Annotated in this window: 55 protein-coding genes, 9 tRNA genes, 1 rRNA gene, 3 pseudogenes and 2 riboswitches (1 of these 70 only partly in view); of the genes and pseudogenes, 56 read left to right on the top strand and 12 right to left on the bottom strand. The window is 47.9% G+C overall.

The genetic code is table 11. The features are described from left to right. The first annotated feature begins 9 nt into the window (after positions 1–9). From rrf to B9Y93_RS18485, 9 genes are all read left to right on the top strand, one after another. A 5S ribosomal RNA gene (gene rrf, locus B9Y93_RS18445) occupies positions 10–126 on the top strand. A 46-nt stretch (positions 127–172) separates the two neighbouring features. Further along, a tRNA-Glu gene (locus tag B9Y93_RS18450) sits at positions 173–247 on the top strand. A gap of 7 nt (positions 248–254) precedes the next feature. Next, positions 255–328: transfer RNA gene (locus tag B9Y93_RS18455), tRNA-Met, on the top strand. A 20-nt stretch (positions 329–348) separates the two neighbouring features. After that, positions 349–425, top strand: a tRNA-Asp gene (locus B9Y93_RS18460). Between the two features lie 73 nt (positions 426–498). Further along, a tRNA-His gene (locus B9Y93_RS18465) sits at positions 499–574 on the top strand. 20 nt (positions 575–594) lie between these two features. Continuing rightward, a tRNA-Gln gene (locus B9Y93_RS18470) sits at positions 595–669 on the top strand. Positions 670–677: 8 nt separating this feature from the next. Continuing rightward, a tRNA-Lys gene (locus tag B9Y93_RS18475) sits at positions 678–753 on the top strand. A 30-nt stretch (positions 754–783) separates the two neighbouring features. After that, positions 784–868 (top strand) — tRNA-Leu (locus tag B9Y93_RS18480). Between the two features lie 5 nt (positions 869–873). Continuing rightward, positions 874–950: transfer RNA gene (locus tag B9Y93_RS18485), tRNA-Arg, on the top strand. A 387-nt stretch (positions 951–1,337) separates the two neighbouring features. Here B9Y93_RS18485 and B9Y93_RS18490 read toward each other — a convergent pair. Next, positions 1,338–1,922, bottom strand: a complete 585-nt coding sequence (locus B9Y93_RS18490; protein WP_085496892.1) for a hypothetical protein — start codon at positions 1,920–1,922, stop codon at positions 1,338–1,340. 162 nt (positions 1,923–2,084) lie between these two features. Between B9Y93_RS18490 and B9Y93_RS24660 the strand changes: the two genes are divergently transcribed. From B9Y93_RS24660 to B9Y93_RS18605, 24 genes are all read left to right on the top strand, one after another. Then, positions 2,085–2,234, top strand: a complete 150-nt coding sequence (locus B9Y93_RS24660; protein ID WP_176228974.1) for a hypothetical protein — start codon at positions 2,085–2,087, stop codon at positions 2,232–2,234. A 219-nt stretch (positions 2,235–2,453) separates the two neighbouring features. After that, positions 2,454–3,245: a pirin family protein gene (locus tag B9Y93_RS18500; RefSeq protein ID WP_085496893.1), complete on the top strand. Its 792-nt coding sequence runs from the start codon at positions 2,454–2,456 to the stop codon at positions 3,243–3,245. A gap of 90 nt (positions 3,246–3,335) precedes the next feature. After that, positions 3,336–3,950, top strand: a complete 615-nt coding sequence (gene wrbA / locus B9Y93_RS18505) for an NAD(P)H:quinone oxidoreductase (RefSeq protein WP_085496895.1) — start codon at positions 3,336–3,338, stop codon at positions 3,948–3,950. Positions 3,951–4,419: 469 nt separating this feature from the next. After that, the gene (locus B9Y93_RS18510) at positions 4,420–5,412 is read left to right on the top strand and encodes a transglycosylase domain-containing protein (protein ID WP_085496897.1); all 993 of its coding nucleotides are present in this window, start codon (positions 4,420–4,422) and stop codon (positions 5,410–5,412) included. A 96-nt stretch (positions 5,413–5,508) separates the two neighbouring features. Then, entirely contained in the window at positions 5,509–5,790 is a 282-nt protein-coding gene (locus B9Y93_RS18515) for a DUF1294 domain-containing protein (RefSeq protein WP_085496899.1), read from the top strand. A gap of 74 nt (positions 5,791–5,864) precedes the next feature. After that, positions 5,865–6,302, top strand: a complete 438-nt coding sequence (locus B9Y93_RS18520; RefSeq protein WP_085496901.1) for a universal stress protein — start codon at positions 5,865–5,867, stop codon at positions 6,300–6,302. Between the two features lie 204 nt (positions 6,303–6,506). Beyond that, positions 6,507–6,607, top strand: a riboswitch (purine riboswitch). Positions 6,608–6,897: 290 nt separating this feature from the next. Further along, positions 6,898–7,413, top strand: a complete 516-nt coding sequence (gene purE, locus B9Y93_RS18525; protein WP_244903474.1) for a 5-(carboxyamino)imidazole ribonucleotide mutase — start codon at positions 6,898–6,900, stop codon at positions 7,411–7,413. A 2-nt stretch (positions 7,414–7,415) separates the two neighbouring features. Then, entirely contained in the window at positions 7,416–8,645 is a 1,230-nt protein-coding gene (purK, locus tag B9Y93_RS18530; RefSeq protein ID WP_425320362.1) for a 5-(carboxyamino)imidazole ribonucleotide synthase, read from the top strand. Beyond that, complete coding sequence (purB, locus tag B9Y93_RS18535) at positions 8,642–9,940, top strand: adenylosuccinate lyase (RefSeq protein ID WP_085496906.1); 1,299 nt, start codon at positions 8,642–8,644, stop codon at positions 9,938–9,940. Before purK ends, purB begins: the two co-directional genes overlap by 4 nt. Positions 9,941–10,201: 261 nt before the next feature. Beyond that, positions 10,202–11,131, top strand: a complete 930-nt coding sequence (locus B9Y93_RS18540) for a phosphoribosylaminoimidazolesuccinocarboxamide synthase (protein ID WP_244903475.1) — start codon at positions 10,202–10,204, stop codon at positions 11,129–11,131. A 186-nt stretch (positions 11,132–11,317) separates the two neighbouring features. Next, positions 11,318–11,418: riboswitch (purine riboswitch) on the top strand. Between the two features lie 248 nt (positions 11,419–11,666). Then, the gene (gene purS / locus B9Y93_RS18545; RefSeq protein ID WP_085496909.1) at positions 11,667–11,912 is read left to right on the top strand and encodes a phosphoribosylformylglycinamidine synthase subunit PurS; all 246 of its coding nucleotides are present in this window, start codon (positions 11,667–11,669) and stop codon (positions 11,910–11,912) included. A gap of 3 nt (positions 11,913–11,915) precedes the next feature. Continuing rightward, entirely contained in the window at positions 11,916–12,602 is a 687-nt protein-coding gene (gene purQ, locus B9Y93_RS18550; RefSeq protein WP_085496910.1) for a phosphoribosylformylglycinamidine synthase subunit PurQ, read from the top strand. Next, positions 12,586–14,871, top strand: a complete 2,286-nt coding sequence (gene purL / locus B9Y93_RS18555; RefSeq protein ID WP_176228975.1) for a phosphoribosylformylglycinamidine synthase subunit PurL — start codon at positions 12,586–12,588, stop codon at positions 14,869–14,871. The genes purQ and purL overlap by 17 nt, the downstream gene beginning before the upstream one ends. Continuing rightward, a complete protein-coding gene (purF, locus tag B9Y93_RS18560; RefSeq protein WP_085496912.1) occupies positions 14,856–16,379 on the top strand; it encodes an amidophosphoribosyltransferase in 1,524 nt (507 codons plus the stop codon). Before purL ends, purF begins: the two co-directional genes overlap by 16 nt. Positions 16,380–16,542: 163 nt before the next feature. Continuing rightward, complete coding sequence (gene purM, locus B9Y93_RS18565; protein ID WP_085496914.1) at positions 16,543–17,589, top strand: phosphoribosylformylglycinamidine cyclo-ligase; 1,047 nt, start codon at positions 16,543–16,545, stop codon at positions 17,587–17,589. Then, positions 17,586–18,278, top strand: coding sequence for a phosphoribosylglycinamide formyltransferase (purN, locus tag B9Y93_RS18570; protein WP_244903476.1), 693 nt, complete (start codon positions 17,586–17,588; stop codon positions 18,276–18,278). The genes purM and purN overlap by 4 nt, the downstream gene beginning before the upstream one ends. A 277-nt stretch (positions 18,279–18,555) precedes the next feature. After that, positions 18,556–20,103, top strand: coding sequence for a bifunctional phosphoribosylaminoimidazolecarboxamide formyltransferase/IMP cyclohydrolase (purH, locus tag B9Y93_RS18575; protein ID WP_085496917.1), 1,548 nt, complete (start codon positions 18,556–18,558; stop codon positions 20,101–20,103). A gap of 48 nt (positions 20,104–20,151) precedes the next feature. After that, positions 20,152–21,438: a phosphoribosylamine--glycine ligase gene (gene purD, locus B9Y93_RS18580; protein ID WP_085496919.1), complete on the top strand. Its 1,287-nt coding sequence runs from the start codon at positions 20,152–20,154 to the stop codon at positions 21,436–21,438. Between the two features lie 373 nt (positions 21,439–21,811). Next, positions 21,812–22,006 carry a hypothetical protein gene (locus B9Y93_RS18585; RefSeq protein ID WP_085496922.1) on the top strand — a complete coding sequence of 65 codons (195 nt, stop codon included), beginning with the start codon at positions 21,812–21,814 and terminating at the stop codon, positions 22,004–22,006. Then, positions 21,993–22,121 (top strand): hypothetical protein, encoded by a 129-nt coding sequence (locus B9Y93_RS25085; protein ID WP_258961024.1) that lies wholly within the window; start codon positions 21,993–21,995, stop codon positions 22,119–22,121. Before B9Y93_RS18585 ends, B9Y93_RS25085 begins: the two co-directional genes overlap by 14 nt. 351 nt (positions 22,122–22,472) lie before the next feature. Then, positions 22,473–23,315, top strand: coding sequence for an alpha/beta hydrolase family protein (locus B9Y93_RS18590; protein ID WP_085496924.1), 843 nt, complete (start codon positions 22,473–22,475; stop codon positions 23,313–23,315). Positions 23,316–23,420: 105 nt separating this feature from the next. Further along, on the top strand, positions 23,421–23,636 hold the full coding sequence (gene tlp / locus B9Y93_RS18595; protein ID WP_085496925.1) for a small acid-soluble spore protein Tlp: 216 nt from the start codon (positions 23,421–23,423) through the stop codon (positions 23,634–23,636). A 533-nt stretch (positions 23,637–24,169) separates the two neighbouring features. Next, positions 24,170–24,781 carry a DUF47 domain-containing protein gene (locus B9Y93_RS18600; protein ID WP_085496927.1) on the top strand — a complete coding sequence of 204 codons (612 nt, stop codon included), beginning with the start codon at positions 24,170–24,172 and terminating at the stop codon, positions 24,779–24,781. A 99-nt stretch (positions 24,782–24,880) separates the two neighbouring features. Next, positions 24,881–25,882, top strand: coding sequence for an inorganic phosphate transporter (locus B9Y93_RS18605; protein WP_085497400.1), 1,002 nt, complete (start codon positions 24,881–24,883; stop codon positions 25,880–25,882). Between the two features lie 122 nt (positions 25,883–26,004). On the opposite strand, the gene B9Y93_RS18610 is transcribed toward B9Y93_RS18605, so the two are convergent. Further along, positions 26,005–26,664 carry a hypothetical protein gene (locus B9Y93_RS18610; RefSeq protein ID WP_085496929.1) on the bottom strand — a complete coding sequence of 220 codons (660 nt, stop codon included), beginning with the start codon at positions 26,662–26,664 and terminating at the stop codon, positions 26,005–26,007. Positions 26,665–26,905: 241 nt separating this feature from the next. On the opposite strand from B9Y93_RS18610, the gene B9Y93_RS18615 reads away from it, so the two are divergent. From B9Y93_RS18615 to rlmD, 5 genes are all read left to right on the top strand, one after another. Next, on the top strand, positions 26,906–27,196 hold the full coding sequence (locus B9Y93_RS18615; RefSeq protein ID WP_085496931.1) for a YerC/YecD family TrpR-related protein: 291 nt from the start codon (positions 26,906–26,908) through the stop codon (positions 27,194–27,196). A gap of 1 nt (position 27,197) precedes the next feature. Continuing rightward, positions 27,198–28,121: a CbiX/SirB N-terminal domain-containing protein gene (locus B9Y93_RS18620; protein WP_085496933.1), complete on the top strand. Its 924-nt coding sequence runs from the start codon at positions 27,198–27,200 to the stop codon at positions 28,119–28,121. Positions 28,122–28,361: 240 nt separating this feature from the next. Beyond that, entirely contained in the window at positions 28,362–29,285 is a 924-nt protein-coding gene (locus B9Y93_RS18625) for a diacylglycerol kinase (RefSeq protein ID WP_085497403.1), read from the top strand. Between the two features lie 90 nt (positions 29,286–29,375). After that, positions 29,376–29,519 carry a hypothetical protein gene (locus B9Y93_RS24665; protein WP_176228976.1) on the top strand — a complete coding sequence of 48 codons (144 nt, stop codon included), beginning with the start codon at positions 29,376–29,378 and terminating at the stop codon, positions 29,517–29,519. 467 nt (positions 29,520–29,986) lie between these two features. Then, entirely contained in the window at positions 29,987–31,753 is a 1,767-nt protein-coding gene (gene rlmD, locus B9Y93_RS18630) for a 23S rRNA (uracil(1939)-C(5))-methyltransferase RlmD (RefSeq protein ID WP_085496935.1), read from the top strand. A gap of 81 nt (positions 31,754–31,834) precedes the next feature. On the opposite strand, the gene B9Y93_RS18635 is transcribed toward rlmD, so the two are convergent. The 3 genes from B9Y93_RS18635 to B9Y93_RS18645 all read right to left on the bottom strand — a co-directional run bounded on the left by B9Y93_RS18635 (position 31,835) and on the right by B9Y93_RS18645 (position 32,493). Continuing rightward, complete coding sequence (locus B9Y93_RS18635; RefSeq protein ID WP_085496937.1) at positions 31,835–31,990, bottom strand: IS3 family transposase; 156 nt, start codon at positions 31,988–31,990, stop codon at positions 31,835–31,837. Continuing rightward, a complete protein-coding gene (locus tag B9Y93_RS24260) occupies positions 31,987–32,148 on the bottom strand; it encodes a helix-turn-helix domain-containing protein (RefSeq protein ID WP_097676274.1) in 162 nt (53 codons plus the stop codon). Before B9Y93_RS24260 ends, B9Y93_RS18635 begins: the two co-directional genes overlap by 4 nt. Positions 32,149–32,304: 156 nt before the next feature. Continuing rightward, the gene (locus tag B9Y93_RS18645; protein WP_097676276.1) at positions 32,305–32,493 is read right to left on the bottom strand and encodes a hypothetical protein; all 189 of its coding nucleotides are present in this window, start codon (positions 32,491–32,493) and stop codon (positions 32,305–32,307) included. A gap of 451 nt (positions 32,494–32,944) precedes the next feature. Between B9Y93_RS18645 and B9Y93_RS25250 the strand changes: the two genes are divergently transcribed. The 5 genes and pseudogenes from B9Y93_RS25250 to B9Y93_RS18660 all read left to right on the top strand — a co-directional run bounded on the left by B9Y93_RS25250 (position 32,945) and on the right by B9Y93_RS18660 (position 36,542). Continuing rightward, positions 32,945–33,328 carry a Rossmann-fold NAD(P)-binding domain-containing protein gene (locus tag B9Y93_RS25250; RefSeq protein ID WP_425320359.1) on the top strand — a complete coding sequence of 128 codons (384 nt, stop codon included), beginning with the start codon at positions 32,945–32,947 and terminating at the stop codon, positions 33,326–33,328. 65 nt (positions 33,329–33,393) lie between these two features. Continuing rightward, a pseudogene (locus tag B9Y93_RS25255) lies at positions 33,394–33,519 on the top strand (NAD(P)-dependent oxidoreductase); the annotation flags it as partial. 111 nt (positions 33,520–33,630) lie between these two features. Then, positions 33,631–34,355: pseudogene (locus B9Y93_RS25260) on the top strand (ACT domain-containing protein). A gap of 56 nt (positions 34,356–34,411) precedes the next feature. After that, complete coding sequence (pdxS, locus tag B9Y93_RS18655) at positions 34,412–35,293, top strand: pyridoxal 5'-phosphate synthase lyase subunit PdxS (RefSeq protein ID WP_085497405.1); 882 nt, start codon at positions 34,412–34,414, stop codon at positions 35,291–35,293. 46 nt (positions 35,294–35,339) lie between these two features. Continuing rightward, entirely contained in the window at positions 35,340–36,542 is a 1,203-nt protein-coding gene (locus tag B9Y93_RS18660) for an acetylornithine transaminase (RefSeq protein ID WP_425320360.1), read from the top strand. Between the two features lie 17 nt (positions 36,543–36,559). Here B9Y93_RS18660 and B9Y93_RS18665 read toward each other — a convergent pair. Further along, positions 36,560–37,363: pseudogene (locus B9Y93_RS18665) on the bottom strand (aminotransferase-like domain-containing protein); the annotation flags it as partial. A 128-nt stretch (positions 37,364–37,491) separates the two neighbouring features. Here B9Y93_RS18665 and B9Y93_RS18670 point away from each other — a divergent pair. The 7 genes from B9Y93_RS18670 to B9Y93_RS18700 all read left to right on the top strand — a co-directional run bounded on the left by B9Y93_RS18670 (position 37,492) and on the right by B9Y93_RS18700 (position 44,710). Further along, on the top strand, positions 37,492–38,745 hold the full coding sequence (locus B9Y93_RS18670; RefSeq protein ID WP_085496943.1) for a serine hydroxymethyltransferase: 1,254 nt from the start codon (positions 37,492–37,494) through the stop codon (positions 38,743–38,745). Positions 38,746–38,751: 6 nt separating this feature from the next. After that, positions 38,752–39,837, top strand: coding sequence for a 3-phosphoserine/phosphohydroxythreonine transaminase (gene serC, locus B9Y93_RS18675; RefSeq protein ID WP_085496945.1), 1,086 nt, complete (start codon positions 38,752–38,754; stop codon positions 39,835–39,837). Between the two features lie 120 nt (positions 39,838–39,957). Then, positions 39,958–40,194 carry a thioredoxin family protein gene (locus B9Y93_RS18680; RefSeq protein WP_085496947.1) on the top strand — a complete coding sequence of 79 codons (237 nt, stop codon included), beginning with the start codon at positions 39,958–39,960 and terminating at the stop codon, positions 40,192–40,194. A gap of 569 nt (positions 40,195–40,763) precedes the next feature. Next, positions 40,764–42,077 carry a glutamate-1-semialdehyde 2,1-aminomutase gene (gene hemL, locus B9Y93_RS18685; RefSeq protein ID WP_085497409.1) on the top strand — a complete coding sequence of 438 codons (1,314 nt, stop codon included), beginning with the start codon at positions 40,764–40,766 and terminating at the stop codon, positions 42,075–42,077. A gap of 5 nt (positions 42,078–42,082) precedes the next feature. After that, on the top strand, positions 42,083–43,306 hold the full coding sequence (locus B9Y93_RS18690; protein ID WP_085496948.1) for a cysteine desulfurase: 1,224 nt from the start codon (positions 42,083–42,085) through the stop codon (positions 43,304–43,306). A 15-nt stretch (positions 43,307–43,321) separates the two neighbouring features. Beyond that, positions 43,322–44,068 carry a type 1 glutamine amidotransferase gene (locus B9Y93_RS18695; RefSeq protein ID WP_244903477.1) on the top strand — a complete coding sequence of 249 codons (747 nt, stop codon included), beginning with the start codon at positions 43,322–43,324 and terminating at the stop codon, positions 44,066–44,068. A gap of 81 nt (positions 44,069–44,149) precedes the next feature. After that, positions 44,150–44,710 (top strand): peroxiredoxin, encoded by a 561-nt coding sequence (locus B9Y93_RS18700; RefSeq protein ID WP_085496952.1) that lies wholly within the window; start codon positions 44,150–44,152, stop codon positions 44,708–44,710. 30 nt (positions 44,711–44,740) lie between these two features. Here B9Y93_RS18700 and B9Y93_RS18705 read toward each other — a convergent pair whose 3' ends face one another. Beyond that, a complete protein-coding gene (locus tag B9Y93_RS18705) occupies positions 44,741–45,634 on the bottom strand; it encodes a LysR family transcriptional regulator (RefSeq protein WP_085496954.1) in 894 nt (297 codons plus the stop codon). 124 nt (positions 45,635–45,758) lie between these two features. Between B9Y93_RS18705 and B9Y93_RS18710 the strand changes: the two genes are divergently transcribed. After that, on the top strand, positions 45,759–46,385 hold the full coding sequence (locus B9Y93_RS18710) for an HAD family hydrolase (RefSeq protein WP_085496957.1): 627 nt from the start codon (positions 45,759–45,761) through the stop codon (positions 46,383–46,385). 194 nt (positions 46,386–46,579) lie between these two features. Further along, positions 46,580–46,653, top strand: a tRNA-Cys gene (locus B9Y93_RS18715). Between the two features lie 814 nt (positions 46,654–47,467). Here B9Y93_RS18715 and B9Y93_RS18725 read toward each other — a convergent pair. Together B9Y93_RS18725 and B9Y93_RS18730 are read right to left on the bottom strand one after the other, a co-directional pair. Beyond that, positions 47,468–48,076 carry a TetR/AcrR family transcriptional regulator gene (locus tag B9Y93_RS18725; RefSeq protein ID WP_244903478.1) on the bottom strand — a complete coding sequence of 203 codons (609 nt, stop codon included), beginning with the start codon at positions 48,074–48,076 and terminating at the stop codon, positions 47,468–47,470. A 103-nt stretch (positions 48,077–48,179) separates the two neighbouring features. Then, on the bottom strand, positions 48,180–51,194 hold the full coding sequence (locus B9Y93_RS18730; RefSeq protein ID WP_085496961.1) for a hemoblobin-interacting domain-containing protein: 3,015 nt from the start codon (positions 51,192–51,194) through the stop codon (positions 48,180–48,182). A 304-nt stretch (positions 51,195–51,498) separates the two neighbouring features. Between B9Y93_RS18730 and B9Y93_RS18735 the strand changes: the two genes are divergently transcribed. Together B9Y93_RS18735 and B9Y93_RS18740 are read left to right on the top strand one after the other, a co-directional pair. Then, the gene (locus B9Y93_RS18735) at positions 51,499–51,828 is read left to right on the top strand and encodes a nucleoside triphosphate pyrophosphohydrolase (RefSeq protein ID WP_085496963.1); all 330 of its coding nucleotides are present in this window, start codon (positions 51,499–51,501) and stop codon (positions 51,826–51,828) included. Then, positions 51,809–54,256 (top strand): DEAD/DEAH box helicase family protein, encoded by a 2,448-nt coding sequence (locus B9Y93_RS18740; RefSeq protein WP_085496965.1) that lies wholly within the window; start codon positions 51,809–51,811, stop codon positions 54,254–54,256. Before B9Y93_RS18735 ends, B9Y93_RS18740 begins: the two co-directional genes overlap by 20 nt. A gap of 26 nt (positions 54,257–54,282) precedes the next feature. Here B9Y93_RS18740 and B9Y93_RS25265 read toward each other — a convergent pair whose 3' ends face one another. The 3 genes from B9Y93_RS25265 to B9Y93_RS24275 are packed head-to-tail and all read right to left on the bottom strand — an operon-like array spanning position 54,283 to position 55,313. Further along, the gene (locus B9Y93_RS25265) at positions 54,283–54,540 is read right to left on the bottom strand and encodes an IS3 family transposase (RefSeq protein WP_097676279.1); all 258 of its coding nucleotides are present in this window, start codon (positions 54,538–54,540) and stop codon (positions 54,283–54,285) included. Between the two features lie 48 nt (positions 54,541–54,588). Next, positions 54,589–54,948 carry an IS3 family transposase gene (locus B9Y93_RS24270; protein WP_097676281.1) on the bottom strand — a complete coding sequence of 120 codons (360 nt, stop codon included), beginning with the start codon at positions 54,946–54,948 and terminating at the stop codon, positions 54,589–54,591. A gap of 32 nt (positions 54,949–54,980) precedes the next feature. Beyond that, the gene (locus B9Y93_RS24275; RefSeq protein WP_244903479.1) at positions 54,981–55,313 is read right to left on the bottom strand and encodes a helix-turn-helix domain-containing protein; all 333 of its coding nucleotides are present in this window, start codon (positions 55,311–55,313) and stop codon (positions 54,981–54,983) included. Positions 55,314–55,456: 143 nt separating this feature from the next. Between B9Y93_RS24275 and B9Y93_RS18755 the strand changes: the two genes are divergently transcribed. Both B9Y93_RS18755 and B9Y93_RS18760 read left to right on the top strand, forming a co-directional pair. After that, positions 55,457–56,095: a helix-turn-helix domain-containing protein gene (locus B9Y93_RS18755; RefSeq protein ID WP_085496968.1), complete on the top strand. Its 639-nt coding sequence runs from the start codon at positions 55,457–55,459 to the stop codon at positions 56,093–56,095. A gap of 135 nt (positions 56,096–56,230) precedes the next feature. Further along, a protein-coding gene (locus B9Y93_RS18760) for a hypothetical protein (protein WP_085496971.1) crosses the window boundary here: on the top strand, positions 56,231–57,135 show its 5' portion. The gene runs 382 nt beyond the window's last position; only the first 905 of its 1,287 coding nucleotides appear in the window; the start codon lies at positions 56,231–56,233; its stop codon lies off the right edge, out of view.

Raw genomic sequence — 57,135 nt, forward strand, 5'->3', positions numbered from 1 at the left:
AAAATCAGGTTTGGTGACGATGGCGAAAGGGTTCCACGCGTACCCATCCCGAACACGACCGTTAAGCCTTTCAGCGCCGATGGTACTTGGACCGCAGGGTCCTGGGAGAGTAGGACGTTGCCAAGCCCAACCCCCAACGGGGGATTTTTTTTGCCCAACGAAGTGACTTCAAGGCCCGTTGGTCAAGGGGTTAAGACACCTCCCTTTCACGGAGGTAACAGGGGTTCGAATCCCCTACGGGTCACCATGAATAACGCGGGGTGGAGCAGTTCGGTAGCTCGTCGGGCTCATAACCCGAAGGTCGTAGGTTCAAATCCTGCCCCCGCAATTAGTTTCAAACTCATAGATGGAGCCGTGGTGTAGAGGCCTAACATGCCTGCCTGTCACGCAGGAGATCGCGGGTTCGAATCCCGTCGGCTCCGCCATTTTAATGACATCTATGTGTGATGTAGTATTTACGTTTGATTCTAATCATTACATTAGTGATTAGTTAATATGGCGGCCGTGGCGAAGTGGTTAACGCATCGGATTGTGGCTCCGACATTCGTGGGTTCGATTCCCATCGGTCGCCCCATTTATACCTTAAATACATATTGGGGATTAGCCAAGCGGTAAGGCAACGGACTTTGACTCCGTCATGCATAGGTTCGAATCCTATATCCCCAGCCATCTCATAAGAGCCATTAGCTCAGTTGGTAGAGCACCTGACTTTTAATCAGGGTGTCGAAGGTTCGAGTCCTTCATGGCTCACCAGTATACTCTTGGAGTAGCTTGTAACAATGTGCGCGTGTGGCGGAATTGGCAGACGCACTAGACTTAGGATCTAGCGTCTTACGACGTGGGGGTTCAAGTCCCTCCACGCGCACCAACCATGCGCCCTTAGCTCAGCTGGATAGAGCGTTTGACTACGAATCAAAAGGCCAGGAGTTCGAATCTCTTAGGGCGCGCCAGTTACCATTTAGTTAGATTACGTACCGGTTATACTTAACAAACAGAGATGCTCGCAGGGATTCATAACATTCTGCGAGCTTTTTTATATGCTCCAAAGTTGGTTTATGGTTTAAACCCATGACATGTTATGGATGAACATCTATTATTGGGCGGCGTGCTGATGAACAGTGAATGTTAGTTAGAATGTAGTTGAGGAAGAAGCAAGCATCCACCTATTAATGAATAAGCAAGATAAATTGAAACGACAGTAGGGTCCTAGGAGAGTAGGACGTTGCTAAACGGGAAATGCCCACTGACCATAATCAGTGGGTTTTCTTTTAATATGCATTTACATTAAAGCAACTTCATGAACAAAAGATAATCAGCGCGATCACTTTCATTTTACCCTAATCATCAAGCTCAACTTCGAGAATGTTTCCTTCTGCATCCTGCTCCCATTCGATCTCTAGACCGACCTGATAATCTTTGTCTGTATCGTCAGATCGTTTTACATTTGCAGGGATCGTGATTTGCTTCTCTAGACCTTGCTTGAGCTGTACGGTTAGAACATGGCCATTAACGGATGTAATGAGCCCTTCATATTCACGTTTATCTACTTGTACCTTCCCCTGTGGGTTAGTAATGACGATATGTTCACTGCCATCCTTCATCAATTCGACCTTTTTGTGATAACCCTCTCCAATAGAGCCATCGAATAAGATACGCTCTACCTCCATAGAGGTTTGCTCTTGCTCATGAGCGGCTTCATCCCCTTGGGAGGCAGGAGGCTCTTGCTTAGACGCTGCTCCTTCTGTTTGGGCAGGTTCCGTTTCTTGATCTACTGTTTGTTCAGTTTGTGAGGTGTCCTGTGGATTCAACGGATTTGTTCCTGAAGCTGCTGTACCCGTCTCATCGCTGGCTGAGCTGCAGCCACTCACCAATATAGCAGATAAGAAAAGGGATAAAGCCCCGTATTTCCATGTTTGTGTCAATATATAAATCCTCCTGGGCTGTTTTCTATACAATAGTATGTACCCGAGTGAAGCAGAGCATTAAACAGAGCGGAAATATATACTATTCGATGTAGGCGGGGATCGATTTGATAAAAACTCGAAAACATATATCTTGACATCAAGATAAAAACCCGATACACTGTGACTAAGCAGAAGCAGAAGCAGAAGCAGAAGCAGAAGCAGAAGCAGAAGCAGAAGCAGAAGCAGAAGCAGAAGCAGAAGCAGAAGCAGAAGCAGAAGCAGAAGCAGAAGCAGAAGCAGAAGCAGAAGCCTGGTTCTTCCAATGAATGAGTCTTACTGAGCGAGGTGCGTTTGCTCAGGGAAGTCGGGACTTAAAGCACGCAAATAGATATAAAGTGCAAGCTCGAAGATATGTCTCATCAGGGGTTGTTTCACAACTGATGGATGAAGGGGATGTAAACAATATGACCTTAATGCTTCGAAGGCATAATATCTCTAATTAGAGAAAATGCTACAGGTTATAATTGTGAGTAAAAAGGAGGGATTGCGTTGAGCATTCGCATCATTAAGGCAGATGATCAAGCTCAAGGAGCATTTGATGGCGGCAAGATTACCGAGCAGAAGCCCATTGGCTTTCCTCATGAAGGTGGAGCGATTCACAGGCTCAGTACCTTGTTCTATTGGGCATGGGCCAAGTCCGATGTAGGAGGATATATTCCACCTCATCCCCATCATTCCTTTGAAATTCTGACCTATGTGTTGAATGGATATACGCATCATGGCGATTCATTAGGAACAGACAGCGTTGTAGGTGCAGGTGGTGCTCAATTGATCCAAGCGGGCAGTGGAATACATCATAGCGAGCGGCTTGAGGGGCCTCATGCTGAGCTCCTGCAGATCTGGTTTGAACCGAATCGAGGAGAATCAATAAAGAGAAGTCCAGTATATAAGCAAGCTGAGCATGATGCGTTTCCGAAGCATGAGCTTGGGCAAGGAATAAGCTTGAAAACGGTGCTTGGAGAAGGATCGCCGCTCTCCATCGAGGCGGATGCGGTAATGACGGATATCCTGCTTCCAGCTGGCGCATCCTATGTCCGTGATCTTCCTGCTGGCAGAAGCTTAGGTATTCTTATCCTTTCTGGACAGGGAACCTGGTCTGGTGAAGGGCAGGGTATACATGAGCTTTATCGACAAACGGACTTTGTGGTGATCGAAGCTGAAAAGGAATTTAACGGAAATGAGCAATGGACGGTGTCTTCTGATCAGGAAACCCGCATGATTATTATAGAAGTCCCGACCGAGGTAGATTATCCGCTGTATCCCGAAAAAGTAGAAGCTTGAATAAGAGTCGCAATTTTTTCAATTTTTTAATTATCCATTAACACGTGTTAACTATACATCAACCTATTTGATTAAAGGAGAGAGATTCACATGGAAAATGTTAAATTAGCTATTATTTACTACAGTTCAACAGGAACGAATTATCAATTGGCACAATGGGCAAAAGAAGGCGCTGAGAGAACTGGCGCTGAAGTCAGAGTCCTAAAAGTACCAGAGCTTGCTCCTCAAGCTGCTATCGACAGCAATCCGGCTTGGAAAGCGCATGTGGACGCCACACAGGATGTTCCGGAAGTGCAGCTAAGCGATCTTGAGTGGGCAGATGCGATCATCTTCAGTGTGCCTTCCCGCTTTGGGGTGATGCCGTCTCAGATGAAGCAGTTCTTGGATACTACAGGCGGCTTATGGTTCCAAGGCAAGCTTATGAACAAAGTCGTAAGCGCCATGTCCAGTGCGAGCAACCCGCATGGCGGTCAAGAAGCAACGATCTTGAGCTTGTACACGATGATGCACCATTGGGGCGCGATCATTGCAGCACCGGGCTATACTGATCCGGTTACCTTTGCATCAGGAGGCAATCCATATGGCACAAGCGTTACAGTTGGCCAAGATGGCAAGCTGCTTGAGGATGTGCAGGGCGGCGTGAAGCATCAAGCGAAGCGAACCGTCAATGTAGCAGGCTGGGTGAAAAAAGGCTTGGAAGGCTAAACCAATCAACGGTAAGAAGCTGTAAAAGCCGTTCTGTACAAGTAAGCAGCTCTAAAGCCAAGCTATGCCGTTATGCTTGTCTTCTGAAGAGGTGCTGAAGCAGATATGCATTACAGCACTCAAGTCGTTACATGCGGCTAATCATAAAAAGACAACATCTCTTTTGCTATTCATGATTGTACCATTGCAGCATACGAGACGATGCTCAGCAAATAGCTGGAGACAGAGCTGCGAGAGAAGCTTGGACCTGTGTGGTCCAGGCTTCTTTTTTACATTACCATTCAAGGGTGAGTTCCTTTATGGCTTTGTTTACATATAGATAGGGTAATAGTGGAGTAGGATAATAGTGAAGCAGAAGGTAAGATGCAGGGATTGCAAGGTTGCAACAATGTAAGGTAATTGTTCGTTAAATCAATAGGTCCATTCCTCCATCTCAAGTAAAGTAGTGGTATAGAAAGGAGGAAGAAGGATGGATACATCTTCTCCTAACAGACAACATCATACGGTAACAGCCTCCATGCTGGTACCGCTTCAGACAAAGGCTAAGAAAGCTTATCGCACATCGCCTGTGAGACATCTCGGGCAGGAGGATGCGCGTCAACATAATGAATCCAATGAGGACCTGCGTCAGCCAGCAGGACAGCATGCAGAGCATGAAGAGAACGAGAGCCCTCGTTCCTTCAGAACAATCTCATGGAAGCAAGCAGTCATCAGCCTGTTGTGCATCTTTATTCTAACACCGCTCATTGGGTATGCGGGGTTAACGGCTGCCGGCAGTATATGGATAGATCAGGCTAAGCTTGATGCCTTATATGCAAGTGTGAATAAGGATGGAGTGAGCCCAGATGGATTCCCTGTAATTCGAGTTGAGCATATGCCGACTTATGTAAGCGACAGCTTGCTCGCGATAGAGGATCATCGTTTTTATCTTCACCCTGGCTTCGATCCTATCGGGCTTGGCCGATCCGTGTGGGTGGATCTGCGAGAGGGGCATAAAGCACAGGGAGGGAGCACCCTCACCATGCAGCTTGCCAGAAATTTGTTTTTGACGCAAGAAAAGCTATTTTCTAGAAAGCTGAAGGAAATCGCGATTGCAGCTAATATGGAGTGGCGCTACAGCAAGCAGGATATTTTGAATATGTATTTGAATCGCGTTTATTTTGGCCATGGAAAATATGGTGTCGAGGCAGCAGCACAATTTTATTTTCATAAGACAACGGCATTGTACGGCGAGCAGCCAACGATTAATCTAGCAGAGTCGGCGATGCTGATGGGGCTCCTGAAGGCGCCAGAGCGTTATTCGCCCATTAAGCATCCGGAGAAAGCGAAGGCAAGACAAGAGGTAGTACTGCATCGGATGCATCAGCTTGGATGGATCTCGCAAGCAGAACTCAACGAGGCCCTCAAGACCCCGATTCTTGTAAGTTCTGGCTCGATGGGCGCTGCTTCCGCAGCAGCATGATGGCGCGAGATAAGTGTTTCATTTTCACAACAGACAGGGGCTGACGTTCAATATCGATCTTAAAATCATGTATAATAATCCTAAAGGAGGGTGTGTATGCAGACACTGACTCTAGCGGTTTTCATTTATGCATGTATTTTGAATATCGTTGGCTACATTCTCATGTCACTGGATAAGGATCTGGCCGTGAAGAGAAGACGTCGCATTCCGGAAAAGCGTTTGTTCGGCACGGCGTGGCTTGGCGGAGCGCTCGGTGTGCTGATCGGCATGTATCATAAGCATCATAAGACACAGCACACGACATTTACAGCAGGCATTCCCTTTATCCTCATTGTAAATATTGTCATATACGGTTTCATCCTTGTTCAATTCGGGTAATAAATGTTAGATCATTACGATACTTTAAAGCAACGAAGAACAACATTGAAGCTGAGTGAAAGTGGGATGATACTATGGAATTCAAACGTGTACTAGTCGCCTATGATGGATCTGAGCCTTCGAAGACTGCCCTTAAGCATGCTATAGATCTGGCAGAGAAGGACAGTGAAGTGAAAGTAAACGTCGTTCATATCTTCCAGCTGCCACAATATTTTATTGGGGATGTGTTTGCAACGGCATCGCCGCAAGTAAATGAAGAGATCTTTGAATACGCCGAGCAGCTTGCTGCACAAGCGAAGGAGACGGTGAGCTTCCTGGGAGACCGGGTGAGTGTTGATCTGATCCAAGGACCTGCAGGGCAAGCGATCTTGAACTATGCCGAGAAGCATCACAATGATCTTATTATTATCGGCAGCCGCGGTCTTAGCGGCTTGAAGGAATTTGTACTCGGCAGCGTCAGCCATCATGTGGTGCAGAATTCGAGAATCCCTGTGCTTGTTATGAAATCATAAGCTTATACATGCAAAATGAAGCCAGTCTGGCCTTCCTCCTAGGAGGATGTCGGGCTGGCTTTTTTATGGAGAGATGACGAATCATCAAGAACTGCGCGGAGTTTGAGTAATTTACGAACATTATAAACTTATTAACAACAAATGTTCGTGTATTTGGTTGACAGGTGAATTGCAGACTTGATAAACTGAAGATGAAGCAAAAGATAATCGAATGTTATTCGTTTTCGTATAATTCTGTGAATATGGACAGAAGTTTCTACCCGAAGACCGTAAATCTTTGGACTACGAGAATGATGCTTAAGGATGAGGAATGAGAGCGAGCATAGCAGGAACGCGCGCAATCCTTCTTAGCGTCATTTTCAACATACGTTACGGGCCAAGGGAACGGATTTCTTTGGTCTTTTTATTGTGAGTTAAGAGCTGAAGCGGCATTCAGGGAGTGAGACGGCAAGAGCAAGGGCATGGATTCACGAAAGAGGAGCTTGAACGTTCGTGATGTGCAGAGCCATATAAGATTGGGCTTTAACCAAGATGATAGATAGACAAAAGAACAGCAGCATCAGAACCAATGATTCATGGAGGGTGAGGGGTAGCAATGGTGAAGGAATCAGAAGCTAGACTAGAGATGCCGGTTGTGGGTGTAATTATGGGGAGCACATCCGATTGGGACACGATGAAAAAGGCATGCGAGATGCTAGAGGAGCTGGAGGTCCCGTATGAAGCGAAGGTCGTCTCCGCGCATCGTACGCCGGATGAGATGTTCCGTTATGCGGAAGCAGCTGTTGATCGCGGCATTCGCGTTATTATTGCTGGCGCAGGAGGGGCTGCTCATCTGCCAGGCATGGTCGCTGCGAAGACGGTGCTGCCGGTTATCGGGGTGCCGGTGAAGTCCTCGACGCTTAACGGACTGGATTCTTTATTGTCCATCGTGCAGATGCCGGCAGGAGTGCCGGTAGCCACAGTAGCAATTGGCCATGCAGGGGCCACCAATGCAGGCTTGCTTGCTGCGCAGATGCTTGGGATGACGGATGAGCGCTTGAGAGCCCGGCTTGCTGAACGACGTGAGCTCATAAGACAGCAGGTTGCAGACACAGGGGAGCTGCCAAGATGACGATGATGAAGACGACGAAGCCGACAGTCAATGAAGAAGCGGGACTTCAGCGGGATAATGTGAAACATAAAGATGCGGCTCCTTTGCTGCCAGGTTCGACAATTGGCGTGCTTGGGGGAGGTCAGCTTGGACGCATGCTGGCCTTGGATGGCCTGCGCATGGGCTATCGCATGGTCTCGCTTGATCCAGCGGCTGATGCGCCATGCAGCGAAGCAGCGAAGCCTATTCAGGCGGATTATGGTGACTTGGCTGCGGCGGAGAAGCTTGGCGAGCTGGCAGACGTGATTACGTATGAATTCGAAAATGTCGCGCTAGAGACGGTGAAGAAGCTGGAGCAAGAAGCGTATCTGCCCCAAGGCAGCGCGCTGCTTCAGCTGACCCAGCATCGGCTGAAGGAGAAGGAAGCGCTGACTAATGCGGGAGTCCCTGTCGCGCCTTATGCGGCGATAGATTCGGTCGAGCGTCTGGAAGCAGCGCTGGCTGCTTTCGGCGGACGAGGGGTATTGAAGATAGCCACCGGCGGCTATGATGGTAAGGGACAGCGGATGATCAAGCGAGTAGAGGATGCGAAGCAAGCTTACGAGGATCTGGCTGGCAGTAGCGCAGAGCTGGTGCTGGAGGCCTTTATTCCATTTGTAATGGAAATGTCCGTAATTGCAGCCCGCAATGCGCGCGGTGAGATTGCGACCTTCCCTGCTGCGGAGAATGAGCATGTCAACCATATTCTTCATCTATCGATTGTGCCTGCACGCGTACCTGCTGAAGTTCAGCAGGAGGCAGAGCGGCTGGCGCGTCGCATTGCAGCCTCGCTTCAGGTCGTTGGCTTGATCGCAGTTGAGATGTTCGTAACTGAGGATCATCAGATTATCGTCAATGAGCTGGCGCCAAGACCGCACAATTCGGGGCATTATACGATGGATGCGTGTGCAACCTCCCAGTTCGAGCAGCATCTGCGGGCGATCTGCAATCTGCCGCTTGGCGATACGACCCTTCGCACGCCTGTTGTGATGGCGAATCTGCTCGGTAAACACCATGAAGGCATGTTACAATGGATGGAGAAGAAGGACGAGTCGGCTGAGCAGTTAAGCGTCATACCGAAGCTGCACTGGTACGGGAAGTCCAAGGCACTGCCCGAGCGCAAGATGGGACATATCAATATTTTAGCTGATGATGTGGAAGCGGCGCTGCAATGGGTAGAGACTAATCATATTTGGAGGAATACACAATCATGATCGAGCGTTATTCGCGCCCTGAGATGCGGGCGATATGGACGGAAGAGAACAAATTCAAGGCATGGCTTGAGGTCGAGCTGTGTGCTTGTGAGGCATGGGCTGAGCTTGGAACGATTCCGAAGGAAGACGTTGCAGCGCTTCGCGAACATGCAAGCTTTGATATTGACCGCATTCTGGAGATTGAAGCGGAAACCCGTCATGACGTCATTGCCTTCACACGTGCGGTATCCGAGACGGTGGGTCCTGAGCGCAAATGGGTGCATTACGGCCTAACATCCACCGATGTTGTGGATACAGCGCTTGGCTATTTGCTGAAGCAGGCGAACGAGATTCTAGAGCAGGACATTCAGAACTTTATTGAGATACTGAAAAATAAAGCGCTTGAATACAAAGATACACCGATGATGGGACGTACGCATGGTGTTCATGCAGAGCCTACGACATTTGGCCTGAAAATGGCTTTGTGGTATGCCGAGATGAGCCGCAACCTGGAGCGCTTCCGCCATGCGGCTAAAGGCGTTGAGTTCGGCAAGATCTCAGGTGCTGTAGGAACGTATGCGAATATTGATCCATTTGTTGAAAAATTCGTGTGTGAGAAGCTAGGCACTTCTCCAGCACCTATCTCAACGCAAACGCTGCAGCGTGATCGCCACGCGGAATATATGGCGACGCTTGCTCTGATCGCAACTTCCCTTGATAAGTTCGCGACGGAAGTGCGCGCACTGCAGAAGAGTGAATTCCGCGAAGTCGAGGAGGCGTTTGCGAAGGGGCAAAAGGGTTCTTCTGCAATGCCGCATAAACGCAATCCGATCGGCAGTGAGAACATCTCCGGCCTTGCTCGCGTAATCCGCGGTCACATGGTGAGCGCATATGAGAACGTGACGCTCTGGCATGAGCGCGATATCTCGCACAGCTCCGTGGAGCGGGTCATCCTGCCGGATGCGACAATGCTTCTTAACTACATGCTGAACCGCTTTATGAACATCGTGAAGAACCTGACGGTCTTCCCTGAGAACATGAAGCGCAATATGGAGCGCACGTATGGCGTGCCATTCTCTGGCCGCGTCATGACGAAGCTGATCGACAAGGGCTGGGCTCGCGAGCAGGCTTACGATACCGTTCAGCCGCGTGCGATGCAGGCTTGGGAGGAGCAGCGCAGCTTCAAGAGCATCGTCCAAGAGACAGAAGCGATTACGAGCGTCTTGTCTCCTGAAGAAATTGAGGATGCGTTCAACCCATCCTGGCATCTGAAGAACGTGGATACGATCTTCCGCCAAGTCGGTCTTATCGACTAACAAGCAATAAACGGTCCAAGCAGAAGCAGCGTTGCTGGTTGCGCGGGCCGTTTTTTCACACTGAAATAGATTCCTCAGTTCCTGAAAATTTCTCAGTTCCTGAAAGGAAGCTGGGCGATCAATCTTGAATCGTTCCTTGAATCGTTTCTTTGATTGTTCTTTAACTTTAACTGAAGGACAGAAGATGCCGCTTATTAATCAAGTTCGAAACACGAGATGTCAAATCAAGTAGCATGGGAGAACATGGGGAGGTTGTGTAGCATGACAGCAACGAATGAACAGGCTGTAGGCATGGGGCAGGCTGATGGAACGGATGGGCAAGCTATCGCAAGTGCAGAGGCATTCGTTAAGGTGCCGCTAACGTATAAGGGCAAGGTTCGCGAGCTGTACGATCTTGGCGAGCAGTACTTGATTGTGGTGACAGATCGCATCTCTGCCTTTGACTACGTATTGGAACCCGCTGTGCCGGAGAAAGGCAATGTGCTGAATCAGCTCAGCAAGTTCTGGTTCGAGAAGACGCGCTCCATCTTGCCGAATCATATGATTCATTGCGAGGTGGAGCAGCTGCAAGAGGTGCTTGCAGACGCTGCGCCGCTTAAGAAGCGCACGATGCTCACGAAGAAGGCGGAACGCATTGATATTGAATGCGTTGTTCGCGGTTATATTACAGGCGGCGGCTGGCGCCAATATGAGAGCACGCAGGCTGTCAACGGCATTGCTCTGCCTGCAGGCCTGCGCAAGAATGAGCGTCTTCCCGAGCCGATCTTCACACCGGCCGCGAAGAACGATGTCGGCCATGATGAGGACATTCCGTTTGCCACGATGCAGGAGATGATCGGTGAAGAACTCGCGCTCAAGCTTCGCGCGAAGAGCCTTGAGCTGTACGAATTCGCACGCCTTTACTGCGAGGAACGCGGGATTATGTTGGCGGACTGCAAGTTCGAGTTCGGCTTGATCGATGGCGAGCTGATCTTGATTGATGAGATCTTTACGCCGGATTGCTCGCGCTTCTGGGCGAAGGAGAAGTATGAACTCGATGTGGAGATCGACAGCATGGACAAGGAGCCTGTTCGTTCGTATCTAGCACAATCAGACTGGGACAAGAACAGCAAGCCAACCCCTCTCCCTCAACATGTCGTGGAAGAGACAACAAAACGCTATGTAGACATTTTGAATCGACTAACAAAATAGTGCTGAAGCCGCTCCAGATGCTAAAGGGCGGCTTTTCTTTTCCATGTGGTGGAAGCAAGAGATCGATAATTTGTAAAGGTCTATTCCGACAAAGGCGAACTATATATTTTTTAAAAAGAATTAATGTTCGTGTTTTGCGGTTGACATTAGGATTTGAACACTGTTACACTAAAGCTAAGTTCATATATAACGTATAATGATAGCTCTCGTATAATTCGGGGAATATGGCCCGAAGTCTCTACCTAAAGACCGTAAATCTTTGGACTACGGGAGAAAGCGATGACGAGCGGCATGGCTTATAGATTCCACATTGCGGAAGTGATCATGTGCAAGTGCATTCCAATATGATCTTCATCAACCGTATGGTGTCTGTACATGCAGTGTGTTTATTGCCTTTCTTTTGAAGTGCGAGATTCGAAGGTCCAGGTAGCAGAGCTGCTTACAAGTGCTCTATTGGGCCTTTTTGTATTGAGGATTGCAGGTGGAAGACGCTATACCAACAACTCATCTCAACCATTGGGGAGGAACAAAACAGATGTTCAAAGCAAAGGTGTATGTCACAACAAAGGCTAATGTACTTGATCCACAAGGCGCGGCTGTGCAGCGTGCGCTTCATACGATGGGATATGGAGCTGTCGAGGATGTGCGCATTGGCAAGTACTTGGAGTTCGTGCTCGAAACGAATGATCGCGCTCAAGCCGAGGCGGATCTGAAGAAGATGTGCGAGCAGATTCTATCCAATCCTGTTGTTGAAGACTATCGTTACGAATTGGAGGACTAAGTCATGAAGGTAGCGGTACTTGTATTTCCAGGCTCGAACTGCGACTTTGATTGCGTCCATGCCGTTGAAGAAACGATGACCGATGGAGCAGTAGAACGTGTGTGGCATACGACTGAAGATCTGACAGGCTATGATCTCATCATTGTCCCTGGAGGCTTCTCCTATGGTGATTATCTTCGCAGCGGTGCGATTGCACGCTTTGCTCCGGTTATGAATGCCGTAGCGAAGGCTGCTGAAGCGGGTGTGTATGTCCTTGGAATCTGCAATGGATTCCAAATTCTCACGGAGGCAGGCTTGCTTCCAGGCGTGCTGCGCCGCAACACTGGCATGAAATTCCGCTGTCACAGCTCGATGCTGCGCGTCGCAAGGCCGGATACAGCGTTCACTTCCGAATATAAGCAAGACGAGTTGATCAATATTCCGATCGCACACGGTGAAGGCAACTATTACTGTGATGATGAGACGCTTGCGAAGCTGCAGGCGAATGGACAGATTGTATTTACGTATGATGACAATCCGAACGGTTCCTTGAACGACATTGCGGGAATCGTGAATGAAAAGGGCAATGTGCTTGGCATGATGCCGCATCCTGAGCGGGCCGTGAGCGACTTGCTTGGTTCATCCGACGGCGTGCGTATGTTTACATCGATTATGAAGGCTTGGAGGGAACGTCATGCAAACGTTAACTAAGAATACGCTCGATTCTCTTGAGCAGGGCAAGATCAACATGTCGAAGGAGCCGACTCCTGCGCAGATCGCAAGCGAACGTATTTATGCGACGATGGGCGTGTCCGATTCCGAATATGATCTCATCTGCACCATTCTAGGTCGCAAGCCGAATTATACGGAGATCGGCGTATTCAGCGTGATGTGGTCGGAGCACTGTGCGTATAAAAATTCCAAGCCGCTCTTGAAGCGATTCCCAACGACAGGCGAGCGTGTGCTGATGGGTCCAGGCGAAGGCGCAGGGATCGTCGATATCGGCGACGGCCAAGCGGTGTGCTTCAAGATTGAGAGCCACAACCATCCATCCGCAGTTGAGCCTTATCAAGGCGCAGCAACAGGGGTAGGCGGCATTATCCGTGACATCTTCTCTATGGGTGCGCGTCCGATCGCAACCTTGAATTCGCTTCGCTTCGGCAAGCTGACCGATGAGCGCGTGCGTTATTTGTTCGAGCATGTGGTATCCGGCATTGCAGGCTACGGCAACTGTATCGGGATTCCTACCGTAGGCGGCGAAGTGATGTTTGATTCCAGCTATGAGGGCAATCCGCTCGTTAACGCGATGTGTGTCGGCTTGATCGATCATGAGGACATTCAGCGCGGTGTTGCAAGCGGCGTTGGCAACCCGGTGTACTATGTGGGGCCGGCGACTGGCCGTGACGGCATTCATGGCGCTACATTTGCTTCTGAGGAATTGACAGAGGAATCGGAAGCGAAGCGCTCAGCTGTACAGGTCGGCGATCCGTTCATGGAGAAGCTGGTGATGGAAGCTTGCTTGGAATTGATTCAATCCGGCATCGTAATCGGAATTCAGGATATGGGCGCAGCGGGCTTGACTTGCTCCAGCGCAGAGATGGCGAGCAAGGCAGGGAACGGCTTGGAGCTTAATCTCAATGAGGTGCCGCAGCGCGAACAAGGCATGACCCCTTATGAGATGATGCTCTCCGAATCGCAAGAGCGCATGCTGTTCGTAATCGAAGAGCATAACGAGCCGATTGCGATGGAGATCTTCGAGCGTTGGGGTGTCATCTGCCGCAAGGTTGGCCGTGTAACCGACGATGGACGCCTTCGCCTCGTATATGGCAGCGAAGTTGTTGCTGACATGCCGGTTCGCGGATTGGTGGATGAGTGTCCTGTATATGAGAAGCCGTCTCAAGTACCGGCTTATTATACGAAGAACGAAGCGGTGGATACGAATCGCTACGAGGAAGTCACAGATGTGAATGATGCACTGCTGAAAGTGCTGGCTTCGCCTACAGTAGCAAGCAAAGAGTGGGTCTACCGCCAATATGACAGCATGGTTCGGGCGAGCACGTCCGTAGCGCCTGGCTCAGACGCAGCAGTCGTTCTCGTGCGCGGCACGCGCAAGGCGCTTGCGATGACGACAGACTGCAACGGCCGCTTCACTTACTTGGACCCTTACATGGGCGGACGCATCGCGGTTGCAGAAGCTGCGCGCAACGTGGTGTGCTCCGGTGCAGAGCCGCTTGCAATTACAGATAACCTGAACTTCGGCAATCCAGAGAAGCCGGAGAACTTCTGGCAGATGGAGCAATCCGTTGATGGCATGGCAGAGGCTTGCCGCCACTTTGATACGCCGGTTATTGGGGGCAATGTCAGCTTATATAATGAGAATGCCAAGGATGCGATCTACCCGACGCCGGTTGTCGGCATGGTCGGCTTGGTTCATGATACAGACCACATTACGACACAAGGCTTCAAACAAGCTGGAGATGTTGTGATCCTGCTTGGCGACACCAAGGCAGAGCTTGGAGGAAGCGAGTTCCAGCTCGTGATCCATGGCGTAACGGAAGGGCGTCCGCCTGTGCTGGAGCTGGATACTGAGCTTCGTTTGCAGAAGACGGTGCTGAAGCTCATTCAGGATGGACTTGTGAAGTCCGCGCATGACGTATCGGAGGGCGGTCTTGCTGTTGCAATCGCAGAATCGGCAATCAGCGGCGGCATTGGCGCTGAAGTTGAGGTAAGCGCAGAAGGCCTGCGCACAGATGTTGCGTTGTTCAGTGAATCCCAGTCCCGCATTGTGCTGTCTGTAAGTCCAGAAGCAGCAGATGCAGTCGTTGAAGCTTGTACTCAAAATGAAGTGCCTGTTCAGCGCATCGGTGTTGTTGGCGGTGACCGTATTTCGATTCAAGTGAACGGTCAGCAAGCGATCGATGTCGCACAGCATGAAGCGGAGCGGGTATGGAAGGATGCGATTCCATGTCTGATGCAATAACAAGGCTTAAGCAAGAGGCAGTCGAGGGCGCTCGAATCAATCAGCTGTCTGAAATAGATGCGAGCGGCAGCTATTATAACGAAGGGATCGGCAAGGACGGTCCCTTCGACCGCTTGCGTGAGGAATGCGGCGTATTTGGCGTCTTCGGCTATGGAGATGCCGCAGCCTTGACCTATTATGGGCTTCATACGCTGCAGCACCGCGGGGAGGAAAGCTGCGGGATCTGCGCATCCGACGGCAATGAATTCGCCTATCACCGCGGCATGGGGCTTGTGAAGGAAGTGTTTGACAAGGATCGCTTGATGAGCATGAAGGGTGAGCGTGCGATCGGTCATGTTCGCTATTCGACTTCTGGCGACAGCCGTCTAGCCAACGCGCAGCCGCTTGTCTTCAAGACAAGAGATGGAGAGCTGTCCGTGGCAACGAACGGCAATATCGTCAATGCGCCAGCCATTCGCAGAGAGCTGGAGAAGAAGGGTTCGATCTTCCAAACGACAAGTGATACGGAGGTTATTGCCCATCTGATCGCACGCTCTGATGCGGATCTGGTGACAGCAGCGAAGGAGGCGCTCCGCCAGCTTGTAGGCGGCTTTGCCTTCTTGATTATGACCAATGAGCGGCTGCTCGTGGCTTCCGACTCTCATGGGCTTCGGCCGATCAGCATGGGGCGCATCGGGGATGCGTACATCTTCTCCTCGGAAACGTGTGCGCTTGATGCGGTTGGAGCTGAATTCATCCGCGCGATCGAGCCGGGCGAGCTGCTCGTATTCGACGCGATGGGCTTCCGCTCCGAGCGATTCGCTTCGGTGGAGCGCCGTGCCTTGTGCGCCATGGAGTTCATCTACTTCGCGCGCCCGGACAGCCATATGCACGATGTGAACCTGCATACGGCTCGCAAGCGGATGGGCAAGGAGCTCGCGAAGGAGTCCTTCGTCGAGGCGGATATCGTCTCCGGCGTTCCGGATTCAAGCATCTCCGCTGCCATCGGCTATGCCGAGCAGGCGGGCATCCCCTATGAGATGGGGATGATCAAGAGCAAGTATTCCGGACGCACCTTCATCCAGCCAAGCCAGGAGCTGCGTGAGCAGGGCGTGAAGATGAAGCTCAGCGCAGTGCGCAGCGTCGTAGAGGGCAAGCGCGTGGTGCTCATTGACGATTCGATCGTCCGCGGCACAACGTCTCGCCGGATCGTGACGATGCTTCGAGAAGCAGGAGCGACCGAGGTGCATCTGCGCATCGCTTCGCCGCCATTCAAGTATCCTTGCTTCTATGGCATTGATACGCCGGATACGAGCGATCTGATCGCCTCTAATCATTCCGTTGAGGAGATCTGCAAGATCGTAGGAGCAGATTCGCTCGCCTTTTTGTCCAAGGAAGGAACGGTTCAGGCCATTGGCGGCAGCTTCACACAGGAGAAGAACAACGGGCTGTGCATGGCTTGCTTCGATAAGGATTACCCGACTGAGCATATTCCGCTCTCGAAGATTGCAAGCGAGACGGTATGCTAAACACGGATATAAGGATCTGGTAGGCTGCTTGGTCTCAGGCTGAGTAGCAGTAGCAGCAATATCAGTAATAACATCAATAACATCAATAGCTTTAATAGAAGCAATTGCAATATAGAGGGATTCAACTTGCATTTCACAACAATTATGGTGAGGAGAGAAACCGATGTCTGAGGCTTACAAACAAGCTGGAGTGGATATTGCAGCCGGCAATGAAGCGGTAGAGCGGATGAAGAAGCACGTACGCCGTACCTTCCGTCCGGAGGTCATGACAGACCTGGGCGGCTTCGGCGCGCTTTTTCAAATGAACAGCAAGAAATACGAAGAGCCCGTGCTGGTATCTGGAACAGATGGAGTCGGCACGAAGCTGATGCTCGCCTTCGCAATGGATAAGCACGATACGATCGGTATTGATGCAGTGGCCATGTGCGTAAACGACATCGTCGTGCAGGGTGCCGAGCCGCTATTCTTCCTTGACTACCTGGCTTGCGGCAAGGTCGTTCCAGCGCGCATCGAGAGCATCGTAAGCGGCATTGCCGAGGGCTGTGCTCAAGCCGGCTGCTCCTTAATTGGTGGCGAGACGGCTGAGATGCCGGGCATGTATGGCTCGGAGGAATATGATATCGCAGGCTTCAGCGTGGGCGCAGTCGACAAGAAGAAGCTTATTACAGGCGACAGCATTGCGGCAGGCGACGTGATCTTGGGTCTTGCTTCGAGCGGCGTTCACAGCAATGGCTTCTCGCTTGTGCGCAAGCTCTTGCTAGAGCAGGCAGGGTATTCCTTACAGGATGTCATTCCAGCGCTTGAGACTGAGGCTTCTCTTGGCGAGGTGCTGCTTACGCCAACTCGCATTTATGTAAAACCACTGCTTCAGCTCATGGAGAAGCTTGAAGTAAAAGGCGCTGTGCATATTACAGGCGGCGGCTTCCTTGAGAATATCCCTCGTGTTCTTCCTGAGGGAACAGCGGCTTGGATTGATGCAGGGGCATGGCCTGTGCATCCGATCTTTGCGCTGATGGAGAACAAGGGCGGATTGACTGCAGAGGAGCTGTATACGACGTTCAACATGGGCATCGGCATGATGCTCGTCGTGTCCGAGCAGGATGCTGAGGAAGCGCTGAGCCTGCTCAAGGCGAGCGGAGAAGAAGCATATCGCATCGGTACGATTCGCGAGGGAGCTCGCGAGGTTCATATTCCTGGAGTGGGACTATGAGCATAAAGCATGACATGACAGATGGCATAACGGGCACTGCTGGAGCAGTCTGTGAGGATAAGGCTCGGAGTGAAGCTTCCTCGCAGAAGCTTGCCCGAATTGCGATTTTTGCATCGGGTTCAGGCTCGAACTTCCAGGCACTTGCGGATGCAATCTCGCATGAGCCTGAAGCGTATCAGGCTGAGGTTGCGCTTGTGGTATGCGACAAGCCGAGCGCTTATGTCATTGAGCGTGCTAAGGCGGCAGGCATTGAAACGGCTATCTATCATCCCAAGCAGTATGAGAATCGCGCCGCGTATGAACGGGACGTACTGGCACGCCTCCAAGCGGAGAACATTGATTGGATCGTGCTGGCCGGCTATATGCGGATCGTAACGCCCGTGCTGCTTGCGGCTTATGCAGGGCGCATGCTGAATATCCATCCTTCTCTTCTGCCAGCATTTCCTGGCTTGCATGCGATTAAGCAGGCGCTTGACTATGGGGTGCGCGTGACGGGGGTAACGGTGCATCTCGTAGATGAAGGCATGGATACAGGGCCGATTCTGGCTCAGCGTGCGGTCGTGATTGAAGATGGGGATACCGAAGACACGCTTGCGGAGCGGATTCATGCAGTCGAGCATGAACTGTATCCGCAGGTCGTTAAAGAGCTGATTCAGGGCAGGCTTCAGCCTAGTCAGCCTAGAGGATAAAGAACAGGCAAAAGGTGTGACTTGGGCGTATCCTCGCTTACGCTCACACCTTTTCTGCTATTAGCTTTCATGGGTTCAAGGCATTACGGCAGCTAGATACGGGCATGAATAGCAGGTTGCGAGACGTTCCTTTTTGCTTGAAAATGAAGTCATGATGATAATAAATGGAAGCAACGAGCTTTCGTGCGTTTATAACATGATTGTTGCAGCAGTTCCATCGCAATATCGAACAAGCTATCTATTCCATTCAGGGTGAATCGTTAAAGGAGAGAGAACATTGGCAATCAAAAGAGCATTGATCAGCGTATCAGACAAAACAGGCATCGTTGAATTCGCACAGCAGCTTGCAGCGCAAGGGGTAGAGATCATTTCAACGGGCGGGACACACACCTTGCTTAAGGAGCAAGGCGTGCCGGTTATCGGAATTTCTGAAGTTACGGGCTTCCCGGAAATTATGGATGGCCGCGTCAAAACGCTGCATCCAGCCGTTCACAGCGGACTGCTTGCGGTACGCGACAACGAGGAGCACCAAGCGCAAATGAAAGAGCTGAATCTGGACTACATTGATCTTGTGGTTGTAAATCTATATCCTTTCCAGCAAACGATTGAGAAGCCAGGCGTTTCCTACGAGGAAGCGATTGAAAATATCGATATCGGCGGGCCGACCATGCTTCGCTCGGCTGCGAAAAACCATGCATTTGTTACCGTTGTGGTGGATGCGGCGGATTACAGCAAGGTGATTGAAGAGCTCCAAGCAGAAGGCGACACGACGCTTGCGACACGCAAATCCCTTGCGGCGAAGGTGTTCCGTCACACAGCGGCTTATGATTCCCTGATTGCAAGCTATCTGAATGAGCAGGTCGGCGAGACCTACCCAGAGCGTCTTACGCTCACTTATGAGAAGATTCAATCTCTTCGCTACGGAGAGAATCCGCATCAGCAGGCTGCCTTCTATCGTGCTCCGCTTGCGGTGCAAGGCAGCTTGACGACAGCGGAGCAGCTTCATGGCAAGGAATTGTCCTATAACAATATCAATGACGCTAATGCAGCGCTGTCCATCGTTAGTGAATTCGAGGGACCTGCGGTCGTGGCTGTGAAGCATATGAATCCGTGCGGCGTGGGCATTGGCGAGAGTGTATATGAGGCTTATAAAAAGGCATACGAATCTGATCCTACGTCGATCTTCGGCGGCATTGTAGCTGCAAACCGTCCGATTGATTCTGACACAGCAGCGCTGCTTCACGAGATCTTCCTTGAGATCGTCATTGCGCCTGAATTCACGCCTGAGGCGATCGACATTCTGTCCCAGAAGAAGAATATCCGCTTGCTTCGCACTGGACATGTGCCAGCTCCGGATAAGCGTCAGGCCGGCTGGCAGCTGACTTCTGTGGACGGCGGCCTGCTCGTGCAGGAGAATGACCTGCACAGCCTGAAGGAGGACCAACTGAGCGTGGCTACAGATCGCCAGCCTACAGAAGAGGAGCTTGCACAGCTCGCCTTCGGCTGGAATGTGGTGAAGCATGTGAAGTCCAATGCGATTGTGCTTGTGAAGGACGGCATGACCGTAGGCGTAGGGGCTGGGCAGATGAACCGTGTCGGTGCAGCACGCATCGCAATCGCGCAGGCAGGCGAGAAGGCGAAGGGCGCAGTGCTCGCATCCGATGCATTCTTCCCGATGGGCGACACTTTGGAGCTTGCGGCGGCGGCGGGCATTACAGCCGTTATTCAGCCAGGGGGCTCCATCCGTGACGAAGAGTCTGTGAAGGTTGCCAATGAGCATGGCATTGCAATGGTCATGACAGGCGTGAGACATTTCAAGCACTAATCTAATCAAACACTAATCTAATCCTGTATAGAGGTGGAGGACGGTCGAATGAAGGTATTGGTGATCGGAAGCGGCGGACGTGAGCATGCGCTGGTATGGGCCTTAAGCAAGAGCAAGCAGGTGGCAAAGCTGTGGTGTGCGCCTGGGAATGCAGGTATTGCGGAGCTGGCGGAATGTGTGCCGCTTCAGGTTGGCGCATTCGAGGCTATTGCGGACTTTGCATGCAGCAAGCAGGTGGATCTCGTCGTCGTAGGGCCGGATGATCCGCTTGCGGACGGGATTGTGGATGTGCTGGAGGCAAGAGGCCTTCGCGTCTTCGGGCCGAATAAGGCGGCTGCCGAGATTGAGGGCAGCAAGGTGTTCATGAAGGAGCTGCTGAAGAAGCATGCGATTCCGACAGCTGCTTATGAGACATTTGATTCGCCCGAGGCTGCGCTCGATTACATTCACAAGCAGCCGCTGCCGATTGTCATTAAGGCAGACGGCCTGGCGGCTGGCAAGGGCGTGACCATTGCCTATACTTATGAGGAGGCAGAGGAAGCGCTCAAGGATACGATGATCGAGCTGAAGTTCGGCGCTTCAGGCAATCGAGTCGTTGTCGAGGAATTCATGCAGGGACAGGAGATGTCGATTCTGGCTTTCGTGGATGGCGAGACGGTTCGTCCTTGCCTTCCAGCTCAGGATCATAAGCCGATCTATGAGGGCGACAAAGGGCCGAATACAGGCGGCATGGGCACCTACTGTCCGGTGCCGCACATCCCTGCTGCGATTGTGGAGGAAGCGGTGAAGACGATCATTGAGCCGACAGCGAAGGCGATGGTGGCGGAAGGCCGTCCATTCAAGGGACTGCTGTTCGCAGGCCTTATGATTACGCCTGAAGGCAAGCCAAGGGTCGTGGAATTCAACGCCCGCTTTGGCGATCCAGAGACGCAGGTCGTGCTGCCGCTCTTGAATACGGACCTGCTTGATGTCTTCAATGCAGTTGTCGATGGCACGCTTGATCAGCTCGAGCTGGATTGGTCCGATGATGCAGCGGTATGCGTCATAGCTGCTTCCGGCGGCTATCCGGGAAGCTACCGCAAAGGGGACGTTATCCATGGCCTCGATGCGGCGGCGAATGCACCTGAGACGCTCATCTTCCATGCAGGAACGGCTCGCAATGAAGCGGGACAATTCATTACGAATGGCGGGCGCGTGCTTGGCATCGTCGGCCGCGGAGATCACGTTCGCGCTGCACAGCAGGCCGCTTATGCGGCGGTGAAGCAGGTTTCCTTTGACGATATGTATTATCGCAGGGATATTGCGGACAAGGCATTGGTCCAAGTAGGGAATTAGCGTCCCTGCGCCTTTTTGAATCCAATGGTGATCCTGCCTTCAAGATATGCGAGTCTTTTTATGACATAACAAATAGCAAATAACAAATCCCCTCACGTAGGACTTGGAATGATTCGTCTCGGCTCGATACGGATCTGAAAGTTATCGTAGAGGGGATTCTTTATAAGCTGGGATACGGGCGCAGGCTCTAGGGTGAGACCGCGAAGTATGAGAACGACTCCTTCTGTATTTCCAGCGCAGGTGTTAATCATTCCATTTTCATGAGAGTTAAAAAATACAATGTCAGGTTGCCTGATTTTTACTAAGCTATAAATAAAAAATGACGCATATCCCTTTGCCTTCTTGACAGACTATGGGGATGGAGGGTGATGATATGACATTTACGCAAAAACCAGACGGACAGGATCTGACCAGACAATTTCTTCTGCAGGAGAATGCTCGCGGGCTTGTTGAGGATATTTGCTCCACGTGCGAGGATGACGCCGAGGTCTCATCGCCTCAGCAAACGCAGGCAGCAGCAAGCGAAGGAAACCATTTTACTTCACGGAAGTCTCATGATGAAATTTAAAGCTTATGCCCCGATTGCTGGCATCGCTGCAGTGGTTCTCGCAAGTGCTGCTTGTCTCGTCTTCGGATTCATGTCGCGCAAGAAAGTAAAGAAAGCTTTCTTCAAGCTGTGGTAGGGCGTTAAGCTATTGCAATGTTCTGAGTTACGGGTAAACGTTCTAGATCAAGATCAGAGCGTCATAAGAACAATGCCAGAAGGTATTTCTAGTCGGTTTTTGACTGGAAATACTTTTTTTATGGGGCGAACCATGATATCGGTCTGCAAATAAATGATGATTCTTCGATATCCAACAGCTAACTATCCCGTGTACAGCAGGCTTTAAGACCTAAATACTCTTTTTACATGAAACTATTGACAGCGTTCTTGAAGGGTGGTAAAATCCTGTTCATATAAATACAAGTAAATTAATCGGAATTATAAGATATTAGGCGAAAGAAGCTTACATTTGGAAGTGAGGGGTGCGTGTATGGAACGATTTGTTGAAGTAAAATGGCAAGACGAGCGCTTGGCGGTATCGGTGCACTATCCACCTCAACGCCAGCCCTATGAAGAGCGCGCGGAGGAAGGCAAGGTGAGTCGAGTGCCCCTCACGATTATTTGCCACGGCTTTGTCGGCAGCCGCATCGGTGTGGACCGCTTGTTCGTTAATGCAGCGAGACGATTGGCCAACGATGGACATCTGGTGCTTCGCTTCGATTATGCAGGCTGCGGCGAGAGCACGGGGGAATACGGGGCGCTTGGCATCGATGCGATGATCGAGCAGACGCAGGCGATATTAGACTACGCGCTTCAGTGCAGCGACGTTGATCCGCAGCGCGTGACCTTGATCGGCCACAGCTTGGGCGGGGCGGTTGCGCTGCTGACCGCTGTTCGAGATCCACGCATTAAGCGGCTTGCGCTATGGTCGCCAGTCGCATACCCGTTTAACGATATCGTGAACATTCTGGGACGTGATCGCTATGATGAAGCGGTGAAGACAGGCAGAACGGAATATCTAGGCTATTCCTTTACCCCAGCGTACTTTGAGGCATTAGGGAAGCACCAGCCCTTCCAAGAGGCGCCGAAGTTCCAAGGCGATGTGCTGCTCATTCACGGCACCTCTGACGAGGTCATTCCAGCAGACTACTCCTTCTTGTATCAGAAGGTATTCTGGATGAGAAGCGACGGCCAGTGCGACAAGGAGATCATCTTCCAAGCTGATCATACGTACTCTCACGGCTCGCATCGCGAAGAGGTGTATGAGCGTACAATGGAATGGCTGGCGAAGTGGGAGAAGCGCCAGCAGCAGTGGGCGCATTGGAGCATATAATACCATGGCATCACTCTTTGAGAGATGAATAAGAGCTGTGCATCTAAGGCATTTTATATGTCGTGCAGTTGAATCTTATCGTTTCTAAAAAAGGAGGATGAAGTCATGGCAAAGCCCGACGATCGTTCCAACAATGCAGAGCGCATCCAGAACACCATTGCCAATACGGTGAAGAAGGTGCAGGATACAGCCGATTACTTGAATGAGCATGCTAGTGAGATCTCAGGCGAGGAGATCAATCAGCTGAAGCATAAGAATGAGAATCGCAAGCAAGCGATCTCCAGCTTGAAGCAGGAATATCAAGACGAAGCGAACCAATAATTATAATCGCGTCATCAGCCGCCTTGGTCGTTGTAGGGGCTCTTGGATGAGTTGCAGGTACTGTCCTAGCAATTGCATGCATAGAGTCCCTCTTGCAGCCAAGGTGTTTTTACGTGCCCATTTTTCGCACAGGAAATGTAAGGAAAAGGTTAAAGTTATGCGCATCAGGGTATCAATTTGACTCGAATCGCGGATGCTATGGTGGGTCAGGCTTTTGGAGCAGTACGGATGGAGGAAATTGTATTTTTTTGCAGCGATAAAAGTCATTTTCAGGAACTTTAGCAGGATAAAATAGGAAAAATAGGAGCGCTGGCAATCGTTTATGTAAAAATGAATATAGTAAATATTAGCATTGGTACCATCGAAATTCGTCGAATGATGAGGGATTTTCGCTTTCAGACTCAAGAAATGTCAGGAAAAACCCTTGCATTCCCTTTACAATATCTTTACAAAGTGTTGCATATTTATGATAAGATATGAAAGGCTAAATTCGTTTACAACAAAAGCAATTTGTTTGCAAAGGAGATCTCACAATGTTCAAGAAGAAGGACGTGTTTTTTGAAACCCTGCTCAACATGACAGATACTCTCATTATGGCGTCCGAGATGTTTGCTAAAGGTGTCGAAGATTTGAGCGATGTCAGCAATTTTGCAAAAAACATGAAAGAGCTGGAAAGCAAATGTGATGTTTTCACTCATACGATCATTACTGAATTGAACAAGACCTTCATTACTCCAATTGAGCGTGAGGATATTATGGCGCTTACAACAGCTCTCGACGATGTGCTGGATGGCATGGAAGCGTGCGCTTCTCGTTTTGAAATGTACCATATGGTCGATCGCGACGAGTATGTGATCCAATTCGCCGATGTGTTGAAGCGCAGTACATATGAGATACAAAAGGCAATTCGCCTGTTGTCCCAGAAGAAGCTGCTTGCAATTCGCGAGTACAGCATCAAAGTAAACGATTTGGAAAACGAAGGGGATCAGCTGCTTCGTGAAGGCATTAAGAAGCTGTTCCAGGACTTCAAGGATCCGATTGAATTGATTAAACGTAAAGAAATCTATGAGCGTCTTGAGCAGACGACTGACAGCTGCGAGGACGTAGCCGATATTCTCGAAACGATCGTAATGCGTAATTCCTAATTCAGCTCGCAACGAAGCCAGCTTAAGGATTGAAGGAGGTAAGGAATTGCGCTCATCGTTCTCTTGGCATATGCGGGAAGGGTCTGCGCAATAATCAATATGGAACCGACAATAATCGTGATTGGAATCGTCATATTCCTAGCGCTTGCATTTGACTTCATCAATGGATTTCATGACACGGCGAATGCAATTGCGACTTCGGTCTCGACGCGTGCGTTGAGGCCTCGTGTAGCTATTCTGATGGCAGCATCCATGAACTTTATTGGTGCGCTAACCTTTACAGGAGTAGCGAAGACGATCGGGGGCAGCGTGGCTGATCCCGCAACGCTGAGCAATGGATTGGAAATTGTTACAGCAACCCTATTAGCGGCTATCGCGTGGAACTTGATCACGTGGTGGTTCGGCATTCCTTCATCTTCATCGCATGCTCTAATCGGCGCGCTTGCCGGAGCGGTATTCGTAGGCGCCGGAGCCGATGCTTTGAATATGGGAGGTTTCAAAAGCATTGTACTAGCACTTATTTTGTCTCCGATTATTGCCTTCGTCGTTGGTTATATTGTCATGACGATCTTAAAGTGGATCTTCGGCAGAAGAAGTCCGCATTCGGTGAACAAGGGCTTCCGCACGATGCAGATTATCACAGCAGCGTTCCAATCGTTCACGCACGGTACGAATGATGCGCAGAAGGCGATGGGGATCATTACCTTTGCCTTGGTAACGGCAGGCTTCCAGTCAGAGATGGAGGTACAGCTGTGGGTTAAGATTGCAGCCGCAACCGCTATGGCGCTCGGTACGTCCATCGGGGGTTGGAAGATCATCAAGACGATGGGCACGAAGATCTTCAAGATCGAGCCGATCAATGGCTTTGCCGCAGATGCTTCCGCTGCATCGGTTATCATGACCGCAACCTTGACGCATTTGCCGATCAGTACCACCCATGCTATTACATCCGCGATTCTCGGGGTAGGCTCAGCGAAGCGCTTCTCTGCTGTAAAGTGGGGCGTTGCTGGCCGCATTGTGGTGACTTGGTTTATTACGATTCCAATCTGTGCAACGCTTTCCGGCGTCATCTTCTATGTATTGGACTGGATCTTCTATTAAAAAAAATAAGGAGCCGATCATCTTCATGGTCGGCTCTTCTTTATGTGTGAGGACCGCTTCGAGGGAAGGGATGAAGGAGACGGGACGCCATTCTGGCATAGCTAGCGCGCTCGCCAATGGGCTTATCGTCTTGGACGAAGCGGCTTCGGGGAGTGGGCCTTGGGGCGCGACTTCGTGGAAGAGGAGGTCCGCTTCTTCCTAGGACGTTTTCCGCTTGGCCTGCGCTTGCGCTTCGGACGCGGATCGTAGAACAGCTCATCGTCCTCGTCGCGCTTTTTCTTTTTGCCGGAGCCAAAGGACCCTACCAGCATCTTCGCCACCGGAACGATCTCCTGCACGCTCTGCATGACCTTCTGAACCTTGCCCATCTGGGAGATGAGTCCGTCGATGCCTCCCATGCGATCAAGCGCCCCTTTGATGTCGTTCAGATTGAACTTGGACTTGGAAGCAGGCGCTGGTGCTGCAGGCGTGGGTGCTGCGATTGGCGTTACAGGGGAATCAGGCGGCGTATAAGGTACGATTGCGGTTGAGCTGGAGGATGGATTCGGCGCAATGGCAGAGGTGGAAGCCTGATGATGGCCCGGACGCTCCGATGGCAGCGGAATCGAACCGTAGCCGGTTGGCGCTGAACGGAACTGCCCCTGAAGATGAGGGACATTCATAAGATCACGGGGAGAGCTTGGGAATGATGCTGAAGGGGGCATACCTCCGGTCGCTGCCGGATTGCTCTGAGGTCCCTTATAAGGATGGCTGCTGTAAGGCCCGTGAGATGCAGCTGTCATGATATCACCCTTTTCATTCAAAATTAGGGGTTGGCAAATGCCCCTGAATACTTTACTGTATGTCGTGGGCGAACAACTCGTGTGGACGTTCGCCCGTGGGTGTACGCCTATTGGTTCAAAGGGGCGGCAGAAGGGTAAGGTTACAATACTGTAGTTCGTTAACGTAGAACTACTGTAATGGTTGAAAAGGTAAGGGAAAGGCAGTACAATGAAAGTACTTAACGTGTAGGAGTGGATGGTCTTGCAACTGAAGAAGTTGAATGATAAATCGATTGATCAATTATTCGAAGCCGTGTTAACCTTGAAGTCGGTGGAAGAATGCTACGTTTTCTTTGATGACCTGTGTACGGTCAATGAGATACAATCGTTATCCCAACGCCTTGAAGTCGCGCGCATGCTCGGCAAGGGCTGCACGTACAATCAGATCGAGGCGGAGACAGGTGCGAGCACAGCAACCATCTCACGTGTAAAGCGTTGTCTCAACTATGGCAATGACGGATACAAAATGACACTTGAGCGCTTAGGACGATAGCATGAAGACGGGGCTGCTCATTATAAGCCACGGTTCCCGTGATTCCTCATGGACAGCACTCGTGGATGAAGCGATCGCACAGGCTGAATGGCCGGCTGATGTGTTGGTCGCTTCTTCTTTTTTGGAGTGCGTGCCGGGACGTGATATACAGGATGGCATCGATGCCTTGGAGGCCCAAGGCGCGGAGCGGATCGCGGTTATTCCCCTGTTCGTATCCGAGGGAAGCACTCATGTGGATGAGATCGGGTGGGCACTTGGCGCGAAGCAGGAGCTGTTGGCGGAGACGGATCTGGAGCCCTTCCGGGTGCAGGCCGAGCTGATCTATGGCTCTCCGCTTGGGGAGCATGAGGCCTTATATGCGATGCTTGCTCATCAGCTTCAGGAGCTTCAGGTGAACGGCACACGCGATGCGGTGACGCTGATTGCCCATGGCAGTCCTCATCAGCCGTTCCAGACGAGATGGCGGGAGAGCCTGCACCGGATGGCGGAGCGGTTGACTGCACTTGGCCTGTGTGCGCAAGCGAGCCATTCCCTGCTCTGCTGCGACGACATTGCCGCACACACTCTTCAGCTTGCACAGGAGATGCAGGCTACTTCTTCATCATTGGCCTATCAACAAGAACCTGAACGGAATATACATAATGAAGCAGAGGCTGATTCCAACGGCACAATAGCGTGTCAGAACGATGGGGGCTTATCCTCGCATGCACTGGGGTGTGTAGCGGTCATTCCGCTCTTTTTAAGCCGCGGCTACTTTACCACTCATGTTATTCCAAGCCGCTTGAAGGAGCTGCTTCGAAGTGACGAGGAGGAGAGGACTTCACGTGCCAGAGTGGTCTATGCGGGCACGCCGCTGCTGCCGCATCCGGCCTTAACAAGCTGGCTGGAGCAGGAGGCCGTGCGCTTGCTATCGAGATGGACATAAGGGATGAGAGCTACCCGATCCGTCCTATGATGGAGGGAGAAGCTTCGCTTGCGGGTATTATGACAGGAGTCCGCTTTATTTCCTCTTCATGATATCTGATCGTCTTGCTGCGCTGCGATCGCTGTTAGCTTGCGAATTTGATGGGTATCATGTAAATTATAGGCTGAACGGTAAAGCACTGCAGTTAAATATGAGCACGTGATGCAATCGATGATAAATGAAAATAAATGGGTGACATACATGTCGAAAAGAGCGAGATTAATTTATAACCCGACCTCCGGGCGCGAGGAAGGACGGAAGAGGCTGGTCGATATTCTGCAGCGGCTCGATGCAGCGGGCATTGAGACGACGACGCATGCGACAGAGGGCGAGGGCGATGCGACCCGCTGTGCGGCAGAGGCGATCGATAACGGCTACGATATTATTATTGCCTGCGGCGGAGACGGTACGCTGAACGAGGTGATCGATGGCATGTCGCGCAAGGAGCATCGTCCGCCGCTTGGCATCATTCCATTCGGCACGACGAATGACTTCGCCCGTGCCTTGGGCATTCCTCGCAACTGGGAGGAGGCGTGCGAGCTGATCGCGCGCCAGGAGCTGCGCGCTGTCGATGTGGGCCGTGTATACACGGGCAACCAAGCGAAGCACTTCATTAATATCGCAGGCGGCGGCGTGTTGACGGAGTTGTCCTACGAGGTGCCAAGCAAGCTGAAGACGGTTATTGGGCAGCTGGCCTATTATATGAAGGGCTTGGAGAAGATGACGCGGCTTCGCCCAACAGAGCTTCGTATGAATGTCGAGGGGCATGGTGAATTCCATGATGAATTCATGCTGTTCCTGATCACGAACACGAACTCCGTCGGCGGCTTCGAGAAGCTTGCGCCATCAGCGTCGATTAACGATGGGCTCTTCGATGTACTGCTCGTGAAGAAGTGCAATATCGCGGAATTCATCCGCATTGCAGCGATGGCCTTGCGTGGTGAGCATCTGAACGATCCGCATGTCATTCATATGCAGACGAATCGTGTAGAGGTGACGACACCGGAGTATGTGGAGATCAATCTGGACGGGGAGCTTGGCGGCTCGCTGCCGGCATCCTTCGAGGTGCTGCCGAGCCACTTGAACATCTTTGCAGACCTGTCTGGCGTCAGCAGCTATCGGTAGGCTGAGCATGCCGTGTTGCCGCTGCTAGATCAGACGTAGGTGACTGACTGGTAAAAGAATTGGCTCTTGCCGACCGTGGCAGACTGGACTATGCTTGGGACAGTTGCAGTTGCAGTTGCAGTTGCAGTTGCAGTTGCAGTTGCAGTTGCAGTTGCAGTTGCAGTTGCAGTTGCAGTTGCAGTTGCAGTTGCAGTTGCAGTTGCAGTTGCAGTTGCAGTTGCAGTTTGGCAGTAGGCTGTTGCTAGCTGAATGAGCGCTGCTCATGGCCTTGATGCGGCGCACTTCAACTGACAAATCCGACAATTCCATTGAGGCGATTGCCTTCGTTCACTGCGTGCAGAACAGCACTAGCAGTGAGCGGGTGATCGCTTTTTTACTATTATAGGCCCCTAATGGTAATCGATAAATGAAGCTTCCATGCGTGGACACAGGAAACTCATTTTATAAGCGAAAGGTTATTCGGTATAATAGGAATATTGCAGGTCGATCGGGCCTAGCTGGCCCCCTAATGGAGCTAAATGATACATCACTAGTATGAAGCTAATGATCAATAGATAGGCTTCGTTATATAGATGACAAACAAGCAGAGCTAGACGGATGCTGGAAGTCATTTTTAATGACACGAGGCATCTGTTCAGGATAAATAAAATGTAGATCAGGCAGCATTGCCGCGAGCTAGGGATCGATTCGGAGGAACGGATATGAAGGATAGAAGAAGCAGGAAGTATAAGCAAGGCGGCCAGCGCTCGGGCCGTGCAGGGCAGGATAGTCGTAAGAAGCAGGGCGCAGCTGTTGAGGGTATTGGCGTCAGACAAGCTGGGCAAGGCACAGGGAGCAGATCCGCCTCCAAGAAGGTCTTAACCGCTCCTGTTCAAAAAAATGATCAGGTGGAGCTGGAGATTATTGGACTGACCCATGATGGCGAAGGTGTTGGTCGCGTAGAAGGGTTTACGCTGTTTGTACAAGGCGCCCTTCCAGGCGAGACGGTTCGCGCCCATGTGCTGAAGGTGAAGAAGCAGTACGGCTATGCCAAGATGATCGAGCGCTTGCAGAATAGTCCAAACCGTGTGGACATCGAGCATCCCGCCCACTATTATGGCGGCTGTCAGCTTCAGCATCTGGCCTATGGCGAGCAACTCCGCTGGAAGCGTCAGCATGTCGTAGACGTGCTGGAGCGGATCGGGAAGTTTGAGGTTGCGCAAGAGGATGAAGGTGCGTCAGAAGGTCTGACTCTGGAAGAACACGATTCATTTGCAGGAGATCACACTTCAAGTTCAAGTGATTCAGAGGCAGCGGAGAAGCCTGAGGCAGAACTTGATGGTAAACATTCGATTGCAGAAGGTACGGTTATATCAACACAGGACTCTAGTCGTGGTGTGTCTATTCATGATGAAGCAGATAATACAGATGAAGATAAGTGTGAGAAGTCTGGCTATGCGATTAAGGTGCACCCTACGATCGGAATGGACAACCCTTGGCGCTATCGCAATAAGAGCCAAATGCCGATCGGTGCGGATGACAAGACAGGTGAATTGATCGGCGGCTACTATGTGAAGGCTAGCCATCGGATTATCGATACCGATGTGAGCCTGATCCAGCATGAGATGCACGATGAAGCGATGCGTGTCGTGAAGCAGGTCGTGCGCAAGTACGGTATCATCCCATATGATGAGGAGTCTCATCATGGCTTGCTTCGCCATGTCATCATGCGCGTAGGCTTCCGCACGAAGGAGCTTATGGTCGTGCTCGTGACGAATGGCGACAAGCTCCCGTATCAGACGGAGATTGTAAACGAGCTCGTTCAGGCGCTGCCGAACCTGAAGAGCATTTGCCAGAACGTGAATACGAAGCGCACCAATGTCATTATGGGGGACAAGACCCGTGTGCTGTGGGGCGAGGAGTATATCACGGATTATATCGGAGACATCGAGTTCAAGATCTCAGCACGATCCTTCTATCAGGTGAATCCGGTGCAGACTGAGGTCTTGTACGACAAGGCTGTAGAATATGCTGGTCTTACGGGAGAAGAGACCGTCATCGATGCCTATTGCGGCATCGGAACCATCTCGCTCTTCTTGGCGAAGAAGGCGAAGCGGGTGTACGGCGTTGAGATCGTCGAAGAAGCGATTCAGGATGCGCGCCGCAATGCGGAGCTGAATGGGATCGAGCATGTGGAGTTTGCAGTAGGCGCAGCAGAGGTCGTGATTCCGCAGTGGAAGGAACAGGGTATCGAAGCGGACGTCATCGTCGTTGATCCGCCACGCAAGGGCTGTGATCCCGCGCTACTGGATACGATGCTTGCCATGCGTCCAGAGCGGATTGTGTATGTGTCGTGTAATCCTTCTACCTTGGCGAGGGATTTGAGAATTCTGGCTGATGGCGGGTATGCGGTGAAAGAGGTTCAACCGGTGGATATGTTCCCGCATACGAGTCATGTGGAGTGCTGTGTGTCGCTCGTAAGGAAATAGCATATTACAGCCACATTTACCTGTCAGAGTGAACTGTAACCCCATTTATGGACACTGTTTAAAAAAACGGTTCGCATAGTCTTATGCAGTTAGGAGATGACTTCTGTATTCGTCAGGAGTCATCTTTTTTAATGTCCACTGATAGCGTTCTGAATTGTAGTAGTTGACGTACTCGTTGACTTTAAGACGTAATTCTTCAAGAGATACGCAGTCCCTGTAGTTAAGTTCGTCCTTCATAGGGGATTGGCTTGACGAATCGTAGCTACTAAACCGAACTTACGCATGATACGACGAATCTTTTTATGATTCATGACAACTCCATTCAGGTTCTCTAGCCGCATTTTAATGACCAATGCGCCTACTTTACCGTTTAAAGCTACAAAATGCTCCTTCATTAGCTCGTAGTCGTTTTGATCGGCTATCTCACGCAGTTGACGCGTTTCTTCAGCGCTGCACCAACGATAATAGCCGCTCTTACTTACTTCAGCGACTTCACATAAGTAACGTGTTAAATGTCGTAAGTCATACTTACGAATCGTCTGGTTAATGAGCTAGAAGCGCTCGGAAGGCTTCAACTCCTTACTGCTTCGTCTTTCGAGCGCTTCTAGCTTTTTTAGAAGTTTATTCTCCGCTTCAAGGAGTTTAATCCGAGCTTCAGCTTGCTTCAGCTTCTCTTCTGCTGACGATTCACTCTTCGATCGTCTGCCTGTGCTTCCGATGCCTCTGCGCTCTTCTAGCAAGCCATTCTCACCGTACTTAGCGTAGGTCTCTCTCCAGCGATAGAGATTCTCTGTGGGTGTTCTCTTACCAATGAGTTCAATACTGAAGCCTGCCTTATCTCAGCTTCACTAAATCCTGTTCTGATTTTCCTCATGATGTTCATTCCCCGTGTAATCTCGTTAATATGATTAAAACACAAAAACCCGTAAGAGGTCACTTTTTTCAAAGTGTCCATCTTACGGGTTACAGTTCAAGTGATTCTTGTGGTTTTTTTCTACCTTCAAGGCAGGGATGATGGGACTTGAGAATCTACACTGTTTTATGGATTGCTCAAATACATCATTTTTGGATATATAGAAACAAACCATATTTTGATAAACTGACGTTGTGTTTCTCAAACATGCGTGGGTATACAGAGTACAAGCCCGCTTCACTATCATACAGTCTTCGCATAGAGAGGGAGGGAAGATCATGTTTAGAGTTTTGGTGTCAGATCCAATAAGCGATTTTGGATTGCAGCAGTTGACGCGTGCTGAAGATGTGAAGGTCGCCAAAATAACGGGGCTGAACGAAGAGGGGCTCATTTCTGTCATTCATTCCTATGATGCGCTGCTTGTCCGTTCTCAAACGAAATTGACTAAGCGCATCATTGAGGCAGGCGTTCGTTTGCAAGTCATCGGTCAGGCAGGAGTTGGGGTGGACAACATTGATCTGGATGCTGCGACAAGCCGAGGGATTGTCGTGGTCAATGCACCCGACGGCAATACGGTCACGACGTGCGAGCATACCTTTGCGATGATGATGTCACTCGCCCGGCATATTCCGCAAGCCTATGCCAAAACCGTTGCCGGGTAGTGGGATCGCAAATCATTCCTTGGCGTTGAATTGCGAAACAAGACGCTTGGCATGCTTGGACTGTCATGAAGCGAGGCATACGGATCATCAACTGCGCGCGCGGGGGAATTATTGACGAGTCGGCGCTTGTTGAAGCGCTTGATGAAGGGATTGTGGCAGGCGCTGCTTTCGATGTATTTGAGCACGAGCCTCCGTCGCCGGATCACCCATTCCTAAAGCATCCGAAAATCATCGTTACCCCGCACCTGGGCGCGTCCACTGTGGAAGCGCAAGAGAATGTCGCTGTTGATGTTTCTGAACAGGTGATTCATATCTTGCGACAGGAACCGTTTAAAAATGCAGTCAATATGCCGGCCATTCCTTCCGACCTGCTCAATCAATTACAGCCATGGTTCACCATGTGCGAACAACTGGGGAAATCGCTTGTCCAGATGACAGAAGGCGCGATACGAGAAGTTACGGTGGAATGTTCAGGCGAATTTACAGATCTGGACACATCGTCATTACTTCCGTATGTACTCAAGGGGTACTTTCGCATCATCTCGGCTCGGAACAGGTCAATGTCGTCAATGCCATTCACCTGGCGAAGCTTCGTGACATTCATCTTACGGTACGAAAATCGTTGTTCACCGAGAGCGCGTTCAACGAGATTACCCTTCGACTAAAGACAACCATCGAAGAGAGATGGGTGACAGGGACATCACTGCCCAGCGCTGGCGGACGCCTTGTCCGAATCGGCCCCTATCCGATTGATCTTCTACCTGAAGGACATGTTTTGTTGATTTCTCAGCAGGATAAGCCCGGTATCATTGGACGGGTGGGAACATTGCTTGGAGATAGCGGTATAAATATCGCCACGATGCAAGTGGGGCAAAACGAAGTTGACGGCTCGGCAGTCATGATCTTAAAAATCGATAAAAAAGCATCAAGGAACGTGATGGAGTCCTTACTTGCGATACCGGAAATCAAGCGCGTGCGGGAAATTTCCTTTGACGAGTGCGGTGTAACAGGAGGGGAGGAGACATGAGCATTTTAGTTGAAGACAATAAAACCAATCGAACAAAAATAACAGGAGGCGTGAACATGAATACAGGTACAGAGCGGGTAAAAAGAGGGATGGCCGACATGCAAAAAGGCGGCGTCATAATGGACGTGATGAACGCCGAGCAGGCCAAGATTGCGGAAGCGGCTGGAGCAACAGCCGTGATGGCGTTGGAGCGTGTGCCTTCCGATATTCGCGCCGCTGGCGGAGTAGCTCGCATGGCTGATCCGACCATTGTGGAAGAGGTAATGAAGGTTGTATCGATACCGGTGATGGCTAAAGCCCGCATCGGGCATTATGTAGAAGCCAAAGTGCTCGAATCATTAGGCGTAGATTATATCGACGAGAGCGAAGTGCTGACGCCTTCAGACGAAGTTTTCCATATTAGCAAAAGCGAATTCACCGTTCCGTTTGTCTGCGGTGCTAAAGACCTTGGCGAAGCGCTGCGCCGTATTCAAGAAGGAGCCGCCATGCTTCGCACGAAAGGTGAACCTGGGACAGGCAACATTGTGGAAGCGGTACGTCACATGCGCTTGATCAACGGTCAAATTCGCAAAGTGCAAGGGCTGTCCAAGGATGAATTGTACCATGAAGCGAAGCTGCATGGCGCACCGTATGATCTGCTGTTGCAGGTTCACGAAGCTGGCAAGCTACCAGTAGTCAACTTTGCCGCAGGCGGGGTAGCTACGCCAGCCGATGCGGCGCTAATGATGCATTTGGGAGCAGATGGCGTCTTTGTAGGATCAGGTATTTTTAAGTCGGACAGCCCTGAGAAGTTTGCACGTGCGATTGTTGAAGCCACGACACACTACGAAGATTATGCGTTAATCGCATCCGTATCTAAAAACTTGGGAACGCCGATGAAAGGAATCGAAATATCCAGTTTGCGAGAGCACGAACGGATGCAGGAACGCGGCCAGTAACAGGATTGAACTTGAGAAGATCAGGAATTCAGAGTATGGGAAAGCGGTGATCAACCTGAAAAAGAGTTGTTTATTTCCTACCTATAATAAGTTCCCACTCACACTGGTGAGAGGACATCAAACCACCTTGTGGGATGATGAAGGGAAATCGTATTTGGACTTTATGGCAGGACTTGCTGTTTGTAATCTAGGTCATGTTCCGGAGCGGGTAAAGGAGCGGATTCAAGAGCAACTGGAGCAATTATGGCATGTATCCAATTTGTTTCATATCCCGGTTCAAGAAGAGCTTGCCGAGAAGCTTGTGACTATCAGTTGTGCCGATCTTGTGTTTTTCTGCAATAGCGGCGCTGAAGCAAACGAAGCGGCGATTAAATGCGCTCGCCGATATCATCAGCGCGTGCTGGGAAATAACCGCTATGAGATTATTACGTTTGAACAATCGTTCCACGGTCGTACAATGGCTACTTTGACAGCTACCGGACAAGAGAAGGTCAAAGATGGCTACCTTCCGTTGCCGGAAGGGTTTGTGCATGCTCGCTTTAACGATATTCAGAGCGTAAGAAACAGCATTACGGACAAAACCGCGGCTGTTATGCTGGAACTGGTGCAGGGAGAGAGCGGCGTTCATATTGCCGAACCCAAATTCGTATTTGAACTGGCGAAACTATGTGAAAAGGAGGGAATTCTACTAATCGTCGATGAAGTGCAGACTGGAATCGGGAGAACGGGGAGCCTGTTCGCTTATGAACAGTATGGCATCGAACCGGATATCACCACACTGGCGAAGGGATTGGCCAGCGGGTTGCCGATTGGGGCGATGCTGGGGAAGGAGAAGCTAAGAGAGGCATTTTCGGCTGGCAGCCATGCTTCCACATTTGGCGGTTCACCTCTCCCTATGGCAGCAGGGATGGCAACGATTGAAATATTGCTGGAGGACGGATTGGAAAAAAAAGCACAGCAGATGGGAGCATATGCGCTGGACAAGCTGCGCAAAGAGTTAAAAGCTTATCCAGCCATTTGTGCCGTTCGAGGACTAGGATTGCTGATAGGTATTCAATTTGCCGAGCCTGTTGCTCCGATCATTCAGAAGCTGCACCAGAATGGACTGCTTGTTCTGGCAGGAGGAACCCATGTCATCCGCTTCATGCCAAGCTTATACGTAACCTGCGATGAGTTCGATCAAGCGATCGACATTTTGAAGAAGGTGCTGAAAGAATGGGATGGCGGCACAGGCGAGGCTACCCTATAAGCAAACGTCTGGCAGGGCTACTTGTGCAAAAGGATCTCTGCCAGACGTTCAATCCCTTCTTCAATGGCGGCTTCGTCAACTTTAGCGAAGCCGAGTACCCAGCCTTTTCGCTTGCTTTCCAAACCATACTGGCTGAGCGGATACATGCGAATTCCTTTTTCCAACGCCAGGCTCGTCACGGTTGCCTCGTCAAACGATGGCTTGGCTTCAAGCAGCATATGCAGCCCTGTTTCTGCGCCGCTTAGCGTGAAGCGTTCGCTCAAACCTGTCGCGACGATGGCTTTTGTCATGGCTGCATGTCTGCGCCGGTATATATTTCGCACTTTTCTCATATGGCGCATGAAGTGACCGTGTTCGATAAAATGGGTGAGCGTTAATTGCTCCATAATAGGAAGATGACGATAGGTTAATTCATGGACGCGAGCGAGCTGACGAATGGCCTCTTTGGGACCAACGAGGGCCGACATCCGAATACCGGGAGCGATCATTTTGGAAAAGCTCAACATATATAACGTGTTCTGAGGCCGCTGACTGAACAAAGTGGGAAGCGGGTCGCCGCGATAACGAAATTCGCTGTCGTAATCATCCTCGACGATCCAAAATGATTGCTCCGCAGCCAAATGCAGCAATTGTTGCCTGCGAGGTTCCGACATAATCACGCCAACCGCGCACTGGTGCGATGGCGTAACATACACAAGTCTGGATTCAGGGTGAATGTCGTCTACGCATAGCCCATGCTCGTTGACGGGGACAGATACAACTTGCATACACCGGTATTTCATAGACATCCAGGCAGCAGGAAAGCCGGGATCTCCAACCGAACCTCTATCAACTATTTTGTAATTATGGATTGTTCAAATCAAAGGATTGTGGATAGTACCTTATAATCCATTGATTGCTATACTATCATGAAAATCGTTGCTATTGCAATGCATTGGGGGGAAGGAAGATGTCTGTGAAACGATTGGAACAACAGGAAAAAATCATTGCTAACGCAATTGGGCAAGAAGTAGCACGACAGCGGGATAAAATAGAGTTGATTGCTTCGGAAAATTTTGTGAGCCGAGCAGTTATGGAAGCAACGGGGACAGTACTGACCAATAAGTATGCCGAAGGATACCCGGGAAGAAGGTACTATGGCGGTTGTGATTATGTGGATCGGGTCGAGGAATTGGCTATAGCGCGTGCGAAAACCCTTTTTGGTGCAGAACATGTCAATGTGCAGCCTCACTCCGGCGCTCAGGCAAATATGGCGGTTTATTTTGCTGCCGTTGAACCGAGGGATACGATTTTAGGCATGAATCTATCTCATGGCGGCCATCTGACACACGGGAGCCCGGTTAATTTTTCCGGAAGATTCTACAATTTTGTGCCTTATGGTGTTGATGAAAAATCGGCGCGTATTGACATTGAACTTGTGCGAAAACTTGCGCTTAAGCACCGCCCGCGTATGATCGTTGCTGGTGCCAGCGCTTATCCGCGAACGATCGAGTTTGAACCGTTTGCTCAAATTGCAGCCGAAGTAGGAGCACTTTTCTTTGTAGATATGGCGCATATTGCAGGAATTGTCGCGGCAGGATTCCATCCTAGCCCCATTCCTCACGCGCACTTTGTTACGACGACAACGCATAAAACGCTGCGAGGCCCAAGAGGCGGTATCATCATGTGCCGCAAGCCGTGGGCGCAAGCGATTGATAAAGCGATCTTTCCTGGAGTCCAAGGCGGTCCTCTTATGCATGCCATTGCGGCAAAAGCGGTTGCGTTCGGCGAAGCGTTGCAACCGGAATTCAAATCTTATATCGAAAAAGTGCTGCTTAACGCCAAAGTATTGGCGGAAGCATTATTAAATGAAGGGTTAACCGTTGTGTCGGGAGGGACAGACAATCATATTATTTTGCTCGACCTGCGCCCGATCGGACTAACTGGAAAAGAAGCTGAAAGCATACTTGATGAGGTGGGGATTACGGCGAATAAAAATGCGATTCCTCATGATACGGCAAGCCCGCTTGTGACGAGCGGTATTCGCTTCGGTACTCCAGCTATGACAACAAGAGGAATGGGAACCCAAGAAATGAAAGAAATTGCTCGGCTTATTGGACTTGCACTTAAAAATCGAGAGAGTTCTGACATTAAGCAGCAAATACGAAGAACTGTGCAGGAAATCACATCACAATTCCCTTTATATGAAGGTCTACAGGAGTGATGAGCTATGGCGAATATCTATAATTTTAATGCCGGTCCGGGAGCATTGCCGGCGGAAGTATTGCAAGAAGCACAAGAAGAATTGCGAAATTATCAAGGGATTGGTGCATCCATTCTAGAAATCTCCCATCGAAGCAAAGCATACGAATCCATCCACCATGAAGCGAAACAGTTGATTAAAGAGTTGATGGGTCTCCCTTCAGATTATGAGGTTTTATTTCTTCACGGAGGGGCTAGCTTGCAATTTTCGATGGTGCCGATCAACTTTTTGACAGAAGGTAAAGTAGCGGGGTATATACACTGTGGAACATGGTCGGGAAAGGCATGGCAAGAAGCGCAGAAAATAGGGCAAACCCTCGTGTTGGCAAGCGGGGAGAAGCAAAGTTTCAAACAGATGCCCGAACTAAGCAACTTGAATATTCCAAAGGAGATGGCGTATGTTCATCTCACATCCAACGAAACGATTGACGGCATACAATGCCGAAGCTTCCCTGATACGGGGCATGTTCCTTTAGTAGTGGATATGTCTAGCGATATTTTTTCCCGTCCCATTGAAGCATCCCGATTTTCATTAATATATGCAGGCGCTCAGAAAAATTTGGGACCTGCAGGCGTTACGATCGTCATTGTCCGCCGCTCTTTGCTGGCGCGCATTCCAGAAACGATTCCCGATATATTAAGTTATCACACACAGGTCAAACATCATTCGCTCTATAATACACCGCCTGTTTTTTCTGTGTATATGGTGAACCTTGTATTGAAGTGGATTGTGAATCAAGGAGGAGTGCAGAGTGTTGCTGTCCGCAACCAGCAAAAAGCGGACTTGCTTTATCAGGTGCTCGACAATAGCGGCGGATTTTATAAAGGATTGGCTTATAAGGACAGCAGGTCCATGATGAACATTACCTTCTGTGCATCCAGTTCGGAAATTGAGAATAAGTTGCTTGCTGAACTGGAGCAGGAAGGGTTCCTGGGGCTGAAAGGTCATCGGGATGCTGGGCATCTTCGTGCTTCCATTTATAATGGAGTACCATATGAACATTGCAAAGCACTGGCGGATTTTCTGACTGAGTTCCAAAAGAGGAACGGCTGAATAACCATTACATTTGCCTATGATAACGATAAGTAATTTGAAATTGATGAAGCCTAAATTAATTCCTATACTTAAATTAAGTAACAAAGCTACATTAAAAATACGAAGGAGTGAATGTTTATGGCACATGCAGTTTTTTATCATGCAGGTTGTCCAGTTTGTGTAGATGCAGAGCAAGTAGTGGTTGATTATCTTGACAAATCAAAAATTACTGCGGAAATTGTGCATCTCGGTACAGCGCAAAATCGGATTGAAGAAGCGGAGAAGGTTGGTGTTAAATCCGTTCCAGCCTTGGTGATTGACGGAAATGTGTATCATATCAATTTCGGTGCAAGTCTCGAGGATGTAAAAGGTTAAACACCGTAAAGAAGGTGCCCTAAGAAGCACCTTCTTTTGTCGATATTTCATTGAATATACTTTGATCCGACTTGCTTTGCATGCAAGCTATATAAGAGAGATCTATCAATATGGAAGGTACGAAATGCAATGATATTTGTTCCTCAGCATCGAAAGTCAAAAAGCCGAAGATCGATGAGTGAATTGCTGACGCAGAATGCCCCGAACATACTTTCTCATTCAAAGTCTAGAATGGCAGTGGATGAACGCCATCCTTGCATCTGGCCTAATCTCCTTCTTCTTTATCATAGGCATATCCTATCGTTGCTATATAATTAATTGGATTGAACAATGATTCAGCTCAATTTATGATTAATGAAATTGATTTTGATATCTCGTTTCGAAAGGAATTGAACAATAGGATGGATCATCGACCAAAAGCGGAAGCTGAAGCAATGGATGTAGAATTACCTGAAATTCCGATGCTTGCTCTGACACCGAGAGATGCTTTTTATGGGGAGGTTGAATTATCTGTAAAACATCAAAGTCATTATCGAAACGAAGGCGATTTAGCCAAAGGGGGAGCATCTATGCATCTCAGCACAAAAAGGAAGGATTCCTGTTCCATAGCGGCATTCGAGCGAGCCAAACGTTTAATACCTGGCGGGGTCAATAGTCCTGTTCGCGCATTTTCATCGGTCGATTTAACGCCTGTTTTTGCAGCAAGAGCTCAAGGGGCGCGCGTATTCGATATCGACGGCAACGAATTTATAGATTATATAGGATCGTGGGGGCCTTTGATCCTTGGTCATGCTCATCCTGAAGTGGTGGAGGCGATTAGGGAAGCAGCGTCTCGGGGAACCAGCTTTGGCTTGTCGACGGAGATTGAAATCAAAATGGCTGAATGGATATGCAGGAGTATGCCGTCCATTGAAATGGTGCGTATGGTGAATTCCGGTACGGAAGCTTCGATGAGCGCATTGCGATTGGCAAGAGGGTATACAAAGCGGCAAAAAATCGTAAAGTTTCAAGGCGGGTACCATGGACATGCCGATGCGCTATTGATCAAGTCAGGCTCGGGCGCCGCTACCCTGGGATTGCCGGATAGTCCGGGAGTACCCGATAGTGTTGCTGCCCATACACTTACAGCGCCCTATAATAGCATGGACAGCGTCCGCTTCCTATTTGAACAATATGGAGAACAAATTGCTGCTGTTATCGTCGAGCCTGTTGCGGGCAACATGGGGGTTATCCCGCCAGCTCCCGGATTTCTCCACGGGTTGCGCGAGATTACGAAGCAGTATGGCAGCTTGTTTATTTTTGATGAAGTAATGACGGGATATCGCGTAGGTTTTCATGGGGCGCAAGGGCTGTATGGAATCGATCCGGATCTCACCTGTCTCGGCAAGATTATTGGAGGCGGGTTGCCCGTTGGCGCTTACGGTGGTAAACGTGAGATTATGGAACAGGTTGCTCCTGTTGGGCCCATCTATCAGGCGGGAACATTGTCAGGCAATCCGCTCGCTATGGCGGCAGGATATACAACTTTGCGATTGCTTGAAGAGCCAGGATTGTATGAGGAACTGGACAGAAAAACGACCAGATTGGCAGAAGGTTTTGCACAAAATGCCAAACTGGCAGGCATACCGCTAAAAATAAACAGGGTCGGCTCCATGTTTTCAGCCTTTTTTTCGGAGCAGGAGGTTGTGGACTACGATACAGCTAAAGGTTCAAATATGCAGTTATTTAAAGCATATTATGCAGCCATGCTGGAGCACGGCATTTTAACTGCCCCTACACCTTACGAGGTGAGTTTCGTTTCGGCAGCTCATTCCGACGAAGATATCGAAAGGACGATCAGCGCTCATTATCAAGCACTAAATAAAATCAGCAATAAAGGGTGATGACTTTGGATACTTCTAACATAAGAAAACTTTTCCCTATACTGGGTCAAACCATTAACGGTTATCCACTTGCCTACCTGGATAGCGCAGCATCGGCACAAAAACCGATTCAGGTGATAGAAACCTTAAAACACTATTATGAACACGATAACGCAAACGTCCATCGGGGTGTTCATACGTTAGGCTCGCGTGCAACAGAAGCTTATGAAGAGTCGCGAGCCAAAGTAGCTCGTTTTATCCATGCAGAACGGGTTGAGGAAATTATTTTTACGCGCGGGACAACTTCATCTATTAACCTTGTGGCCAGCAGCTATGCACGAGCGATATGTAAAGAGGGCGATGAGATTGTTGTCTCCGCTATGGAACATCACAGCAATCTTCTTCCTTGGCAGCAAGCAGCAAAGGCGACGGGGGCAGTATTGAAATACATACCGCTGCAAGCCGACGGGACATTTTCGATCGAAGCAGCGGAAAAAACGATCACAGATCGTACGAAAGTCGTATCTGTTTCACATATTTCCAATGTATTGGGTGTTGCCAATCCAGTGAAGCAAATCGCTGCAATCGCCCATAAGCACGGGGCAGTCGTCATGGTAGATGGAGCGCAGAGCATTCCCCATATCAAGGTGGATGTGCAAGAGCTGGATTGTGATTTTTATGCCTTTTCGGGACATAAAATGTGTGGGCCAACCGGCATTGGGGTGATGTATGGAAAAAAAGCTTATCTTGAGCAAATGGAGCCGATCCAATTCGGCGGAGAAATGATCGATTATGTAGGCCTGCATGATGCATCTTGGAAAGAGCTGCCGTGGAAGTTCGAAGGGGGTACCCCAATCATCGCAGGCGCAATTGGCTTAAGCGCGGCCATCGATTTTCTTGAGCAAATCGGATTGGATGTCATAGCGGCGCATGACAAGCAATTGACTAGCTATGCGGTAGAACGAATGAAGCAAATCGAACATTTAACGATGTATGGTCCGGAGGAAGGTCGGTTTGGACTGGTGACGTTTAATTTGGGCACGATCCATCCGCATGATCTGGCTACGGTACTGGATATGTATGGCGTAGCAATTCGTGCCGGGCATCATTGCTGTCAACCATTGATGAGACATTTTGGAGCTAGTGCTACGGCTCGTGCCAGCTTTTATTTATATAATACGGAAGAGGATGTAGAGCAACTTCTTTTTGCACTGAACAAAACGAAAGAATACTTTAGGGAAGTGGAATAGATGAGAATTCATTACTTGCAGCATGTTCCATTCGAATCACCTGAACGAATATCGGATTGGGTTAGGGACAAAGGCTATAAGTTAACGGGCACTTTATTATACGAAAGCACGCATTTCCCACTTCAGTTGGAGTTCGATATGCTCATAATTTTGGGCGGCCCGATGGGGGTGTACGATGAGGAGAAGTTTCCATGGCTTGTTCACGAGAAGGAGTTTATTAAAGAAACGATCCAGCAGCGGAAGATGGTACTCGGCATATGCTTGGGCGCGCAACTGATTGCTGAAGCGCTTGGCGGAGAAGTATACAGAAATCACTATAAGGAAATGGGCTGGCATCCTGTAAAAATGACTGAAGAGTCTCAGAGTTCTGTGTTTTTCAAAGAATTCCCGAAGGAGTATGTTCCTTTTCATTGGCATGGAGATACGTTTGAATTACCTGATGAAGTCAAGACGGCTGCAATAAGTCTTGGTTGCGCTAATCAGGCATTCGAGTATAGTGGTCATGTGATTGGGCTGCAATTTCATCTGGAGAGCAGTAATGACAGCATCAAAAAGCTGATTGAATATTGTAGTGATGAAATCGAACCAGGTAGATATGTCCAACATCCAGATCAAATGATGGATCAGATGTCTCTGCTAGCACATTCAAATACCATTTTGGCACATTTGCTCGATACATTGGAACTGAACTATCGGACTCTTAATAAGGGGAATGAGTTGGTTTATAAAAGCAATGTATCCTATCCTATTATTGGCGACTAAGAGAGTTTCGCCGTTAGTTTGTCGTTTATAAAAGTTTTTGCGATATGCGATTATTGCAACAGAGGGGGGAGAGAAGTCGCGATGACTGAACAGGAATTTGGGTCGGGGCATCTAGCCGTGCAGGAAGATGATTGGAAGACCGGGTATCTTAGTGGCCTGCAAATCCCCAGTATCGGTCTAGCTGCAACTGATGGTTCTACTGTTGATCTTGCTGAAGGCAGCTTAACCGTTGTCTACGCCTATCCGCGTACTAGTCCCGCAATCGGCGGCGCTCTGGAAGGATGGGATACAATCCCTGGCGCACGCGGGTGCACTCCGCAATCCTGCGCATTTCGCGATCATTTCGCTGAATTGAAAGGAGTGGGTGTCGAGCGGTTGTTCGGTCTTTCTACTCAAGCTACGGACTACCAAAAAGAGGTCGCTGAGCGGCTTCATCTGCCTTTTCCTCTGTTGTCAGACAGTTTGCTCGACCTTTCTCGCGCTTTGGAACTCCCACTTTTTGAAGTGGGAGGAATGACGCTCATCAAAAGGCTAACTCTAATCATCGATAATGGAAGGGTCGAGCATGTGTTTTATCCAGTGTTTCTACCAGAGCGAAATGCCTCGGATGTGATGGCGTGGCTTTCATCGCGAAACACTTAAAGTCTGTTACGTTACAGGAAGTAGAATTGCTTAGAAGTTTCTGCTTTTAACAGTTGAAACTAATTGTTCCATAAATACACGACTGGCTGCACATAAGTGTTTATTTTTACGATATACGACACCAATTTGCGTAGTGAGTAACGGATTTTTAAGCGGAATCGTGCAAATATATGAATTGTTAATATAATCCAAATAACCTTTCGGCAAGATAGTAACGCCGACCCCTTTGCTAACCATTGTTACGATCGATTCCATTGTTGTCATTTCTAGCACTGGTTGGGGCGTGAATGCCAGTGATCGGCATTGTTCATTAATTATTTGCCGTAGGAAATAAGTATTCGGCAATAGAACAGAGGGCGTTTCCTTTAAAATATCAAGCGTCACAAACGCTGCTTGGGCGATGGGATGATCTACAGCTACCGCAAGGGCTAGATTTTCCTTATACAGCGGGATGGTTTCAAGATCTTCATGCTCCATTGGCAAGAAAACAATTCCCAGATCAAGCTCATTTTGCAGCAGTCCGTTATAGATATCACCGGTTCGCAGCCCAAGCACAGAAAGCTCTACATTGGGGTAACTGTTATGGAATCCCATCACCGTTGGAGGAAGCAAGTAATTGACAACGGTCAGAAGCGCGCCGATTTTCAATGTACCTCGCTTTAAACCTTGCAGTTCGCTGATTACTGCCCGTGCCTGTGAGAGCTCGTGAAACACATTATATCCATGATGTAGCAACGCTCGACCTGCTTCGGTAAGCATCGTTTTTTTGCCGACGCGATCAAAGAGAGGCATGCCGACCTCGTGCTCCAGCAAACGAATCTGTTGGCTAAGCGAGGGCTGGGTAATACCTAGTTTTTCGGCAGCACGGGTAAAATGCAGTTCTTGACTTAACGTCATGAAGTATTCCAATTGCTTCAGTTCCACTGGACTTTCTCCTTTTGTTGTTGCTTTTATAATGATAGGAATTTCCTATTATTATATGATAAATGATCACAAATTACTAATGGATTCTTGGGTGAAAATGTAAATAAAAAAGGGAGGTTTTACTATGATTCAAGCCGTAATATTTGACGTGGATGGGACTCTACTTAATTCAGACCAAGCGATTATTCTAGCCTTGCAGCAGGTTTTAAGAGAAGAAAAAAACATGGAGTACCCAAGTGAAGAATTGATTCCTGTATTGGGGATGACTAGTGAGAATAGTATGAACCTCTTGGGGGTTCCAGATGTAACACATGCTGCTGCAAAGCTGACGCTTTATGCAAAAAGGAATGCTCATCTGATGACCCTCTATCCGGGGATTGAAGATATGCTTAAAAAGTTGGCCGGAAAAGGTATCCATACGGGTGTTGTTACGTCCAAGACAAGCGAGGAATTCAAATTCGACTTTGTGCCGCATGGTATTAGTGAGTACTTCTCGCACATTATTTGTGCAGATGATACGTCCAAGCATAAGCCTGAGCCTGATCCGTTGATCAAATATGTAGAGCAAAGCAGAATCGACCCGACAACAACGCTTTATGTCGGAGATACCTTATTTGATCAGCAATGCGCGAACGGGGCTCAAATTGACTTCGCCATAGCGATGTGGGGAGCCAAGCAACCAGAACGCACTGTCGCGAAATACAGATTGAATCGACCTGATGATCTACTCCGCATTGTAGGTCTTGAATGATTCATTACAAGAATTGATATAGACATGTAGACTAAAATTCCAGCTTCTTGTTGTTGAAATTTCAGTCTGCAAAACCATTTGTGACTGATTGTGACTGAGAAAAGCTTATTATCATAGGAAAAACTAATCATTATCATCGTGTAATTTGAATTGATCCTATGAAAGAAAGCGACTAAGATTTAATTATGACTCATGGAGGTATAGCCAAGTGGTAAGGCAAGGGTCTGCAAAACCCTGATCTCTGGTTCGAATCCAGATACCTCCTCCAAACATCATTCTCTTCTGGAAAAAATGAGGTGGAACAAAGTGCGGAACAACAGTGGAGTCTCAGGCCAATCGTTAATAGATGTCCACCCTTGGAGAGATTGGATTTCTATTATCAGTACAGGCATTTTGGTTTCTAATAATTTGTAGCTGCGAAAGTAGAGTAATTTATTTTTAACGATCGGTTCTGTGTATTGGTTGCCCGTGACCGTCAGAAGATGACTTGGATTTTTGGGAGTAGAAAGTGTGCGAGAAGGTTTAGGCATTACTGCGTCTTATTGGGATTCTCTCGAAGCTATACAAAAATGGAAACAAAACGAGAGACATCTAATTGTACAACATAAAGGAATGTCAGAATGGTATCTCAAATATAAAACGAGAGTATGCAAGGTGGAACGAGATTACGGATACGATGCAACAACTATGAATTGAATTTTTTGTAATAGTGAAGGAAAATTAGTGAAACTAGCCGCCTTTTTATTCTTAGGCGGTTTTTTTACTGAAAATCAACAGCAAAATTAAACATAGCCAATATTTAAAATAGCAGTAAGTAAGGTGGTGGATCTTATGCTTTTAGATGCGTTACGAGAAGTGTTTGGTGTAGAGGCTACAAGTGCCGAGTTAACAAGAAGCAGGATGAAAAATTGATGTACAAAATAAACCTGTGCTAGTGTAAAGCAAAAAAAAGACGCAAGGGAATATGATTCCTTTGCGTCTTCTGCAGTAATCATTCAAGAGTAGGACTGTGCTTATCCTCGGGCAGCATTTTCACAGGGCAGGGGGACCAGATCCCGCAATATTCAATTTGAAGCACTTGCCTACTCATTTTCCCTTATTAGTCCGTATAAAAAGAGCCTAGTTATTTCTTGGGAAAGCTCATCTGGCGTCTTTAAACCTGCCCATAATTTTGTTAATGTAAGGTGTTCAATAACACCAACAATGGCTGAAGCAACAATGCTTAAATCAATATTAGAATGAAAATATCCATTTTCTACTTCTACAGCAAGATTTTCTTCAATTTGCTTTGCCATCTGTTCTTTTATCTCAATAGCATCCGTTGAGAGAAAAAAACCGATCCTTGCAACCTGTTCATTCTCTTGAAATAGCTGAAAAATCAAGGAAATATTAGTTGCGATTCGTTGCAGCAGCCCTGTTGTCTCAATACCAGAAGTGAGTCTGCTATGCTCAACTTGTGTGTGCAGCTTAGCTTTAAATAAATCAATCAATTCTTGAAAAATGGCTTCTTTGCTTTTGAAATATAGATAAAATGTTGGCTGTGTCACGTTTGCTTCCTTTACGATCGCACTGATTTTCGTATCATGGAATCCATATAAAGCAAATTGTTTTGCTGCGATCTTCAAAAGCAACTCTCTGCTTTTTTCTCCATCCGCTCCGATTTGTCGACCTCTTTTTTTCAGTTCGAACAACTCCAAACTCTATTTGTAATCACATATAGAAATTTAATTGAACATGCACACGAATTAAACAAGTATATCTATCATACCAACGATGTTTTATTCTAATCAAGGCTCAATAAACAATCACGGCAATAGCATCTTTATACCCATCTGCTTTAATTAGAAACTGATGGTTTCCTGGTGTTAGAGAAGCGCCAGAAAGATTGATTTCAATCCTTCCAGCAGTAGATCTGTTCACCCTAGAGGGATGGATGGGAACCGAGTTGCCGTTTAGATAAACTCCGGTAATGTTGTCTCTCCACACAGCATCATCGGTAAATGTAAATTGCACGGTGTCGACATTCGGAGCTGATCCCGTTAAAGTCGGCGCTGTTAACGGTGCAGCCACTTCAATAGTAACCACAGCATCCGCATATCCATCTGCTTTAATTAGAAACTGATGGTTTCCTGGTGTTAGAGATGCACCAGAAAGATTAATTTCAATCACTCCAGCAGTAGATCTGTTCACTCTAGAGGGATGGATGGGAAGCGAGTTGCCATTTAGATAAACCCCAGTAATGTTGTCTCTCCACACAGCATCATCGGAAAATGTAAATCGCACGGTGTCGACATTGGGAGCTGATCCCATTAAAGTCGGCGCTGTTAACGGTGCAGCCACTTCAATAGTACCCACGGTGTCCGCATACCCATCTGCTTTAATTAGAAACTGATGGTTTCCTGGTGTTAGAGATGCACCAGAAAGATTAATTTCAATCACTCCAGCAGTAGATCTGTTCACTCTAGAGGGATGGATGGGAAGCGAGTTGCCGTTTAGATAAACTCCGGTAATGTTGTCTCTCCACACAGCATCATCGGAAAATGTGAATCGCACGGTGTCGACATTCGGAGCTGATCCCGTTAAAGTCGGCGCTGTTAACGGTGCAGCTACTTCAATAGCAACCACGGTGTCCGCATACCCATCTGCTTTAATTAGAAACTGATGGTTTCCTGGTGTTAGAGAAGCGCCAGAAAGATTGATTTCAATCCTTCCAGCAGTAGATCTGTTCACCCTAGAGGGATGGATGGGAACCGAGTTGCCGTTTAGATAAACTCCGGTAATGTTGTCTCTCCACGCAGCATCATCAGAAAATGTAAATCGCACGGTCTCGACATTCGGAGCTGTCCCCGTTAAAGTCGGCGCTGCTACGATTTGGCTAAGTAAATCTTGAGCTATTTCAATGGCTTTCTTTAGAGCTGACTTGTCCGCACCATCCGCCACTAGCTCCACTTTTGCCTTTGCAGCGTCAATTGCGGCTTGGTCTACACCCGCTTTCAATGCTGTTTTTGTGCTGTCCGTGAATAAACCATTTACGGCTTCAGCAGCTGCTTGTAATGCAGCTATCGCTTCTAGTTGAGCGGTTAAGAGTTGTTGTGCTAATTGAAGATCAGCCACTAATGCAGACTTGTCCGCACCATCTGCCACTAGCTCTACTTTTGCCTTTGCAGCGTCAATTGCGGCTTGGTCTACGCCCGCTTTCAATGCTGTTTTTGTGCTGTCCAAAAACAACCAAGCAACAGCATTTTTAGCTGCAATTAAATTAGAATTTTGTCCCGAATCAGGTGACCCGCCAGTAGGAGATTGCAAATCTATATTTGGAACCCCATTGATTCTAATAATTTTATGCTTTATCAATTCGTAGTCGGGAAAAATTAATCTCACATTATGTTTATTTTCTATGCGTAAATCTTCAATTTTAGCATCGTTTCCAAGGGTAATTCTACTATTCATATTTTCGATGAAGAGGGAATCTACTCTTGCATTTAACATCGTATTTAAGGAACCAGCCCCAACCCTGACGATAGGGATGGTTATACTTGTGTCAGCCTCGATACGAGCATCAGCTAAAAGATCTATTTCATTGACTTTGGTTTCACCTGTTAATGTAATGGTAAAGCTCTCTAACGCTACTTTGACAGATTGCAGGATTGAATTATGAAAATGCAATTTAGGATTGTGGCTATTTGTGATATCCAAAGAAACAACTGCGTTATACGTCTCGGCTGTAACTATTTCTCGTGGGTTAGATAGGATCGTCGACCCTTTTACCAGCACATTGTCAAGATAAAAGCTATTTTGAACATCGCTTTCTATAATTAAATCCTTTGTAATAGTAGCGTCTGTAATGGACAAGTTGTCCCCTTTTATGATCACGGCAGCATCAATAACGGCTCCATTACCTGTTAACACTACATTTGGTTTTTCCTTTTCATCATATAATAGCCTATCTGCGTAAAGCGTAACTGATTCAATACGGCTTATTTTATCTCCAATAATATGAGCTGTTATTCGTGAATTCTTTAATATCGGAAGATTACCAGGCGTAATCCAAGTTTGTTGTTCGTCAGTTAATGCAAAGATTGCATTACCCAACTGAACTGAATCTGAAGTAATTGTCGTCACTTCAGACTCGATTATTTGCTCCGTCAGCTGCTGCGGCAATTGTTGGAAACGGTAGATGAATAACGCCATTTCTCCATGATTTACGGCATGATTCGGCGAGTACGTTGTCAGTGAAGTTCCTGTTGTAATCTTATTATGTATCAATGAAGTCAAGTAAGGAGCATACCAACTCGCCTTGGATACATCCTCAAAAGGGTTTATCACTAATTCTTCCACTGGCAACTGATAGGCGACTACGAGAATCTTCGCCATTTCCGCACGTGTAATTGACTGGCCAGGCTTAAATGTTCCATCTGCATACCCTTGAAATATTCCAGCGCTTACGACAGCAGCAATCGACTTATAATACTCCGAGCTTTCATTCACATCTTGGAAACCAGGATCATCTATCTTCTCCAAGTTGAGTTGTAGAGCTCTTGCGAGAATAACCGCTGCTTGTTCACGATTCAATTTTTCTGATGTACGGTAAGTCCCGTCCGAATAGCCCATCATATGTTTCTGTTGTATTAGGCTTGCTATAGCTTCTTCATATTCACTGTCTGGCTCTATGTCCGTAAAAATGGTACTTCTCTCGCTTGCTTCGAGAGGTTGTTGATCGACGATTCCACAGAGTGATAGCAAGCCAATCAATGCGATCATAAACATTAATTTAGTGTTCTCCGGCCTCAATCGTTCTCGAATATTCATTAATTAGATGTCCTCCTTCGGATACTTGATAAGCTAATTTACAACGGTAATAATATTCAATAGTATTATATATATTACTAATGAGTATTATCTTAGAGGAACATGCTGTTGTCAATTGAAATATCTTATGGCGTGTTGAGTTGTACATATCGATGAGTAAGAAAGAAGAGGACGAGTCATGTGGAGTGAAGTTCACTGTTAGTCTGGAATGGAAATGCTCATACATCAATTTATACTAATCTCTTCCACTCCTTTTGGATGTGTTACAATAATAGATAACTAAATTGCAAAGGATGGAATACCCATGCCGGTTTACAATAAACTTGTTCGTGATCTTATTCCTCAGGTGATCAAATCGACTGGTAAGGAATGTCGCACACGTATTTTGGATGAGGAAGAATATAAAAAAGAGCTGGTCATAAAGCTCAAGGAAGAGTCAGAGGAGTACTTCTCAGCTCAAGGTCCAAAAGAATCATTAGAAGAACTTGCGGATATGCTCGAGATCATTCGGGCGTTGGCCACTGTTCATGGTGCAACGTGGGAACAACTTGAAGTTTTGAGACAGAAGAAGGCAGAAACACGAGGTGGATTTCAGGAGCGGGTGTATCTAATTGATGTCGACGACAACGCTTAATGTCAAACTCATTACAGAAAATTTAGCTGACGAGTTAATTAACGGGATGCAGAATGCATCTGGTATCTATATCATGACTTCCTTTATCATGCAGTCGGGGGTGCGCTTATTGGCGCCTCATTTGAAAGGTGCGATAGAGCGAGGAGCTGAAGTTAAGGTTCTTGCCGGCGATTATCTTTTTGTTACGCAGCCGGAAGGCCTGCAGGCATTACTCGATATTGATGCACGGCTGGAAGCACGGCTATGGCGAAGTATGGGAACATCCTTCCATCCTAAAGCCTATCTGTTTGACTATGAAAATGGTGAAGGGCTGCTTATCGTCGGTTCCTCCAACTTCTCCATGTCTGCTATGAGAATGGGAGTGGAATGGAACTTAGCGATGAATGCAAAAGCTGAGCCGTATACCTTTCAAATCGCTTTGGACAAGTTTATGCAGAATTTCTACTACGATTCAACATTATCGTTGAATGAGCATACCATTGCTATCTACGAAGAGGAGTATCGCACTTGTCATCGTAAAAATCCAGAGTTAATCCGCATGATTACAGAGATGGAAGAGGATGAATACCGCACTGAAAATGCAGGGGAATCTGAAGAAGAATCGGTTTCTGTAAGCGAGCAAACGCCTATCCATCCCAGATTTGCCCAAATCGAAGCGCTGGATGCATTAGAGAAAACGTTAGAAGAAGAATATGATAAAGCCATGGTTGTCATGGCCACTGGGCTTGGGAAGACCTATCTTGCTGGTTTTTTTGCGCTGCGGTTTAAACGTGTGCTATTTGTAGCACATCGTGAAGAAATTCTTATTCAGGCGAAACGATCGTTCCAGCGCATCATGTCGGACAAAACCTTTGGTATCTATAATGGGGTCAGGAAAGAGGGAGATGCAGACTGTGTCTTTGCTTCAATATACACACTCGGGATGAAGAAGCACCGTGAATCCTTCCTGCAGGACCAGTTTGATCTTATCGTGGTAGACGAATTCCACCATGCTGCTGCTCCGTCGTATCAATCGGTGATCCAATATTTTAAACCGAAGTTTTTACTTGGCATCACGGCAACACCGGATCGGATGGATGGCAAGGATGTCTATGCCCTTTGTGAAGGTAATGTCGCTTACCAGATTCATTTTATTGAGGCCATCCGACGTGGCTGGTTGTCTCCATTCCAATATTTTGGTGTTTATGATGATACCGATTATTCATCCATTAGGTGGCTTGGAACGCACTATGATGATGAACAGTTGACTGCGGCACAGTTAAAACAAGCACTGGCTGACAAGATCTACGATGCTTGGACTAAGCATAAGCAAACAAAAACAATCGGTTTTTGCTCATCCATTCGCCAGGCAAATTTCTTGGCAGGTTATTTTCAAGACAGGGGAGTATCTGCAGTCAGTCTTCACTCTGGAACAGTAGGAATTACAAGGGAAGAGGCGATTAAAGGTCTTGACAGAGGGAACTTGGAAGTCATATTTTCAGTCGATTTATTTAATGAGGGTGTAGATATTCCAAGTGTAGATACCTTGCTATTTGTTCGACCGACGGAATCATTAACGGTGTTCACGCAGCAGGTTGGCCGGGGGCTGCGATTGTCAGAGCAGAAGTCTCATTGTACGATTATTGACTTAATTGGAAATTACCGTAATGCGGACGTAAAGCTTCGACTATTTGCAAATGATGGAGAAGCCAAGGGATTAGCTAAGAAATCAGCTATTCCATCTGTACCGGACGGATGCGAACTTCATCTGGAGACGGCAGTTATTAATCTGCTCGAAGAATTAAGCCGTAAGAAGCTGCCCCATCGCGAGCGTTTGCACCGTTCTTTCCTTGATCTTAAGAATGAGCTCGGGCGAATCCCAACTTATCTAGAGCTTCACCTTTATGGCCGATCCAACAGCTGGGAATATCGGAATGAATTCGGCTCTTACGTTGGTTTTCTTCATTGGGCCGAATGCTTAACGCAGGAAGAAGAGGAAGTATATTATAAGAACGAAGCTTGGGTCCGTGATGTTGAAAAGACGGTCATGACAAAGAGCTATAAAATGGTTGTTCTCCTTTATATGCTAGAACGTGGGCCGGAACATTGGGTGGAGTCTGTTACCCCTAAAGAGATAGCACCGTTCTTTCACAGTTACCTTATGGGAAAGGAATACCGCAGACGAATCGATTTCTCAGACAAGGACTCGAAACGTCTTTGGGAATATAATGAGACCGGGGTTAGCCAGCTTATTGAACGTATGCCAATGACGAAGTGGGGTTCGGCAAAAGGGAGTATGACCCGTTTTGAGGATGGGGTGTTTAGTCTGAGGTTTAACCCCGCCCCCGAGCACCGTTCTATCCTGTACCGCTGGACTAAAGAAATTTGCCTTTATAGGCTGCATTATCATTTTGAACGTAAAGAGCAAAAGGAAGGACCTCTTCAGTAATGGTCAAGACCCAATTTAGTGGACAATTAAGAAACACCCCTGCCAACATCAAGCTGATTTCGGTATTGTACCGGAGTTAGCTTGTTTAATTTTCTTTGTGGACGGTAGTTGTAATAAAAATAGATATAGTCCTCAATTCTCATTTGTGCTTCTTCGACGGTTCGAATATGATAAGGATAGAGTCCTTCCACCTTCAAGTGTGAGAAGAAACTCTCCATTGAGGCATTGTCATAACAATTGCCTCGTCGTGACATGCTGATTTGGGCTCCAACCTTTGGCAGCATTGTAGGACGTGTACGGGGTTCCCTGATCGCTGTGAACGATCAGTCCGGTTACGTACTTTTCCTTTTCAAGAGCGTCTCTAGTACAAGTTCAGTGTTGTTGCGATCACTCATATGATAAGCAACAATTTCGTTCTGATATAAATCTTTATTGGCAGATAGGTATAACCATGTATCTCCGACTCGATATTGAGTGATGTCTGGCACCCATTTTTGGTTGAGTGCGCCTGCATGAAACTGGCGATTCAAGATGTTTCTTACGGCCCGATTACCGTTGTTCCATGTACGGTTGTAGCGATACTCCCTGCGAGTTCTATAGCGGAGTCCCATCTCTTGCATTAATCGCAGAACCTTCTTGTGGTTCATCCAAACGCCGTTGTAACGCTCAAAGGTATTTCGTACGAGCTGCATATCTGTTTGATCCTTCTCTTTGTTCATCCGCTTTACATAGTCGTAGTATCCGCTTCGAGAGACCCCAATCTCGTTACAGAGCTCTGTAACGCTAAATCTTTCTCGGAGGTCGTGGCCGAGCCTATGCTTCTCTGGTACACCTCCGCCTTCGTAATGGCAAACCACTTTTTTAAGACAGCATTCTCCATCTCTAAACGTTTGATATAGCGATTTTCATCAATGTACCGCTCTCTTTTCCCTCGATGATCCATAAGTCCAAAATCGCCCATCTGATTGTACCTACGCATCCAAACCTTTAGCCGTCCAATATCTGCTATCCCTAATTCTTCAGCCACTTTCTTTTTGGTCATCCCTTCAAGCCGCATTTCAATTGCTCTCTTCTTCGTCTCAAAGCTGTATGAAACGAAAGTTTGTCCCTTCTTCGCCATAAGGCTTATTATGTTTTTGAAAATGGCATTGACATACCGGGTATGTCTCTATACAATTAAAATTGTAAGACATACTGAGTATGGCGGTGATGAAAATGATTGGACTACAGTTCATAGCCGATACGTTTCAGATGGAGTATAAAAGCGTAGCGGAAAAAATCGGTGTTTCTAAACAGACCTTTCAAGATTGGATCAAGGGAAGGCGAAAAATCCCTTTACAAAGACTCCAACAGCTTTCTGATTTGTTCGGAGTGAATGAAGTGGAGTTATTCCAGAAAGAACTAACTGAATCAGAAAAACTTGAGATTCAATTGTTTTATTTTCAAAAGACTGACAGTGTAGAGGACGTGGATGTGCCTCAAATCGGTGAGGACGGTAAGGAGTACTTTATTAAGCATACGATCTCTCAAAACCAAAACGTGATCGATTATCTTTATGTACGAAGCAAAGAAGTTAAACTTCTTGAAAATGTTGAACATTTAATTACTGGACTTGACCCAGTGAACGAAGCCAATAAGGAAACCTTGAGTAGTGTTCTACAGGTCTTAAATAGTTCTACAAAAGACAAGAAAACGCTTGAGATGGTTCTCTTTTATCTCACTGAATATCAAAAGGAAGATTATTGGGGTGGAATGCTGTCTCAATACAGCCAATATGCTGACAAGGGATTCTTTGAGAAATTTAAGAACTTGTTAAATGAATTTGGATTATCAAATTAAGGGGGTGAGGAATATGCCGTACTTTTTCCAAGTCATATAACATCCCAGAAGATCAAAATAAGAGCGGTGGATTACTGAAATAGAAACCTTATCAAAAGACATATTTGGAGTAAGCATTAAAAAGGGGAACAGTTAATGAAAGAACTAAGTATTTTCGAATTTATCAATCAATGTGTAACTAATAGTTCTGCTCTAATATGTGGGAACGGATTTAGCATGAATTTTGATGACGATTTTGGGAATATATATGATAGACTGTATGCTTCTCATAAAGAACTAGTACATAACTCAGAATACGAGGTTAAATCCAACAAGAAGTTCACTAAAAAGTGCTTGGATAATTACAAAGGAGTTATTCAGCATCTGAGAAATATATCGGAAAGTAATTTACACAAAGTATTTGCGGATGGGTTAATATTTGCGGAATCTATCAAAAATAACAAGCAATTAATTGATGATTTACGAAAAAAGGGATACATTACTGAACTTGTTTTTGGCATATCACAAATTGATATCGTAAATCAAATGTGTGATGTAGGGATGAAAAAAGGTATAAGGTATGTGAACATAGAATTTTGGACTATCCTAATATACTTTTATTTCGCAATAAAGAAGTTAAGCCCACAATACTATTCGTTCCCTTCAAACAACCTATTTTTAACCGTCGTGAATACAGGAGACAGAAGTAAAATTCTGTTAATATCGGATGAAGATGATATATATCAGAGCATTTTATTCAATGGATTTTCTACATATTATCGATTACTTTTTTCAATAGCTATTTTCTCAAAAGGTAAAGCATTAGAGCTAAATAAGTTAGAGAATATCGCAAATCTTGATATAGAAAAAATAAAAGACTTTCTAATGATGTTTGGATCGTTAATCTCACTAAATTATGATAAAATCATGGAAAATATAGCTGGTACATCTGTTGAGCACTTCCATGGTCAGTTTATTAGAAATAAGGAGTATGTTTACTACCAAAGTTTGGGGCTTAATTATGATAAAGGGTATATAAGTTTCTCAGATCTCATGCTCGG

Source organism: Paenibacillus aquistagni, from assembly GCF_900177815.1.
In the GTDB taxonomy this organism is placed as follows: Bacteria; Bacillota; Bacilli; order Paenibacillales; family Paenibacillaceae; genus Paenibacillus_B; species Paenibacillus_B aquistagni.

Bases quoted from the DNA above. Each gene is read 5' to 3' on its own strand.
- wrbA (WP_085496895.1), top strand. From the start codon at position 3,336: ATGGAAAATGTTAAATTAGCTATTATTTACTACAGTTCAACAGGAACG.
- B9Y93_RS24665 (WP_176228976.1), top strand. From the start codon at position 29,376: ATGCTTGGGACAGTTGCAGTTGCAGTTGCAGTTGCAGTTGCAGTTGCA.
- B9Y93_RS18710 (WP_085496957.1), top strand. From the start codon at position 45,759: ATGATTCAAGCCGTAATATTTGACGTGGATGGGACTCTACTTAATTCA.
- B9Y93_RS25265 (WP_097676279.1), bottom strand. From the start codon at position 54,540: ATGCTGCCAAAGGTTGGAGCCCAAATCAGCATGTCACGACGAGGCAAT.
- B9Y93_RS18755 (WP_085496968.1), top strand. From the start codon at position 55,457: ATGGCGGTGATGAAAATGATTGGACTACAGTTCATAGCCGATACGTTT.
- B9Y93_RS18680 (WP_085496947.1), top strand. From the start codon at position 39,958: ATGGCACATGCAGTTTTTTATCATGCAGGTTGTCCAGTTTGTGTAGAT.
- B9Y93_RS18740 (WP_085496965.1), top strand. From the start codon at position 51,809: ATGTCGACGACAACGCTTAATGTCAAACTCATTACAGAAAATTTAGCT.
- purL (WP_176228975.1), top strand. From the start codon at position 12,586: ATGCAAACGTTAACTAAGAATACGCTCGATTCTCTTGAGCAGGGCAAG.
- B9Y93_RS18610 (WP_085496929.1), bottom strand. From the start codon at position 26,664: ATGACAGCTGCATCTCACGGGCCTTACAGCAGCCATCCTTATAAGGGA.
- purQ (WP_085496910.1), top strand. From the start codon at position 11,916: ATGAAGGTAGCGGTACTTGTATTTCCAGGCTCGAACTGCGACTTTGAT.
- purS (WP_085496909.1), top strand. From the start codon at position 11,667: ATGTTCAAAGCAAAGGTGTATGTCACAACAAAGGCTAATGTACTTGAT.
- B9Y93_RS18605 (WP_085497400.1), top strand. From the start codon at position 24,881: ATGGAACCGACAATAATCGTGATTGGAATCGTCATATTCCTAGCGCTT.
- purK (WP_425320362.1), top strand. From the start codon at position 7,416: ATGATGAAGACGACGAAGCCGACAGTCAATGAAGAAGCGGGACTTCAG.
- purN (WP_244903476.1), top strand. From the start codon at position 17,586: ATGAGCATAAAGCATGACATGACAGATGGCATAACGGGCACTGCTGGA.
- B9Y93_RS18510 (WP_085496897.1), top strand. From the start codon at position 4,420: ATGGATACATCTTCTCCTAACAGACAACATCATACGGTAACAGCCTCC.
- B9Y93_RS18520 (WP_085496901.1), top strand. From the start codon at position 5,865: ATGGAATTCAAACGTGTACTAGTCGCCTATGATGGATCTGAGCCTTCG.
- purF (WP_085496912.1), top strand. From the start codon at position 14,856: ATGTCTGATGCAATAACAAGGCTTAAGCAAGAGGCAGTCGAGGGCGCT.
- hemL (WP_085497409.1), top strand. From the start codon at position 40,764: ATGCATCTCAGCACAAAAAGGAAGGATTCCTGTTCCATAGCGGCATTC.
- B9Y93_RS18585 (WP_085496922.1), top strand. From the start codon at position 21,812: ATGACATTTACGCAAAAACCAGACGGACAGGATCTGACCAGACAATTT.
- purD (WP_085496919.1), top strand. From the start codon at position 20,152: ATGAAGGTATTGGTGATCGGAAGCGGCGGACGTGAGCATGCGCTGGTA.
- tlp (WP_085496925.1), top strand. From the start codon at position 23,421: ATGGCAAAGCCCGACGATCGTTCCAACAATGCAGAGCGCATCCAGAAC.
- B9Y93_RS18600 (WP_085496927.1), top strand. From the start codon at position 24,170: ATGTTCAAGAAGAAGGACGTGTTTTTTGAAACCCTGCTCAACATGACA.
- B9Y93_RS18625 (WP_085497403.1), top strand. From the start codon at position 28,362: ATGTCGAAAAGAGCGAGATTAATTTATAACCCGACCTCCGGGCGCGAG.
- B9Y93_RS18515 (WP_085496899.1), top strand. From the start codon at position 5,509: ATGCAGACACTGACTCTAGCGGTTTTCATTTATGCATGTATTTTGAAT.
- B9Y93_RS24270 (WP_097676281.1), bottom strand. From the start codon at position 54,948: ATGCAGCTCGTACGAAATACCTTTGAGCGTTACAACGGCGTTTGGATG.
- purM (WP_085496914.1), top strand. From the start codon at position 16,543: ATGTCTGAGGCTTACAAACAAGCTGGAGTGGATATTGCAGCCGGCAAT.
- B9Y93_RS25250 (WP_425320359.1), top strand. From the start codon at position 32,945: ATGTTTAGAGTTTTGGTGTCAGATCCAATAAGCGATTTTGGATTGCAG.
- B9Y93_RS18700 (WP_085496952.1), top strand. From the start codon at position 44,150: ATGACTGAACAGGAATTTGGGTCGGGGCATCTAGCCGTGCAGGAAGAT.
- B9Y93_RS25085 (WP_258961024.1), top strand. From the start codon at position 21,993: ATGATGAAATTTAAAGCTTATGCCCCGATTGCTGGCATCGCTGCAGTG.
- B9Y93_RS18540 (WP_244903475.1), top strand. From the start codon at position 10,202: ATGACAGCAACGAATGAACAGGCTGTAGGCATGGGGCAGGCTGATGGA.
- B9Y93_RS18590 (WP_085496924.1), top strand. From the start codon at position 22,473: ATGGAACGATTTGTTGAAGTAAAATGGCAAGACGAGCGCTTGGCGGTA.
- B9Y93_RS18635 (WP_085496937.1), bottom strand. From the start codon at position 31,990: ATGAAGGACGAACTTAACTACAGGGACTGCGTATCTCTTGAAGAATTA.
- B9Y93_RS18670 (WP_085496943.1), top strand. From the start codon at position 37,492: ATGTCTGTGAAACGATTGGAACAACAGGAAAAAATCATTGCTAACGCA.
- rlmD (WP_085496935.1), top strand. From the start codon at position 29,987: ATGAAGGATAGAAGAAGCAGGAAGTATAAGCAAGGCGGCCAGCGCTCG.
- B9Y93_RS18620 (WP_085496933.1), top strand. From the start codon at position 27,198: ATGAAGACGGGGCTGCTCATTATAAGCCACGGTTCCCGTGATTCCTCA.
- B9Y93_RS18730 (WP_085496961.1), bottom strand. From the start codon at position 51,194: ATGAATATTCGAGAACGATTGAGGCCGGAGAACACTAAATTAATGTTT.
- B9Y93_RS18735 (WP_085496963.1), top strand. From the start codon at position 51,499: ATGCCGGTTTACAATAAACTTGTTCGTGATCTTATTCCTCAGGTGATC.
- B9Y93_RS24260 (WP_097676274.1), bottom strand. From the start codon at position 32,148: ATGAAGGAGCATTTTGTAGCTTTAAACGGTAAAGTAGGCGCATTGGTC.
- B9Y93_RS24275 (WP_244903479.1), bottom strand. From the start codon at position 55,313: ATGCGGCTTGAAGGGATGACCAAAAAGAAAGTGGCTGAAGAATTAGGG.
- purE (WP_244903474.1), top strand. From the start codon at position 6,898: ATGGTGAAGGAATCAGAAGCTAGACTAGAGATGCCGGTTGTGGGTGTA.
- serC (WP_085496945.1), top strand. From the start codon at position 38,752: ATGGCGAATATCTATAATTTTAATGCCGGTCCGGGAGCATTGCCGGCG.
- pdxS (WP_085497405.1), top strand. From the start codon at position 34,412: ATGAATACAGGTACAGAGCGGGTAAAAAGAGGGATGGCCGACATGCAA.
- purB (WP_085496906.1), top strand. From the start codon at position 8,642: ATGATCGAGCGTTATTCGCGCCCTGAGATGCGGGCGATATGGACGGAA.